Genomic DNA, 56,611 nt, shown 5'->3' with positions numbered 1-56,611 from the left:
GCCGCGACGACTCGGCGGCCGGAGGACGCCTTCGGTTCGACATCGCGACGACGAGGAGGCCGACGCTCCCCCGCGGTACGATGAACGCGACGAATGACGGTCTGGACGACGAACTCACACACTTCTTTTTTCCTGCTGAGCCGGTGCTGTGTCGAGCGTTGGGCTGCTCGGTGAATCGGTCGAGAGACCCCTTCCAGTCAGAATAGCGTTCGGGACGACTGAGCGAATCGAGAGGCGATCAGTCCTCAGACAGTCGTGCACGGGCGATGGTGGCTTCAGATACGCGTGTCTCCGAGAGGACAGCCTCTCGGAGGTCCGTCCCGCTGAGATCAGCCCCGCGGAGATCCGCCCGCGAAAGGTCCGCACCGTACAGGTCTGCGTCCGAGAGATCAGCACCACGCAGATCAGTCGCTGAGAGGTCAGTTCGACGCAGACTGAGCCCTGCCACGGGGATACCAAAGAGGGTCGCTGCAGCGAGATCGGCGTCCCGCAGGTCCGCCCCCGAAAGCTGGGCCTCGCGGAGGTCCGCCCCGGAGAGATCGGCGCGTTTCAGGTCCGCGCCCGAGAGCGTCGCACGGAACAGGTCGGCGCCGGAGAGGTCGGCGTCGCGGAGGTCAGCGTTGGGCCGGATGGCGTCAGCTGTAACCGTATCGTCATTGGGGATGTGGAACGGGCCATCGCTCATACCCGCAGTTACGGTGGAACGGGGTATGTATGCTCCCCCGCTTGTCGTCCCGGAAATCCGGATCGTGGATGGCTGTAGAGCCGTGATCGCGTCCTGACGGAGTCCACGCGAGAAGACCGGCGTGGGCCTGTCAGGAGTGACCGAAATGAGTGGACGGACTTGCTGGCCGCTGCTGGCGAGTCAGTTCTCGAATGAAGTGAGCGTCCTGACGGAGATTTGAACTCACTCGCTCCTATCGGTCGCTCGCTGCTCAAATCTCCTCGTTGGCGTTTCTGCGAGACACGGACTCCTCGCTGAGTTCGTCGTGTGGTGTCTCGCAGAAACGTCCTGACGGAGATTTGAACTCCGGTCCCTGGCTCCGCAAGCCAAGAGGATAGTCCACTACCCTATCAGGACTCACGTTTTCGTACTGCGGGTTCACTTATCAGGGTTACGATACGGGGAGGCCGCGGCACCGACACGCACGGGTGAACAGCGGGGTCAGTGTGAGGCGAAAGGGGTCGTTTGACTCTCCGGTACCGCTTTTTATACGAGCCCCGTCGGAACAGATATGCGCCGTCGAGCGGTCCTCACGGACGTCGCCGTTGGACTCACTTCGATACTGGCTGGTTGTGCCGGGAGCGCCGACGGCAGGGCAGACGAGGCAGACAGTCCGGCGACGACCGACAAGACAGAGACACCGATGACATCAGACCCAACCGACGAACCGGACGGAAACGCAGGCCTCGTCAGTGGGAGCCTCGTCCCGCGCGAGGAGTGCCCGAAGCCCGGCGACGCGACGGTCCAGCTCGAAGCCGAATCGGCCGCCGTCCGTGGCTGCGTCGTCGGGAGAAACGGGTGTACCGTCCCGCGGTTGCAGGACGTAACTTTCGATTCCGAGACGGGCGTGGCGACCGTCGTCGTCGCCAGCTTCGAAGAGCGCGACGAGAATGAGGCCTGCACTGAGGCGCTCGTGAACCTCGGCTACGAGGCCCAGGTCGATACCGGGGGCGCGACGCTGGTCGGCCTCAAAGTCGTCCACGACGACGTGGATGGGCGACGCGTCGTCGCGGACGTGATGCGGTGAGGTGAAGCCGAACGTTCATATCCGAAGGCGGGACCACTACCACTGTGTCTCGACGACGAACCGAGGGTCGAACCGCAAGACCGCGGGCTGAGCCCGCCCAAATCGAGGAGCGAGCGACCGCCGACAAGACAACGCTTAAGCGGCGCCCTACCGTGGCTGTGGATATGCCCGTTGCCGTATTCGCTCGACCCGCCGGGTTCGCGTTTGGACCCGCGGGTCACCGGGGGGGTGTCGCGTAGATGGGTGCCATCGAGGAGGTGTACGATGACCTCGACACTGACGTGGAGTTCGAGGAGTTCGAGGCCGCCGTCGAGGACAAAGTCGAACAGATGGGCGGCCTCGCCGACGAGGAGACCGCCGCGATGCTGATCGCTCACGAACTCCGCGACGAGGAGGTTGAGGGTATTGCTGACATCGCGCCGGGGATGGACGACGTGAAGTTCCTCGCGAAGGTGATGCAAGTTGGCGAGTTGCGGACGTTCGAGCGCGACGGCGAGGACGACGACGGCCGGGTCGTGAACGTCGAGGTCGCCGACGAGTCGGGCCGCATCCGGATCACGATGTGGGACGATATGGCCGGAGACGCCGTCGAGCGCCTCGAATCCGGGCAGGTGCTCCGCGTCGCCGGCCGCCCGAAAGACGGCTACAACGGCGTCGAAGTCGACGTCGATAAGGTCGAGCCCGCACCGGACGCTGACGTCGACGTAGACACCCAGGACACGTACCGGGTCGAGGACCTTTCTTTGGGACGCTCGGACGTGAACCTCGTCGGACGCGTTCTCAGCACCGACACCGTGCGGACGTTCGACCGTGACGACGGCTCAGAAGGCCGCGTGTCGAATCTGACGTTGGGCGATCCGACCGGCCGGATCCGCGTGACGCTGTGGGACGAGAAAGCCGACCTGGCTGCCGAGTTCGAATCCGGCGAGTCCGTTGAAGTCGTGGACGGCTACGTCCGCGAGCGCGATGGGACCCTCGAACTCCACGTCGGGAATCGCGGCGCAGTCGACGCGGTGGATGAAAAAGTCGAGTACGTGCCAGACACGACCGATATCGGCGCACTCGAGATGAGCGAGACCGTCGATATCGCCGGCGGCGTCATCGAAACCGACCCCAAGCGGACGTTCGACCGCGACGACGGCTCCGAGGGACAGGTCAGAAACGTCAGGATCAAAGACCAGACAGGCGACGTCCGGGTCGCGCTGTGGGGCGACAAGGCCGACCTCGACATCGACCTCGCCGACTACGTCGTCGTCACCGACGCCGAAATCCAGGACGGCTGGCAGGACGATCTCGAGGCCTCCGCCGGATGGCGGTCGGCGGTCAGCGTTATGGACGACGCTCCGGGTGACAGGCCGGACGCCGGCGGGTCAACGGGCACTGGGGAGGCTCAGTCCACCGGTCTCGGCGCGTTCGCGGACGGTGACGAGTCCAGAAGCGCCGGATCGGTATCGAGCGCCGACGGCCCAAGCACGAACCGGAGTGCTGGCGGGAACGCGGCCGCAGCGGTGGCCGAGCGCGCAGGAAACGACGGTGCCGACGGGGAACAGCCCACCGAGACGTTCACAGGGACCGTCGTGCAGGCGGGCAGTCCGGTCGTGCTCGACGACGGGACCGAGACGCGGAGCGTCGAAACCGACGAGTCGCTGCGACTGGGCGAAGAAGTGACCGTCAGCGGGCCCGCCGACGACGGGACGATCAGCGCGACCGAGGTCGAGCGGACGAGCTGAGCGGCACCGGCCGCTTCGGCAACGCGGGTTGCGTGGGCGTTCGTCGAAGTAGCGGGCGTCACAGTAGCGCTACGGAAAGGATTATACCCCGGTCGAACAGGATATAGTGGTAATGAGTGTCGAGTTGCCGTTCGCCCCCGTGGACGACATCATCCGACGGAGAGCCGGCGACCTCCGGGTCAGTTCCGGGGCAGCAGAGGAACTCGCTCGCCGCGTTCAAGAACACGGGGCGACGCTCGCCGCCGACGCCGCCGAACGAGCGGCCGCCGACGGTCGGAAGACGCTGATGGCCGAGGATTTCGACGTCCAACAGGTCGTGAGCCGGCGTGACCTCGAACTGCCGATTGCGCCGATCGACCGTATCGCCCGCCTGAATATCGACGACCGCTTCCGCGTCTCGATGGACGCCAGAATCGCGCTGGCGGATATCCTCGAGGACTACGCCGACAACGTCGCGAGTGCTGCTGCGACGCTCGCGCGACACGCGGACCGTCGGACGGTTCAGGCCGAAGATATCGAGACGTACTTCGCACTCTTCGGGTAGCGATGCAGTTCGGCTACAGCGAGACCTGTCTCGCACACGACACCGGCGAACGTCATCCCGAGACGGCCGACCGACTCCGGGCGATCAAGCGGGCGCTCACGAAGCGCCACGGCGTCGAGTACGTCAAGGCCGACCCCGCGACTGACGAGTCAGCCGCGTCTGTCCACGTGGAGGACTATATCGAGGAGATCCGCGAGTTTTGCGAGAACGGCGGCGGCAACTGGGATCCCGACACCGTCGCCTCCGAGGACACCTGGGACGCTGCGCTCGCCGCTGCAGGGCTCGCACAGTGGGCCGCCGAAGAGGCCGTTTCGGGAGCCAGCGGCCGGGACACGCCGTTCTCGATCGGCCGGCCGCCAGGACACCACGCCGTCGCGGACGACGCGATGGGCTTCTGTTTCATCAACAACGCAGCAGTCGCCGCCCAAACGCTCCTCGACGACCCCGATGCCGACGTCGATCGGACGGTCATCTTCGACTGGGACGTCCACCACGGCAACGGCACACAGGACATCTTCTACGACCAGAGCGACGTCCTCTACGCGTCGACCCACGAGGAGGGGCTCTATCCCGGAACCGGCGAGGTCACCGAGACCGGCGTTGACGACGGCAAGGGCTCGACACTGAACGTCCCGCTCGGGGCCGGTGCCGGCGACGAGGACTACCTGCTGGTCGTCGAGGAACTCCTCCGACCGGTGGTCGAACAGTACGATCCGGACCTCTTCATCGTCAGCGCCGGCTTCGACGCGCATCGCCACGACCCCATCTCGCGGATGCGCGTCTCGACTGAGGGGTACGCGCTTCTGACCGATCGAGTTCGCTCGCTCGCCGATGACGTCGACGCGGGACTCACCTTCGTGCTCGAAGGGGGTTACGGCCTCGATACGCTCTCCGAGGGCGTCGCAATCGTTCACGAGACGTTCGACGGACGGACGGCGATGGAACCCGACGGCGAACCGGACGAGACGACCGAACGGCTCGTCGACGACGTCCGCGACGCGCACGACATCGACGGGTGAGTGGGCGACGAGGCGTTCTCTCGGCGGCATCGGGCTGAAAGGGCGGTGGCGGCGTCGTTTCCCGTGAAGGAGGGTCGCAGAGGCGCGTCAGTCCGAGTCGCTGGGGTCGGTGTTGCGGACGACCAGCACCGGGCGATCGACCTTCTGGACCACCCGCGTCGGCACGTCGCCCAGAATGTGTTCGATCAGCGATGGGTCGGTCTCGCCGATGACGAGGACGTCGTGCTTCGCCGCGGCGTCGATGATGTCGTCAGCGGGCGACTCGCTCTCGACGATCCCGGTATCGACGCGGTCGGCGGCGACGCCCGCATCGACCAGATGGTCAACCGCGCCGTCAAGGAGCGTGCGCCCGACTGAGATGTCTTCGTCGCCGGTGGGGACGGCGTGAAACAGTGTCACCGTCGCCTCGCTCTCCTCCAGCAGCGTCCCGACGACAGCGAGGATGCGGTCGATGTTCGCGTCGCCGCGGATGGGCACCAGGACCCGTCCGACGGGGCGCACGTCCCGGGGGACGACGATGACCGCCGCGTCGTAGTCGTCGGCCACGCGGTCGATCGTCGTCGAGCGATCGGGGGTGAACACGACGAGCGTCTCGACGTCGGTTTCGGCGGGGAAGTCCGCGGCGACGTCCTCGATGCGCTCGATCGCGTCGGACTCGTACTCGTCTCGCATTTGCTCGGGAGTGACCTGATCGGGGACGGGATACCAGCCGACCAGTACGACCGTCGCCGATCATCAGTGCCTCCTTCAGGCCGAGCGTCCGCTCGAGTTGCGTTTCGGTCTCCGGTGCCATCGCATCTTCCAATGCAAGCGACGGCTAAATAACTGCGTCCCGTCCGTTCAGGGTCGCGGGTCGAAATACGTCGCAAACGAGGTCCCGAACGACGGCGCGAGTTCAGCAATCTCGGTCCCGGCGAAGACCTCATAATCGTCTTCCAGTGCGGTCTCGATCTGTGCGCCGAGCCCGACCCCGAACAGCCGCTCGGAGTTCAAGAAATTGACCGCGTCGGTGAAGTCGCGCCCGCGCTCGACGACGTATCGGTCGCCCTCGATGAACGGCCCGTACGGTGCCGCTCCCGACTCGTCGGCGCGCTCGGCGTAGGCCCCATAGAAGCCTTCGGCGTGCTGGCGGACCTGAACAGGCGGGCCGTCGTGGCGCTCGATCGCCGGCAGGGAGCGGTGAGCCAGTTCGACGAGCAGGACGGCTCGGTCGTCCGCGAACGCCGTCGCGCGGATCGGTCCAAAGCCGCGGCGGTCGAGCGCGTCGCGGACGCCCGACAACGACTTCTTGAGTTGAGGGTACAACTGATCGTCAACGATGTCGGGGGCGTCGAAGACGAGTGCGACGGGGACCGTCCCGCGACGGTCGACGTGCGCCCGAACGGCGTCGGCGTCGAGCGGTTCAGGCGACCGCGGTTCGAAGGGATCTATGCTCGGTGCGTCGAGGAAGGCCCGCGCGTGGTGCTGGAGGCGGGCGACGTTCTCGGTTGCACAGACTGCGGCGACGTTCCGATCCGGATCAGTGGGGTCCACCACCACGAGTGGGTCGTCGTGATCAGTGCTCCCGTGGTCCTCGGGATCGAAGAAAACCGGCGGATGCCAGTCGGCGGCCGCGTCGAGGAGCGTCTTGAACCCGCCGGCTTCGAGGACGAGCAGTTCGGCGAGATAGCCCGAGAATCCCCGCGTTTTCAGGTCGCTGCCGTACGCGCCGATCCCTTTCAGGAACTGTTTGAACACCCGGACCTCGCCGGCGAGGTCGTCGTCGATCCGCTCCCGGAGGTAGGCGTTGTGGTGCGGCGTCCGGTCGACCGCCGACTGGAGCGACGCTCCGTCGTCGACGTCATAGCAGGGAACGAGATCGACGTCGAACCCCTGGAACTCGCCGGTGACGTAAGGGTGTTCGGCGTACTCCTCGTGGCCGTCCGGCAGGACGGCGTTCCCGACTTCGAGGCCGTAGCGTTCCAGCGTCTGCCGGTCGAGCGAGGGCGAAAAGCGGACGAAGAGGTCGATATCGCGGTCCCCTGCGAGCCAGGTGCCCCGGGCAGTCGAACCTACCTGGACGATGTCAGCGTCCACAGACAGCGTGTCGAGTTCGGCGCCGACTCGCGAGGTGAGCGCCGCCACCGCGTCTCGCATCGCCTCGCGCTCGGCCACTTCGGGCGTGACGCGCTCGCGGATCGTCTCTATCACTCGTCGTCGGTCCTCGGCGTCGGCCATCGTTACCGCGGTTTTGCGAGGCGGCGGCGAAAGGGTGTCGGTCCAGCGGCCGAGGGAGTCGGCGGCCGGTCTGATACCTCACAGTACGGTGAAAACGAAAGCCCTATCATAGTACCTCGGTCTACGAACGAGTGCGTACAGTAAGCCGTCGTAGCTCAGTTGGTAGAGCACCTCGCTGTTAACGAGGTGGTCCCAGGTTCGAGCCCTGGCGACGGCGTGGCCCTTTTGTTGTCGTTCTTTCTCATACCTGGTGAGCACCGAAGTCACACATATACCGCCGCCGCCCCTACGTGTGTCCGTGTCACGACATCCGGAGACGCCAGCCAGCGGACCGTCGACGACGGCAGTCGATGGAGACGAAGCGCAGCGGACGACGACGGCGACGGAGGAGCGGAATGCCCCGCTTTCGATCGACGTCGACGAGTTGGAACTGACGTACGGCGACGGGACCGAGGCGGTCAGCAGCGTCGATATGTCGATCCCCCGCGGGGAGTTCTTCGGTTTCCTGGGTCCGAACGGCGCGGGCAAAACGACGACGATCAAGGTACTCGCGACGTTGCTGTCGCCGACGGCGGGCGAGGTCCGGGTCAACGGCTTCGACGCCCGCACCGAGGGGCGAAAGGTGCGGTCGTCGATCGGCTATATGCCCCAGGAGACGAGCATCGATCCGGAACTCACCGCCCGCGAGAACGTCCGCTTCGCCTGTGAGGCCTACGGCGTTCCGCGGGGCGAACGGGCCGACCGAACCGACGAGTTGCTCGATCTGGTCGACCTCGTCGACGTCGCCGACAAGGAGGCAGAGGAGTTCTCCGGCGGGATGAAAAAGCGACTGGACGCCGCGACGGCACTCGTTCACGAACCGCCGCTGGTCTTTCTCGACGAGCCCACGACCGGCCTCGATCCGAAGGCGCGCAACCGCCTGTGGGAGTACTTCCGTCGGATCAACGACGAGGGGACGACGATCTTCCTGACGACACAGTACCTCGAAGAGGCCGACCAGCTCTGTGACCGTCTGGCGGTCATCCTCGACGGGGAGATCGTCATCGAGGGGACGCCCGCCGAACTGAAACGGGAGGTCGGCGGCGAGGTGCTGGATATCGACGTCGCCGGCGACGCCCAGGCCAAGACCGCGGCAATCGCGCGCGACTTCGAGCCCTTCGCCGATGCGACCGTCGAGGCGACCGACGAGGGCATCAGCGTGACCGCGCGGTCGGCCCGCCAGCACGGCACTGACTTGCTCGTCGCCCTCAGGGACGCGGGCGTCACGGTCACCGGGTTCAACGTCCGGGAACCGACGCTCGACGACGTCTTCCTCGCGATCACCGGCGAGCCACTCGACGAGGAGACGCCCGACGAGGAGGGCGGGTCGTGAGCGCGCGCGAGGATCGAGCGGCCGGCGGCGGTGTCGGCCCGTCCGTCGAGCGCTCTACGAACACGTTCCTCGGCGACGTCTGGGTCAACTTCAAGCGCTGGAACCGCAAGGCCGTCCGCAACCCATTCGTCCTCGTCATTTCGCTCGTCCAACCGATCATCTTCCTGTTCCTCTTCACCGAGGTGTTCGGCACTGTCGCCGGCGACGCCGTCAACCGCGGGATTCCGGGCATCGCCTACGAGACGTACCTCGTCCCGGCGATCGCGATCCAGGTGGCGCTGGCGGCCGCCGTCACCTCCGGCGTCGGTCTGGTAAACGACATCGAGAACGGAATGTTCGAGAAGGTGCTCGTCTCGCCGATGAACCGGGCGGCCGTATTCGCGGGGAAGACCGCCGCCGAAGTGTTCCGGATCGCCGTTCAGGTGTCGATCATCCTCGGACTCGGCGTCCTCCTGGGAGCCGAAATCGCGACCGGGGTCGTCGGCGCCGCCGGGATCGTCGCGGTCGGGGTGCTGTTCTCGCTGTGGTTCGTCGCCTTCTCGAACGTGCTGGCGGTCGTGACGCGCGATCAGGAGTCGACGATCATCGGCGCGAACCTGCTGCAGTTCCCCCTGCTGTTTCTCTCCAGTGCGTTCCTCCCGCTGTCGGTGTTGCCGCCCTGGATCCAGACGTTTGCCGCGCTGAATCCCGTCACGTACGGCGTCGATGCGGCGCGAGCGCTGATGCTCGACCGCGACGTGATGATCGTCGTGGAGACGTCGGTGTTCGAGGGCGCGTTAAACGCCGTGATCCCGGGCGTCGCCGTCCTCACAGCACTGGCGATCGGCCTGGGAGCCGTCGCGGTGACGCTCCTCTCGCGGGCGACCAGTTCGGACGTGCAGTGAGCCGAGAAGAAGAAATATCTTATTTCTGTAATAGTATGCTATAGATAAGTTATCTTATGTGATATGGATTTTCAGAGTTGTTTCTACGAACCCCGATATCCGCTGTAAATCTATTTCGCACAGAAGATAGCGATATTGTACTATCTCGATAATTGATTGCTTTCAGATAGTTCGACGCCGAGAGAGGATTCAGGACTCGTGGGGAGTCGGTGCCACGAACTGCCCGTCTTCGAACTCGATGGGGGTGGCCTCGGCTGCGACCCGGAGATCGTCGCGTTCGCGGGCTTCCGCGAGGAGAGCGGGCGAGGCGTACATCCGATCGAGGCGCATCGTGTCCGTCACCCGCAGGACACGGGCGTCCTCGGGGCTGACGACGCCGCCGGTCGAGAGCGCGACGAGCAGGCCGGCCCGGTCGGTCTCGACGACCGGTGGGAGCCGCACCCCGCGGACGGTGCTGGCCGTGATAGCGTTGATCAGCGTCTTGTCGGGTTCGAGTCCTGTGAGGACGTCCTCGTGGACGACGTCAGCGGAGCCCATCCCCATCGCGTTGCCGTGAGTCGTCTCGGTGAGGCCGCGGGTGAAGATCCGCTTGATCTCGGGCGTCTCCGGGGCGGGTTCGTTGATCGCGAACGGCCGGCGACCGATCACGTTCGTGTCCATCCCCTGCCCGCTGACGTCCTTGCCCATCCGGTCGATGACGACGGCGTCGAGTTCGTCGAACGGCAGCGTCGGCATCAGTTCGTAGGCCGTCTCGAGGAGTTCGGCTTCGCGGTCGAGGAACCCCTCGGGTCTGATCCCCTCGATTATCCCCGTGTCGTCGTGCTGGTCCTCGACGATCGCGACGCCGCCGGCGACCGGGAGCTCGGCGAGGAGTCGCTCGGTAATCTCGGGGATCATCTCCCGGAGGCTCCAGTCGACGGCCCAGTCGTGGGCGATCTTCGCGCCGCGCTGCTTGCCTATGCCGATCACGAGCATCTTCGAGAGCCCGCTCTCGACTCGTCCGTCGAAGTCGGTGTGCGGCTTGACGCGGTTGACCGGGAGGATCGCGTCCGCACCCGCGGCGTTCGCGTCGGCCACGACGGCGACGTCGCGCTCGTCGGTGCGTCCGATCTCGACGACGTCCATACTCGACCGGATCTCACAGCCGACGCTCGACTCGGTGACACCCAGCGCTGCGAGTTTCGCTCGCTGGCCCTCACCCGTCGCGCCGCCGTGGCTCCCCATCGCGGGAAAGACGAACGGCTCGTAGCCCAGGTTCCGGACGGCGGCGACGACGCCCGCGACGATTGTCGAGAGGTTGGCGATGCCGCGACTCCCCGCGCCGACGGCGACCTCGCCGCCGTCGGGGACGCCGGACCAGTCGAGGGACTCGACCGCCTCGCGCGTCGCCGCCTCGAGGTCGACCGGGGCGATTGGGTCGGTCTCCCACACCTGCTCGACGACGCCCATCTCGGGCAGCGACTGGTCGCCGGTCGTCTCGCGAACAACCGTCTCGGGCACCGAGAGCGAATCCCGTTCCATACCCGCTGTGGTTCCGGTGCGCGTATAAACGTACGTTCCAGCCGTCAGCGCCGAACAGGCGTTTCGCCCGAGGTGACCGCTCCGCCCGAAGCGGTCGATCCGGACTCGCACCGCGTCGTGAGAGTTTATACGCGCGGGGGCGAGGTACGGAGCGATGATACGGAATCGCGAGTCGCTCGCGACAACGGACGCCGCGGATCTCGCACTCGAGTGCGTCGAGGCCGGGATCAACGCCGCGACGCCGCGACGCGCCATCGATCGCACGCTGGGGCTGTCCGGCGAGTGGCTTCGGGTCGCCGACGACGAGTACGACCTGACCGAATACGAGCGCGTGCTCGTCGTCGGTGGCGGGAACGCCGCAGGGCACGCGACCGCTGCAATCGAGACCGTGCTTGGCGATCGGATCGACGACGGCCTCGTCGTGACCGACAACCCCGTCGACACCGACGTCGTCGCGATTGCGCCGGGCGGCCATCCATTCCCGACAGAAGCGGGTGTCCAGAGCACCCGCAGACTGCTGGAGGTGGCCGCCGAAGCCGGCCCCGACGACCTCGTGCTCGCACCGATCACCGGCGGCGGAAGTGCACTGCTGGCAGCCCCCGCCGATCCGGTTCGGCTCAGTGATCTTCAGGGAGTCACCGAATCGTTGCTCAACGCCGGTGCGACGATCCACGAGATCAACGCAGTCCGAAAGCACCTGTCGGCGATCAAAGGCGGTCGTCTCGCCGCGCGCCTCGGCGACGCGACCGTCGCGGGGGTGCTCTTCAGCGACGTCGCCGGGGACGACCGCAGCGTGATCGCCAGCGGGCCGCTCGTCGCCGACGGGACCACCTACGCGGACGCGGTGGCCGTCCTCGAGGAGTACGGCATCGACGCGCCGGACCGCGTCGAGCGCCGGCTCCAAAGCGGGATCGAAGGCGACTACCCGGAGACGCCCGGGCCGTCAGACTCAGCGTTCGAGGCCGTCCGCGCCTACGTCGTCGCCAGCAACGACACGGCGCTGTCGGCGGCTGCGGACGCGGCACAGTCCCGTGGATACGAGCCGTTGCGGCTCGGGTCGCGGATCCGTGGCGAGGCTCGGGAGGCAGCGAAGGCACTCGTGGGAATCGCGGAGTCGGCTGCGGCGACCGGGACGCCCGTCGAACCGCCAGCGGTGCTCCTCTCGGGCGGCGAGACGACAGTGACGATCCGCGGCGGTGGGACGGGCGGACCAAATCAGGAGTTCGCGCTGAGCGCGGCGCTCGAATTGGCACGGTCCGGGGAGGTTCGGAGCGGTGACGAAGGCGGAGAGACGGCGCAGGACGACGAGCGCGCGCGGGTAACAGTCGTCAGCGTCGACACCGACGGCATCGACGGCAACGCCTCGGCGGCCGGTGCGCTCGTCTCCTCGCGGACGGTCGCCGACGAGCGTCGGGCGCGGGCGGCGCTCGCCGACAACGACGCGACGGCGTACCTCGACGCCCGAGACGCCCTCGTCGAGACGGGCGCGACGACCACGAACGTCAACGACCTGCGAGTGATCGTCGTCGAGGCCCCCTGACGCCGAGGCGAGTCAGTCCAGCCCCAGCCGGTCTTTCGTGCTCTGTCGGTCGAGTTTTCCGCTCGGTGTCCGATCGATGGCGTCGACGAACTCGTACGTCCGCGGCCGCTCGTGGTCGGCGACGCGGTCGCTCTCGAGCATCCACGCGTCGAGGTCCTCCGCCGACAGCGCGTCAGACGCCCGCTCGACGATGGCGGTGACCTTCTGCCCGTACTCGGGGTCCTCGACGCCGACGACGGCCGCGTTGATCACCCCGTGGTGGTTCTCGAGCGCCTCCTCGATGCTCTCGGGGGTGATCTTCACGCCGCGCGATTTGATCTGGAAGTCGATGCGTCCCTCGATGTAGAGGAAGCCGTCCTCGTCGAGCCGCCCCCGGTCGCCCGAACGCCACCAGCCGTCCTCGAAGGCGGCGGTCGCGCGTTCGTTGTCGCCCCACATCCACGGCGGCGACTGGTAACTTTTGACCGCGATCTCCCCGTACTCGTTCGGCGGGCGTTCGTCGTCGATCGAGCCGTCGGGATCGACGATCCGGACTTGGGTGCCCGCCTGCGGCTTGCCGACGCTCTCGATCCGCTCCTCGGTGAGTTCGTTGTTGTAGAGGATCGTCGAGTGGATCTCCGTCGATCCGTACGACTGGGTGACGTTCCCGCAGATCTCCGAGCGGAGCCGGCGCAGCGTTTCGGGGTTCAGTTTCTCGCCCGTGGAGGCGACACTCGACAGGGCGCTGAGGTCGTACGCGTCGGGATCGCTGTCGAGTACTTCCTTCCACATTGTCGGGACAAGGACCGCGCGGGTGATCCCGCGTTCTTCGACGATGTCGAGCCAGCGCTCGGGGTCCCAATCGGCCAGATAGTACGTCGCCTCACAGCCGAGCAGCGACCGCGTTAGGAAACTCGTCCAGATGAGAAACGAGGGTCGATTGACGACGAGTTGCTTATCGTTCCGAGAGTAACCCGACCGTGTGGCCAGTTCCCGACCTTTCAGGAACATCGTACGGTTCGTGTGACACCAGCCCTTCGGACGCCCCGTGCTGCCAGACGTCCACGCGACGGTCACGATGTCGTCTTCCTCGGCGAGCACGTCTGGTTCAACCGGGTCCGCGTCCGCGAGAGCAGGGGCCAGCGGTCGCTCGTACGCGCGCTCTGCAGCCTCAGTCGTGAATACGGCTGAGACAGGAGCGAGGACGTCCTCAGTCGCAGCCGTAGCGAACGAGTCGGCGATCTCGCCATCGGCGACGACGACCTTCGGCTTCGTCTGGTCGATGGAGTACCGAAACGCATCGGGGGCGATCCGCCGGTGGAGATTCGTCGTCACCGCGCCCGCCTTCAGCGCGCCGTTGAACAGTACCGCGTGCTGGACGGACGGTTTGCTGTAGAAGGCGATCCGGTCGCCCTTGCTGACGTAGTCGCTGAAGAGGTCCGCGGCGCGCTTGCTCCGCTCGTCGAACTCGCCCCACGTCACCGATTCGGTGGCGTCTTCGAAGGCGACCGAGTCCGCGCTCTTTTTCGCGTTGTGGGTCGAGAGATCTTTCAGCGCCGGCAGTTCGTTGTGGATTCGCTGCATCCTACTGCTCGAGGAACTGGGGGAACAGGCGCTTGTGCGGCGGCTCGATGTCGTACACCTCACAGAAGTTCCCGCCGAGGACCTTGTTGAGTTCGTCCTGCGGGACGCCGTGATCCATCGCGTACTTGTTGAGCATCCGGAGTGAGGTCCCCCAGTAGTCGGGCTGGTGCGCCGGGAGGCCCTTGCTGCTGTACTGCTCCCAGCGGATGGACGGGAAGTCGCTCGGGCTCTGTGGGTCGTGGGAGTTCGCGACCATCGACGCGCCCCAGTCGGTGCCCCACATCAGTTGGTCGGGGCCGATGTCGGGATCGTTCATCGGGCGGTTGAGGATGTCGTCCCACCACAGGCCGACTTCCAGGTAGACGTTGTCGTACTGTTCGGCCACCAGACAGGCCCGTTCGACGTTGAACTTCCAGTGACCCTGGATGCCGCCGTGCTCGAACACGAGATCGACGTCGGGATACTCCGCGAGGATGTCGGTCGCGTTGAGCGGATCCCGCCAGTCGGGGAGTTTGTCCTGTTCGCGGAGTCCGCCGGCCTGGTATCCCGAGGCCGCGCCCGGATGCCACCGGATCGGAACATCGTGTTTGGCGGCGACGTCGAAGTACTGGCGGATCTCCTTCTTGCGCTCGCGCCAGGTCATCCGCTCTTCCAGCGTCGGGTCCGACGGCATAAACTCGCCAATCCCGACCATCCCGTCGTGTTCGAGCACCTCGTCGAGTTCGGCGGCGGCGCGCTCTGTCGACCACTCCGCCTCGCCGCGCAGCGCGGCCTTCTTCGTCTGGACGGGGTACGCACAGGAGACGAACCGGTCGGGATACTCGTCCATAATCTGCATATTGATCTCGTTGGTCATCCCGAATGCGGGGAGAAGAAGACACATATCGACCCCGTAACTGTCCATATCGTAGACGAGTCGCTCGGAGTTGTCGTAGACGACGACCGGATCGTCGTCGGTCGCCTCGTCGGCCGGAGTGGCGGTGTGCATCAGTTCGCCGAGTCGGGAGTACTCCGCGTCCTCGTCGTTCTCGTCGAACTGGACCGCATGGCGCTGTGGGTGAACATGCGTGTCGACGACGAATCGTCCTACCTTCATACGGCCACAGCGGCGAGGTAGTGATAATAAGCTTTCCGTGGTTTATACGTGTGAGACCCTGCTGAAACGGCGTTACGGGCGCGAAACAGCGCGGACACTGCAGTCACAGTAACCCCCGACGCGGAACGGACAGTCGGCTCAGTGGGCATCGACGAACGCGCCGATGACCTCGAGTTCCTCGTCTGCGCTGATGCGATCGGATTCAACACAGGCGTGAATGACTTTCCGGACGAGTTTGGGGTCGTCGAGCGACGGGGCGGATCGACACTCCTCACTGGACTCGTCGGACTCGCTGCGACCGGCCGCTTGCTCTTCTCCGCCGGCACCGGCCTCGCAGACGCCTGCTGCAGAGATATCGCGGTCCGCAAAAAGCGCCTCGACGAACGGCTGACGGTCCGCCCAGGAGAGTCCCTCGACGGCACTGACGCGACGGTTCACCGTCGCGCAACTCACACCGAGGACGTCAGCGAGTTCGCGCTGCGTGGCCTGCGGGTGCTCGGCGACGGCCGCCAGCGTCTCCAGTTGCGTCTCGGTGAGGTCCGACACATCGGGCACGGCGGGTTGTTCGTCCGCGACCGGAGTCGGTTGCGCTTCGTCCGACGACACCGTATCCGCCGAGGTCGTTTCGGCGTCGTCGGGGCTCTCTGTAGATTCGGACGCGGCAGCGTCGGACGACTCGGCGTCCGAGCCGGCGGGTTCGGCGTCTGACTGTCGGTCTGGCGTTTCGTCGATGAGTCGTTCGGCCGGATCGCCGTAGTTCTTCAGGACGCGTTCGACGAGATCGACGGACGCACCCGAAACGACGTTCGAGATCTCCGTCAGCGACGCCCTCGGATCGTTCCGCGCGGCGTCGAGAATCTTCTTGTGGATCATCGCCGTCGGGAGGCCGGGGCGGGGGCCGCCCTCGACGTTGTCGGCCTGGGGTGAGTTGCTCATCGTCGGACGAGGTCGAGTGAGGAGCTTCGGTTGTACACGATCATTGTTCATTAATTGGGAGTTGGGTGCATTAGCATACCTATTGATTATGCAAGTCTTTAATCACCCGCTACGGTGTCACCCAGGAGTTTCTCCAACCCGCGCCGGAGTCGATCAGCGAACGCCTGCCGCGAGATATCGAGTTCGGCCGCGAGTTCGGCCAGCGAGATCTCGCGGTCGGGTCCGTAGTAGCCTCGCTCGTGAGCCAACACGAGCGCCTCCCGCTGCCGGTCGGTCAGGCCGTACTGATCGGCGGCGTCGTCACCCTCCTGATAGATCCGATCGAGACGGAACGGCAACTCCTTGTTCTCGCAGGTGCGTCGGAACTCCGAGAGGGCGTCGCGAGTCGGGACCTGCGCGCGGAAGTGAACGCCATCCGTTGTCGACGTCGCTCCGAGAAATACGATGTCGAACCGGGAGGCCTCTGGATAGGTCATCATCTCTTTGGCTTCCTGCGTGAAGTTGAGTCGGTACAGGCGTCGGTGGCCGACGGTGGTGAGATGTGAGAAACTGATGACGTACGGGTCCTTCCCGAGTACCGTCTCGAGCCGGTCGAAGTCGCCGCCCTCTGCCCAGAACACGTACTTCGGCTGCGTACCCTCGAGCAACTGGAGATCCTCCATCTCGAAGGTCATCTCCGGGACAGCCTCGTGCGTCTCTTTCAACATCGGAGAGTCGATGGTGTACTCCGCGATGAAGCTCATACCGACCCCTGTGGCCACAGCGAATTAACGCCCCCGCCCCGAACGAACCGTCCGTCCGGGTAGCCGGTCGGAGTGGCCTGTATATAAAATACCCTATATATTTTAAATAGGGTCAGAGATATATTATGGCTTTGCGAGTTTCATTGCATTAGTTCAACCGTTATTCGGGGCTTTGCTGTATTATAAATTTTCAATGATACAAATAAAAATATGATACGACGCGTTCCAGACGATGTACTGCGTCGTGGGATGGTAGACCACGAAGCCAGTCCATACCATATTACGGGATCCCACGGTTTTATGATATTTGCTTCGTTTCCAGAAGATATGCTGTCGCCACCGGACACGGAGCCGCTTACACCTGAGGATCGAACACTGATGGGCCCCGGCCCCAGCGAAGTGCACCCGCGCGTGCTCCGCGTGATGAGTGCTCCCCTCGTGGGCCACCTCGACGAGTCGTTCATCGAGGTTATGGACGAGGTGCAGGACCTCCTGCGATACGTCTTCCAGACCGAGAACCAGTGGACGATCCCGGTGAGCGGAACGGGCTCGGCCGCGATGGAGGCCGCGTTCGCGAATGTGGTCGAACCGGGCGACACCGTCCTCGTGCCGACGAACGGCTACTTCGGTGGGCGGATGGCCTCGATGGCCGAGCGCGCCGGTGGCGACGTCGCATACGTCGATGCGCCGTGGGGGGAACCGCTCGACCCTGCCGTCGTCGAGGACGCGTTCCACCAGTACGATCCCGACGTCTTCGGGTTCGTCCACGCGGAAACGAGCACGGGTGTGCTCCAGCCGAACGTTCCGGAACTGACCCACATCGCACACGACCACGACGCGTACGTCATCGCCGACTCGGTCACGTCGCTGGGCGGCGTCGAATTCCGTGTCGACGAGTGGGACATCGACGTCGCTTACTCGGGGGCGCAAAAGTGCCTCTCGTGTCCCCCGGGGGCGAGTCCGCTCACGCTCAACGACCGGACGATGGAGAAGGTCCTGAACCGCGAAACCGAGGTCCGGTCGTGGTACCTCGATCTCTCGCTGCTCGAGGGGTACTGGGGCGACGACCGCTCGTATCATCACACCGCGCCGATCACGAACATCTACGCGCTCCGCGAGGCGCTCCAGTTGGTCGCCGAGGAGGGCCTCGAAGCGCGCTGGGAGCGCCACAAGGCGATGGCGAGCCAACTCAAAGAGGGTCTCGAGGCGCTCGGCCTCGAGCTGAACCCCGAAGACGCGTACTGGCTCCCGTCGCTGAACGCAGTGCGTATTCCCGACGGGATCGACGAGTCGGCGCTGCTCAGCGATATGCAGGCCGAGCACAACCTCGAGGTCGCGAGCGGACTGGGCGATCTTGAAGGAGAGATCATCCGGGTCGGCTGTATGGGGTACTCCGCGCGAACCAGCAACATCGAACTCGTCCTGTACGCGCTCGAAGACGCACTGCGAAACCAGGGCTACGAACCGTAACTCGCGGTCGAGATCTTAGATCACCCGCGCTGCGTTCTCGCCATCAACGAGCCGGAATCCGCGCTCGCCGATCACTCCTCAAGCGCCTCGGCGACCTTCTCGATCGGATGTGGCGGCTGAGATTCTCCGGGGCGGTCCCCGAGTTGTGAGCGACACGACGCCCCCGGCACAGTGACGACCGCACCGTCGCTCTCTTCGACCTGTCTAAACAGAATCCGACCGATCGCCTGCGAGATGTCGTAATGCTCCGCTTCGTAGCCGAAACTGCCGGCCATCCCGCAGCACCCCGAATCGAGCGGGTCGACCTCGTATCCGGACCGTCGGAGGACGCCGACCGCGTGATGATCTTTGTTAGTCGCTTTCTGGTTGCAGTGTCCGTGGTACGTCAGCAATTCCGCCGGAGCATCGACGTCGAGGCGGTCGTCGGCCCGCGTCAGGTCGAGGTACTCCATCACCCCGTAGGCGGCCGCCGCCACCGTTTCCACATCCGGCCCGTCGAGGAGGTCGCGGTACTCGTCTTGGAACATCACGGCGTCCGAGGGTTCGATGAACGCGACGTGCCAGCCGTCGTCGACGAGCGGACGGAGCGTCTCGACGTTGTGGCGGGCCCGCGACGTGGCTTCGTCCAGCAGTCCGGTGGAGAAGGCGGCGCGACCGCTCGGTTCGAGATCGTCACACACCCGAACGTGGACGTTCGCGGCCTCCAGCACGTCGACGGCGGCCTTGCCGGCGTCCGGGTACGTGTAGTTGGTGTAGGTGTCGGGGAACAGCAGCACTTTCGCGTCTGCCTCGTCGGCGGAGACGGTCGCGCCGCCGCGGCGGTCGAACCACTCCTCGAAGGACTCGCTGCGGAACGTCGGCAGTTCGCGCTCGGGAGCGATCCCGAAGACGCGTTCCAGCAGGCGGCGACTGCCCGGCACGCTCGACGCGAGATTCGAGAGCGGGGCGAGTCGGCTGCCGAGCGCGGAGAGCGCATCGATGTTTCCGAACAGTCGCGAACGGAGACTGGCACCGTTCTCCTCGTGGTACTGGTGTTTCACCTCCGCTTTCAGTTTCGCCATATCGACGCCGGTGGGACAGTCGCTCTTGCAGCCCTTACAACCCACGCAGAGGTCCAGAACCTCGCGCTGGAACCGCTCGGAGTGGATCTCGTCCTCGCCGAGTTCGCCCGAGATGGCGGCCCGGAGCATATTCGCCCGGCCGCGGGTCGTCTGGATCTCCTCCTTCGAGGCGCGGTACGTCGGGCACATCACGTCAGAGTCGGTCTGGCGGCACGTTCCACAACCGTTGCACAACTCGACGAGGTGGGAGAACCCGCCCTCGTCGTCGAAGTCGAGTTCCGACTGCGGTTCAATCGACTGGTACTCCGGGCCGTACCGGAGGTGATCGCGCATATCTGCCCCGACGCCGCGGTCGCTCTCCGGCCCGGGATCGCTCGCTTTCTCCCGGTACACCACGTTCCCGGGGTTCAACAGCCACTCGGGATCGAACGCCGTCTTCAGTTGCTTGAACGCTCCCCAGATGTCCTCGCCGTACATCTTGGGGTTGAATTCCGTCCGGGCCATCCCGTCGCCGTGCTCCCCGGAGAACGCGCCGTGGTGCTCGACGACGAGGTCGGTCACGTCGTCGGCGATGGAGTGCATCTTCTCGATTCCCTCGTCCGCTTTGAGGTTGAGGATCGGTCGGATATGTAGCGTGCCGACGCCGGCGTGTGCGAAGTACGCTGCCGACGTATCGTGCGTGTCGAGGACGTTTTCGAACTTCCCGACGTACTCGGCGAGTTCTTCGGGCGGCACCGTCGCGTCCTCGATGAACGGGTACGGTTTGGGGTCGCCCTCCAGACTCATCAGAAGCGGAATCGCCGCCTTGCGGAGTTTCCACAGTTGATCCTGGTCCGCCTCGGAGTACGCCTCAAGCACGTCGAACGCGGTGCCCGATTCGACGAAATGCGCGTTCGTGTCGGCGACGGCGGCCCCGAAGTCGTCGACGAGTTCGTTATCCCATTCGAGCATTAGCGCCGCCGTCGTACCGTCGGGGATCGGTTCGGCGTACTCGGCGTACCCCTCGGATTCGCGGGCCAGTCGGAACACCTCGTCGTCCATCAACTCAACCGCGCTGACCGGGAACTCGAGGGCCTCGGGCACCGCCTCCATCGCGTCGACGAGGTCGTCGAAGCAGTACAGCGCAAGCGCGGTTTCGTCGGGTTTGGTCACGAGCGAGACGGTCGCTTCGACGATCACACCCAGTGTCCCCTCGCTGCCGACGAACAGTTTCGAGAGATTGATCACCTCCTCGCCCGCGTCGTTCTCGTAGATCACCTTCTGGAGGTTGTAGCCCGACACCGAGCGTTTGAGGTCGGGGAAGCGTGCTTCGATCTCGTCCTCGTGCGTCTCGACGAGTTCGCGGACGGTCTGGTAGATCCGCGCCTCAGCGTCGTCCTTCGCGACGATGGCGTCGTGCTCGTCGCTGCCGAGGACGACCTCACGGGTGTGGATCAGCGAGCCGTCCGCGAGGACGACCTGTAGTTCCTCGGTGTATGCGTCGGTGATCCCGTAGCGGACCGAGTGAGCGCCGGTGGAGTTGTTGCCGATGCCGCCGCCGATCGTCGCGCGGTTCGAGGAGGCGGGATCGGGTGCGAACTGCAACCCGTCGCGAGCGAGTCGCTCGTCGAGGTGGTCTTGAACGACACCGGGCTGGACTGTCGCTCGCCTCGCGTCGGTGTCGACCGCAACGATGTCGTCCATATACTTCGTGAAGTCGATGACGACACACCCGTTGCCGACTGTCTGCCCCGCCAAGGAGGAGCCGGTCCCGCGCGGGAGAATCGGGAGGTCGTACGAACTGGCGATTTCGACGGTCGCCTGGACGTCCGCAATACCCCTCGGGAGCACCACGCCCGCAGGGCGGGCCTGGTAAATGCTCCCATCGGTCGCATAGAGGACCTGTGCGTACTCGTCGAACTGGACCTCGCCGGCCACCTGTTCCCGGAGGTCGGCCGCCAGAGCTGCATAGCGTTCGTCGTCCGGACGTGCTGTCGACAGTCCCGTTGCCGACGTTTCCAACCCCGTCGGGTCGTAGAACTCGTCTTCGACTGCCATTGTCGATTATAGTCGATGAAGAAATTAAACCCTCGGGTGAAACGACGCGTTCGTCGCGGGGTCGCGTCCGCCGCCGATCGAAAGATATAGTGTGAGTTGCTAATCAGTATCAGTCTATGACGGAGTCAAGCGAGTCCTACGATTACGTCGTCGTTGGGGCGGGGACAGCAGGCTGTGCAGTCGCAACGCGGTTGTCCGCAGCGCCAGACAGGAGCGTGTTAGTGCTCGAAGCGGGCGAGCCGGATCACGAGCGCTCGATCCACGTGCCCAGCGAGGTCGGCCAGCTGTTCAAGACCGATGTCGACTGGGAGTATTACACTGAACCCCAGGAGGAACTGCACGGTCGCGAACTCTTCTGGCCGCGGGGGAAGGTCCTCGGGGGCTCCAGTTCGATCAACGCGATGATCCACATCCGGGGCCACCCCGCGGACTTCGACGGGTGGGCGGCGTTGGGCAACGAGGGCTGGAGTTACGAGGACCTCCTCCCGTACTTCAAGCGGAGCGAGAACAATCAGCACCGACGCAACGAGTACCACGGGGTCAGTGGTCCGTTGAACGTCACCGACCTCGAGTCGCCCTACGACCTCTCGCGGGTCTTTGTGGACGCTGCCGCCGCGGTCGGCCACCAGCGCACCCACGATTTCAACGGCGAGCGTCAGGAAGGCGTCGGCCTCTTCCAGGTGACCCAGAAGGACGGCCAACGCCACAGCGCGGCGGCGGCTTATCTCAAACCCGCGCTCGTCGAGCGGTCGAATCTCGATGCGAGGACGGGGGCACAGGTGACCAATCTCCGGTTCGACGGCGATGCCGTCGTCGGCGTCGAGTACGAGACCGACGGCGAGCGGCGGACGGTCGCCGCTGCCGAAGAAGTCGTCCTCTCGGCCGGCGCGGTCAATTCCCCCCAACTACTGCTGTGCTCGGGGATCGGTCCCGCCGACCACCTCCAGTCACACGGAATCGACGTTCAGGCGGACCTCCCGGGCGTCGGCCGCAACCTCCAGGATCACCTGTTCGTTACCACGCACTACGAGGCCACCAATGCGGAAACGCGCGACGACGTTGGAACGCTCGATGACGTCGTCGAGTTCCACACCCAGCGGTCGGGTCGCCTGACGTCCAACGGCGGCGAGGCGGGGCTGTTTTTTCGGACCGACCCGGATCTGAACCGACCCGACGTTCAGTTCCACTTCGGCCCGGGGTTTTTTATGCGCCACGGCTACGAGAATCCCGACGAGGGACAGGGGTTCTACATCGGCGCGACCCAACTCCGACCGAACAGCCGCGGGCGGATCACGCTCCGCTCGTCAGACCCCTTTGACGACCCCGTGATCGACCCGCAGTATCTGACTGCGCCGGGCGACATAGAGACGCTCGTCGAGGGCGTTCGGGAGGCCCGGCGGGTGGCGCAGGCCGGGCCGTTCGACGAGTACCGCGGGGAGGAACTCTGGCCCGGCGAAGACACTCAGACCGACGAAGAACTCGCCAAGCACGTCCGCGAGAAGGCACAGACGATCTACCACCCTGTCGGGACCTGCAAGATGGGCGACGACGAGATGGCCGTCGTCGACGATAGCCTCCGGGTCCACGGTGTCTCGGGACTGCGCGTTGCTGACGCCTCGGTGATGCCGCGGATTGTCAGTGGCAACACGAACGCGGCGACCCTCGCAATCGGCGAGAGGGCTGCGGATCTCATCGCAGGGAGCGAGTGACGACTGGAGCGCGCGTAATAGCACGTTGTGCGCCGAACGTCGCCGGCCGCTACGGACGCTCTGCACGAACATACATAATTTTATATGAATTAACCCATAACTGACGGTAGACAGCCAATAGCACAGCACAACAGGAGGCACACATACGGTCGCAATAGGTCTCCCTCACCACGGTCAGGAGAGCGTAGCATCCGATCGGGGGAGGGGTTGCAGCAGCAGGAGTGGCAACGAAGCCGAAAACTATAGTGGCGTTTGTAAGTTTTCGCTCACTCGATCGCACGACTGCGTGCGATCGGATATGCAATCAGTTGCAAACGCTACTGTACCACAGCAGACCACCGCAGGATAAATATCGCGTTCGTGGAAGGGCCGCATTCGGCTCAACACGGTGATGATCGGCGAACTCAACGGCCACGGGGTGACAATCGCTTTAGTCGAACAGAACGCCGAAATCGCCCTCAACCTCGCCGACCGGGCGTACATCATCGAGAAGAGGTCGGTCGAATACACCGACGACATCGAGATGCGCAGCCAAAGTCAGGACCTGATAGAGGAGTGTCTCGGCGTCAACTGAGAGTCGATAGTGAACGATCGAGCGTCGCCCTCACGTCGAATCTATCCGTTTCGACGTTTCGCGCTGTCGTTTCGTCTCCGCTCGAACCGTTCCGTGCGTTACGCTCGTGAGGTTGCATCCCGGCGGAAGCGGGGTGGTGGTATACCGGCTACGTGCGGAGGGGAGAGCGCCTGAACAATCACGCGGATCGAGGAGTGCGTCTGAATTAGTTTTGTGATGTAAAATCCGGGCTAGTGATCCCGGCGATCGATTGGGCGTCGCGTTGAAGCAAATGGTACCGTAGAATAACACGTGTACGTTTGGGAATAAACGGGCACATCAGGTGACGGCGGAGCACGCGTGGTGCCACGAACGGAACCCGCGCGTCAGGAATACGTGAGTCGGAGTTCAATCAGGTTTGCGACGTTCTTGATCTGACTGACGTACGCCTCGCGGTCCTCGTCGCTGTCGATGCGGTTTTTGGGGACAGAGAGGCTGATCGCGCCGACCACCGCGCCCGCTTCGGTGAGGATCGGGGCCCCGATGCACCGCAATCCCCGCCAGTTCTCCTCATCGTCGAAGGCGTGGCCCCGCGCCGCTGTCCGGTCGAGTTCGTCGAACAGCTCCGCCCGATCAGTGATGGTATTCTCCGTAATTGCCGGGAGTCCGCGATGATCGAGAATCCCCTCGATCCGTTCGTCCGGCAGGTGGGCCAAAGTCGCCTTTCCGAGCGCCGAGTTGTGCAGGGTCACTTGGCTTCCGACGTGGGTGTCGATGTCGACCGCGTTCTCCCCCTTCGCTCGGTGGAGCACGACTGCCAGTCCGCGTTCGTGCGTCGCGAGCGTCGCCAACTCTCCGGTTTCTGCCGCCAACTCGTCGACGTTCGGTTTCGCCGCCTCGTACAGCGGTTCGTCGTGCCGGAGGATGCCACCGACGTTGAGGAACTTGAGACTCAACCGATACGCGTCGCCGTCTTTCACCACGTACTCGTGTTCACGGAGCGTGCTCAGGTGGTTGTGGACCGTGCTATCGTTCAGGTCTACGTCCTCCGCTACGGTCTAGAGTGACGTCGAGCGCCGCCGTTTCAGCGCATCGACGATAGCCACCGTTTTCTCCAGCGATTTGATCGGGTGATTTGCTTTTTTCATCATACTACACGGCATCAGAGGCAGGCACAGTGGTTTTTATATGAGAAAAGTAGGTTGCTCGGACGCGAACGCACCCGTACAGTCCGCATAAAGCCGCAGTAGCGCCGGTTATTCACCGGAACAGACCGCAATTTGGGACGCTACTAGGGAGATCAATGTAGCATTATAAAAATTGTTTTGTGTCCATACTGCAGGGGGCGCGCCGGTGGCAAACCGCTGTCCGGCGCATCACATTTAAGCGGATTCGTAGAGTTATTGCAAATGGCATATGCTTATCGACACCACCGACAGACACTACGAACGTGAGTTCGTGCGAACGTTCTTCACGTCGCCGACGGCCGTTGAGGGAGAGGACGACTCCGCGAAGATGCTCCGGAGCGCAGCGCAACTTCGGGGAATGCAAGCACCCGACGTCTGGGTTCCCGACAACGAGGACGCGACGGCGCCGTCGATGCGCGAGGAAGGCGTCGAGAACATCGTCGACGTCGTCGCCGAGTACGGTGCGGACTTCCCCGGTGAGATCCACCCGCGGGTCGTCTGGCACCGCGAGGATCCGGAACTCCGGTATCAAGGATTCCAGCAAATGCTGCGGGTTGCCACCGACGACAGCGGTGCGATCGAACACATCGACGGGTTCGTCATCCCGGAAGTCGGGGACATCGACGACTGGAAGAAGGCCGACGAGTTCCTCACCATCGTCGAACACGAGGCCGGTCTCGAACCGGGCTCGCTCTCGATGTCTGTGATCGTCGAATCCGGCGAGGCCGAGTTGGCGCTCGGCGACCTCCGGGCGGAGATGGGCCGACCCGCGAACAACCTCGAACGGTTGTTCCTGCTCGTCGACGGCGAAGTCGATTACACCAAGGATATGCGTGCGATGACGCGCACCGGTGAACTGCCGCCGTGGCCGGAGCTCCGGCACAACACCTCCCGCGGAGCCAGCGCGGCCGGACTGATCGCCGTCGACGGCCCGTACGACGACATCCGCGACGAGGCGGGCTATCTCGCCCGGATGCGTGAGAACCGCGAGAAGGGGATGACGGGGATCTGGTCGCTGACGCCCGGTCAGGTCGTCGCGGCGAACACCGCACCGCTCCCGCCGGAGGACGGTAGCTGGCTATTGGAAGTCGACGGCGAAGAGGTCGACCTCGCGGAGGTGGACGGGAAACACGTCTACGACGGCGACGCGGTCACCATCGAGCAGTCCGGCGACACCTATACTCTGTCTGTCGGTGGCGATACCCGCGAACTCGACGAGGACGAACTCCGCGAGGAGGTTGCGAATATGGCGGCCTACGTCCCCGGGATGGACGACATCGTCGACTCGATGGAGGAGTTCGAGGCCGCCAAGGAGGCCGGTCGCGGCGCGATTGCGATGACGCAGTCGGCGACGCTCGTGATCGACGGTGTAGAAATCGAGATCAGCAGGGATCGGATGTGGGACGAAGCCACCTACCAGGCCGCACAGACGCCGGTCACGCTGTTCCAAGATGTCTACGAACACCGGCCCGATCAGCACGAAGAACTGGAGGAGATGTACGGCGAGGACGTCGTCGAGCGCGCGACAGCCGTCGGGTCCTGAGAACGGCGGCGAAACGCGGCGTTCCGCCGCGTTCCGAAGCGGAACGGCGTTTCGGTTCTCGCGGCTGCTGTCAGTTTCAAGCCGATCGCGCGTCGGGCTTACGGGTCGGCGACGACTTCGTTTCGGAGCGTCCCGACGCCCTCGTACGTGATCTCGATTTCGTCGCCCGGTTCGATCAGGCCGGGGTTCGCCGGACTGCCAAAGGCGACGACGTCACCCGGTTGGAACGTGAATCGCCGGGAGAGGAACGAGACGACCTCTGCGGGACCGAACAACATCAGTTCGGTGTTCGCGTCCTGTCGGACCTCGCCGTTGATCGTCGTCTGCATCCCGATAGCCGACGGATCCAGATCGGTCTCGATCCACGGTCCAAGCGGCCCCGACCCGTCGAAGGCTTTCCGGGCGGTCCGACCGCCCTGATCTAAAGCGTCGACGTCGTTCATAATCGTGTACCCGCGGACGATCTGGGGGACCTCGTCGATGGCGACGTCCCGGCACCGCTCGTCGATCACGGCCGCGAGCTCGCCAGCGTAGGTGAGTTCGTCCGTCCAGTCGGGATACCGGATCGGCGCACCGGGGCCGGCGAGCGAGGCTTGGGGCTTGATGAAGAAGTCGGGTTCGTCTGGCCGCTCGTAGTCCATCTGGTCCAGCGTCTCTGCGTAGTTCCGTCCGACGCAGTACATCGCCGACGGCGAGCAAGGGGCGACGAGCGAGCCGTCCCGTCCCACGACGTACTCCCCGTCGTCGGCGACGAGGACGCCATCGCTGTAGCGGCCGCGAACAATTCCGTCTGGCGTCTGGATCCGCGCGAGTCGCATATCGGACGATCACGGAGCCGAAATAAAGGTCTACTGTCCTGCGTCGACTGGCCGCGGTATCGACTCGTTCGGGCCGGGCATCGACCGTCGGTGACCGATCCGATGGCAGGCTCGCGATAAGTGTAAAAAAATTATCATAAACCTTTTAATATGCGTGTCTTGTTCATCAACGATGAAAATGGTTCGATACCTAGATACTGTCACCCGACGTGACGCGCTCAAGGCCGTCGGTGGCGCGTCGACCGTCGGGATCGGCGCGTTAGCGGGGTGCTCAGGGGGCGGTAGCGACAGTACCGAAACGAGCGGTGGCGACAGTACTGCGACGGGCAGCGGGACGACTGCCTCCACCGACAACGGTCTGCCCGACCTCTCAGGGGAGGAGATCCACTTCATCACCGTCGCACAGGTCGATAACATCCAGGACCTCTGGCGCAGGATCGCGTCGGACTTCGAGGACGCGACCGGTGCGAGTATGAACGTGGAGTTCGTCACGACCGGCGTCAGCAGCCTCGATCGGATCATCCAGTTGATTCAGGCCGGCGACCCGCCGGAGGTCAGCATCCAGTCGTTCGGCGAGGCAATGATCCTTCGCAACCGCGGCGTGCTGACGCCACTCTCCGGTACGTACGACCGAGTGAGCGAGTCGCTCGGGGACGCGACTGACGTCGTCCAGAACATCATCGAGGTCGAGGGCGAACGGTGGATGCTGCCGTTCTTCCACAACATCTCGACGTTCAGTTACCGGAGCGACCTCACCGACACCGTCCCAAACACGTGGGAGAAGGCCGCGCAGTACGCCAGCGAGGTGGACCGGATGGACAACGACGTCCGCGGGACGTACGTGCCAATTATGACCGGCAGCGCCTCAACGGTGCGGTTCCTCGCGTGGCTCTGGACCAACGGCGGCTCGATCACCGAGTGGCAGGACGACCAAGTCAGGATCAATATGGGCGACGACCCCTACCGTAGTCGGGTGATCGAGATGCTGAACTTCTTCGCCGACCGGCAGCAGTACTCGCCGCCGGGTGAGGGCTCCGGGTGGGCGACCACGCAAAACATCCTCCAGTCTGGCCAGGCTGCGAGCACGTGGTACGCCGGCGTCAGGACGAAGAACGCGGCGATCCGGAACGATCGGTCGTTCGCGGAGGACATCGAGTTCGTGCCGGGGATGCCTTCGAGCCGCCGCGACGACGCCGCCGAGGGCAGCGCAGAGGGCTTCGTCGCCTACGAGAACGCCAACACCGAGGCCGCAAAGGCGTTCATCCGGTACGCGACGAACCAAGAGTTCGTTACCGACCTCCTACTTAATCTATCGCCGGTGCAGAACATCCCCTCGTGGCCCTCAGTCAAGCAGAGCGACCGCTACCGCGAGGGCATCTTCTCCACCGATCTGTTCCAGAGCGGCTGGACCGAAGAGCAATTCAACACCTACCAAGAGGAGGCGTTCTCGAAACTCACCCACAAGACGATCGAGGCCGGGACGACGAAGCCACCGAACCCCTACACCTCGGTGTACTACTCCGAGCCGATCTGGAACCTCCAGTCGGACGTGTTACTCAACGAGAAGAACCCGGCGGATGTCATCGACGGGCGAATCGAGGAACTCCGACAGGTTGCCGAAGACGCGCAGCGGTAAGCGATCCACGGACGATCGGTTCGACTTTTTGATGCGGGCGTTGTCACCGCAGAGTGCGTCGGAACACCGACTCGGGAACTGGGTATCGTCGCGGAACGAGCCGTCGGCGGGAGTGCCGAGAGAGCCTACACACCGAGTCTACAGTCGGCGCAGAACGGAGCCGGTACGGCGGCGGTCAGATCCGCGTTGCCCGGAATCCTCGCAGAATGTACTTCTGCAGATAGTAGACGAAGAAGAACGTCGGCAGCACCAACAGCGTCGAGGCTGCCATAATTTGCCCCCAGAGGACGGACTCCTGCTGGGTGAAGCTGTACAACCCCAGCGTGAGCACCCACTTCGAGTTGCTCGTGAGAAGCACCGTCGGGATCGTGTACGCCCCCCAGGCGATGGCGAAGGAAAAGATGGCCACCGCGATCATCCCGGGCTTCGCCAGCGGGAGGGCGATCTCGTAGAACGCTTGGAAGCGCGAACAGCCGATGACACGGGCGGACTCCTCATAGGAGTACGGCACCGTCTGGAAGAACTGCCACATCAGCCACAGCGAGAAGGGCAGCGTCGTCGCGGTCTGGGCAACGATGACGCCAGGCAGGCTGTTGATGATCCCGATCTGCCGCCAGAAGATGAACATCGGGATCGACAGCAGGATCGGCGGGAACATATACCCAAAGAGGATGACCCGCGCGAACGTCTTCTTCAACGGGATGTCGAGCCGCGCGAGGCCGTAGCCGCCCAGCGTCGCCGCGACGGTGGTCAGGCCCACGACGCCCGCCGCGAGGACGATCGTGTTTCGATACCACAGCAGCACGTCGGTCTCCAGCACCGACCGATACGTTTCGAGCGTGACGTCAGTCGGCACCAGCGGGTTCGGGAGCGAAAACAGCCCTTCCGGCGGCATTAACGAGGTCGCGACCATCCAGTAGATTGGGAACAGAATCAGGGCGAGTCCGATCGACAGCACCAGATTCAGCGCCCAGTTGTAGTACTTCTTCCGCTTGCTGTACGGGATCCGATACCAGAACTCCATCGGCGTCGCGACGTCGTTGCTCATAGATCCACGAGGCGGAAACCCACCCCTTCAGGGGTGGGAGGAAGCCGACAACCACCGACACGATCCACGATCTGCGACAAGCCGACTCTCGATACTGGTATCTGTCCCATCGTCCACACGGATGTTTGTGGTTGACGAACTTAATTATAGTGCAAACGAGTATGCGGAACAGTACTCTGCTCGGCGGGGGTTATTAGTGCCCAGCTCCGAGTATGAGCTATGGAAGTGCGTCGGACTGTCCCCGTAACACTCGATGTGGACAGCCACGACTCCGCACTTCTCCACGAAACCGTCGACGAGTTCCTGTGGGCAGCACAGTACGTCGCCGACTACGCCTTCGATGGTGAGTACATTACGACGAGTAAGTCGGATCTTCACGAGAAAACCTATTCGGACGTCCGAGACCAGACGCGTCTCCACAGTAACCACGTTCAGGCTGCCCGAAACAAAGCTACTGCAGCGTGCAAGAGTGTGGCTGCTCGACGAGAGCAGGGTAAATCAGCATCCAAACCCGACTTCACTGCTCCGCACGTCGTCTACGATCACCGATCGGCGACATTCCACGACGACTACGTGAGTCTCGCGACCGTCGAAGGGCGGATCGAAGCCGACTATGTGCTGCCCGAGAACCCGGATGGGACGCCCCACCAGGAGTATCTGTTTTCCGACGCGTACGAGATAACCGGGGCGGAACTCCACCGGACCGATGGTGAATGGCAGCTCCATATTCGGACCCGGACCGACATCGAATCTGAGCCAGAGGCCACCGAGAACAGGACAGTTCTCGGGGTCGATCTCGGCGTCAATAACCTTGCGGTGACGTCGACGGGTACGTTTTGGTCCGGTGATGATTTCGACCATTGGCGCCGTGAGTACGAGAAACGGCGTGGCGATCTCCAGCAGTGTGGGACGCGCTGGGCACACCAGAACCTCGCTGCTGTTGGGCGACAAGAGTCAGGCCGATTCAAACAGCTACTCCACCGGATCAGTAACGAGCTGGTCGAGGAGGCACTCGCATACGAGTGCTCGACAATCGTGTTCGAGGATCTGACGGGGATCCGTGATCGGACGAATGCGTCGTGGGGACACAAATGGGCCTTCGAGCGTCTGTACGACTACGTCGAGTACAAAGCCCACGAACACGGCCTCGACGTCGTCCAGGAAGAGCCACAGAACACGAGCCAGCGCTGTTCGGAGTGTGGGTTTACCCACCCGACCAACCGACAGGGTCGTGACTTCACGTGTCAAAAGTGTGGCTACCAGAACCACGCTGATTACAACGCAGCCAAAAACATTGGACTACGACATCTTCGTCGTCACCAAACCGGCGACGGCGAAGGCGCACCCGTAGGCGTGCGCTTGAACAGCGGGATGCTAACCGCGAGTGGTGATTTCACACCCGCCGATGACTCGGCCAGAGCGAGAGTCCACGCTGAAAGCCCACGACTTTAGTCGTGGGTTAGCTTACTCGACACGCACCTCCTGGGACGGCTCGAAGAAGTGGAAGTAGACGATCGCTGCCCCGACCAGGAGGACGAAAAGCAACGTCGAGACTGCCGCCGCCTCACCGAGGTTGAAATCGGAGAATGCCGTTCGGTAGGCGTATATCGACGCAATCGTCGTGGTGTTCACCGGGCCGCCGTTCGTCAGGATGAAGATAATGTCGAATTTGTTGAACATCCAGACGCCGCGCAGGAGAACGACGATAAAGAGCACGCCCTTCAGGTTCGGCAGCGTGATGTCCTTGAACCGATCCCACCGTGAGGCCCCGGAGACCATCGCGGCCTCGTAGATGCTCGCCGGGATGCTCTGAAGCCGCGCCAACACGATGATCGTCACGAAGATCGTGAACTTCCAACTGCTGGTGACAATCACCGAGAGCATCGCCAGGTCGGTCGTGCCGTACCACGCGATGAACTCCGAGATCAGCCCGCCGTCCACCAGCAACTGATTGATAATCCCGTAGCGGGGGTTACCCATCCACAGTGCGATGAAACTCAGGACGGCCGTCGGAACGATATACGGAACGAGCGCGACCGCGCGAACTACGCGTTTGAAACTGTACGTCCGATCGAGCAAGAGCGCCAATGCGGTGCCCGCCGTGACCTGCAACACGACGGAGCCGGTTGCGAAGATCAGCGAGCGGCGGATGCTAGCCCAGAAGTCGCCGCTCGCGATCACGGTCTCGAAGTTCTCCAGGCCGGCCCAGGTCCAGGACGGTTGGAACGCGCCGACCTCGAAGAACGACGCCGCCAGCGCCCACAGCATCGGGAAGATGTTCACGAGCCCGAATACGGCGAGTGCCGGCACCACCGTCAGGGCGACGAACACCCATCGCTTGGACAGCATCCCAAACAGATCCTGACGGTATCCGTGTAATTGGCCGGATGCCAGGGATTCTCGAAGAGACATACCGCTCTATGTGAGCAGCCTACACTTAGTTTTAATGTACGGATCTTCGGCTCGTGACGGCCGAAACAAGGCCTGAGAGGCGTGTTTCGTACTAAGCGTCTGGCGGTTCGTCGCCGATGGCGTCGCAGCAAGAAGCGTTCGTTCTGCCGGTCGTGCGGCCAAGTCATTCGACCCGGAGGGAAGCCGCGCCCGTCACACCGACTCAGTCGGTTCACTGCGCTGGACGTCTGCAATCGGATGAGCCAGCGCGTCACCCGACGCGCCGTCGAAGAGATGCACATCGGTCCACTCGAAGGAGACCGACACTCGACTCCCCTCCTGTAATGCATCCGTGCCGAGGTTCAGCGCGCGGATCTCACCGTGGGGACTGTCGACGGTTGCGAGCCGGCGATCGCCGATCCGCTCGATCAGTTCGAGCGTTCCGGTGAGTTTGCCCGCGTCGGGGTCCGGGAGCACGTCGACGCCCTCCGGGCGGATCCCGACTTCGACGTCGGTGCCGCTCGGCCGGCCTTCGATGAGTTCGCGCTCCGTCTGCTCGCCGTCGAGGTCGATTTCGACCCGGTCGCTACCCCCGTCGCCCAGCGACGCCGGAACGAAGTTCATCGACGGATTCCCGATGAAAGCCGCGACGAAGGTGTTTTCAGGTGATTCGTAGAGAGCGTCCGGCGACCCGATCCCCATCACCGTCCCGTCGTTCATCACCGCGATCCGGTCGCTCATCGAGAGGGCCTCGCTCTGGTCGTGGGTGACGTAGATCGTCGGCACGCCGGCCCGCTCGTGGATACGCTGGATCTCCTTTCGGATCTCGACTTTCAGTTGCGCATCGAGATCCGAAAGCGGCTCGTCCATCAGCAACGCGCTCGGGTTGTAGACGATCGTCCGGGCGATGGCCGTCCGCTGCCGCTGGCCGCCACTCAGTTCCCCCGGATACTTGTTGAGCAGTTCGGGGATCTGCATCAGCTCTGCCACCTCACGAGCGCGTTCCTGACGCTCCGCCTCGTCGACGCCCCGGACCTTCAGGGGATACGCGATGTTCTCGACGACGTTCATATGCGGGTACAGCGCGATGTCCTGGAACATCATCGCCAGCCCGCGGTTGTTCGGGGCCGTCTGCGTGACGTCCTCGCCGTCGACCAGGATCTGCCCGCTGGTGGGCGTTTCGAGCCCGGCGATACAACGCAGCGTGGTCGACTTCCCGCAGCCCGAGGGTCCGACGAGCGTGAAGAACTCGTTGGGCCCGATCTCGAAGTCGATGCCGTCGACGGCGAGTTCTTCGCTCGAGCCGACCTGATATATTTTGCTTAGCGATTTCACTTCGACAGTCATTGACTTTCGTGGGGATTCCCCGGTATCGGATAATAATCTTGCGGAGAGTGCGATGGCGAGCGGCCGTAATCCGGCAAACGAGGCGCTGTTTCGGGCACCACAATGATTATACACCGTGGTTGCGACCGTCTGGCTATGAAACCGGGGCGATTCATCGTCGAGACCCACTGTCACGCACAGCGTCACGCGGTGAACATACAGGATCCGGGAGATTCGAGTTACGAGAACCTCGCGGACCAGATGAAACTCGCCGTTCCGGCCGACGAGGCCGACGGCGACGAGGACGTCATCGTCTACGACAACTCCGATCGCGTGCTGCGCGATATGGACACCTACGGCGTCGATATGGCGGTTCTCCTCTCAGGGTTCGGGATGACAAACGAGATCAACAAGCAGATCATCGACGAGAATCCCGGGACGTTCATCGCGGCCGCCGCACCCGCACAGATCAAAAAGAAGGCGCTCCGCGGCGAGGAGGAGTGGACTTGGGAGGCCGCGACTCGAGAACTCGACGAGTGGCTCTCGAAGGACGGCTTCCGGATGACCGGCGAGGGGATCCGGGGCGATCCAACCCGGACGGAGCCGATCGAGTGGTCGCAGCGAAAGGAGCACATCCGCCAGGTCTTCGACGTCGCCGCGAAACACGACGTTCCGGTCCGCTGGCACACCGGCTACGCATCCGGCTACGGTGGAAATCACCTGTTCAACCTCTATCCCGACTGGTCGGATCCGACGCTCGCCTCGCAGTTGAAAGCCGAATACCCTGAGGTCCCGATCATCTTCGATCACGGCGGGATGCAGGCCGGATGGCAGGAGGACTACGTCGAGAAGTGCTGCCAGGTCGCCGCCACCTTCGAAGACGTGTATATGGAAATCGGGCTCTACTGGAAGGACCTGATGAAGAAGCCGCTGAACGATCCGAACATCAGCATCGAGCAGCTCCTGTGGGGGAACGACTGGGGCGCCTCGATGGTGCAGCACAGCCAGCCGAACGAGGATCCGCCGGTCTTTTGGGAGCAGATCGAGTCGCGCGGCTTGCCCGCTCACCAACCCGATTACTGGGGCGCTGGACTCCGGCAACTCCAGAAGTTCGCGATGGAAGAGGACCTGCCACAGGAGAAACTCAATCTCATCCTCGGCGGCAACGCGGTGCGGCTCTTCGACATCGACGTCGAGGACGACCGGATGTTCCGCAACTACATCGACATCTGAATAGTCGGTCGGGTTTTGTGCACGGCCGGAACACCGTTTCGGAACGTCCCCCGAGACGGGGTGTGACAGTACATTAATATACGGCCGTGATAATCACGCGGTAACATATGAGAATGGGTCGATTCGTCATCGATACGCACGTGCACGGACAGCGGGTCGCGGTCAACTTCCAAGATCGGGAAGAGCGGCCGGACTACGCCACGCTGAGTAAACTGATGTGGAACGCGGAGGACGCCGATCAGGCGGACGACGATGCCGAAATCGTCACCTACCGCAACACTGACCGGCTCCTCTACGATATGGACCTTTACGATGTCGATATGGTCTGTCTCCAGCCCGGTTTCGGCTTCAGCGACCGTCTCCACGGCAAGATGGTCGAAGAGCACCCCGACAAGTTCGTCGCCTTCGCGCACCCGTACGAGACGAACCGGAAGGCGGTCGCCGGCGAGGAGGAGTGGGACATCGACCGCGCCTGCGAGGAGCTCGACGAACGGCTGAGCCAGGACGGATTCGTCGGTATCGGCGAGATGCTCCCGTTCGATCCGACGATCGTCGACCGCGCCGAGCGCGTCCCGTGGGAGGAGCGCCACGACCAACTGCGGAAGATCTACGACGTCGCCGCGAAGCACGACGTGCCGGTTCGCTGGCACCCCGGATCGGTCAACGGCGGCTACGAGCGCGACCCGAGCACGCTGCTTCCCGACCGCCGCAGCATCAAATACGCGGTCGATCTCCACCTCGAATACCCCAACGTCCCGATCATCATCGACCACGGCGGCGTCCAGGGCAACTGGCGGAAGAACGTCGAGGAGTCCTGTAACGTCGCGGCCACCTACGACAACGTCTACCTCGAAATCGGTAACTACTGGTCGGACCTGATCAAGCGGCCGATGAACGATCCGAACATCGGCGCGGATCAACTGATCTACGGCACCGACTGGGGGGCTTCGTGGATCGCCGAGAACAACCCGGCAAACCGATCCACCGGCGAGTACGACTACCCGCCGCAGCGGTGGACGCAGATCAAAGAGCGCGGGCTGCAGGCACACCAGGCCGACGCCTGGGGGAGTTCTCAGCGGCAGGTCGACAAGTACGCCCGTGAGATGGATCTCCCGGCCGACGACCTCAATCTCATTATGGGCGGAAACGTCTGCCGGTTGCTGGACATCGATCCGCCGCACAAGCGGCTCTTCCCGAAATACATCGACTGACGATGGAATCGTCTGCAACCTCGGCGATGCCAACCATCCGCGAGCTGTCCAGCATCGCCGTCGAGAACAACCCCACCAAGATCGCATACGCCGAGGGAATCGACGGTCGAGCAATCACCTGGGCGGCGTTCGACAAGCGAAGCAAGCGGGCCGCAAACGGGCTCCGCGAGCACGTCGGCCAGGGCGACCGCGTCGCCCACCTCTGCGAGGGATCGATCGACCACGTCACGCTGTGGAACGGGGCGCTGAAGGCTGGCTGTCTCGTCTCGAACCTCCACGTCCGCGAGTCACCGGAGACGACCCGCTCCTGCATCGACTCGCTTCGCCCGCGAGTCCTCGTCGTTGACGAGGAGCGCTCTGCGTTCGTCGAAGCCCACGTCTACGACCGGATCTCGACGGACCTCGCGGCCGTCGTGACGACGGGCGAACCCCAGACGGACTACGAGGTCTCGATGGACGATCTGCTGGCGGACCAGCCGGCCGAAGAGCCAGACGTCAACGTCGGCCCGGACGATCCTGCGGCCGTGATCTGGACGTCCGGGACGACCGGGGAACCGAAGGGCTGGACGCACACCAATCGGGCGCTGATGCACCGGGGGTCGAAGCTCGCTCACAAGAAGGGAATGACCCGCCGGACGCGAGTGCCGAACGTGTTCTCCCCGTCGTTTGCAGCGTGGTACTCGACGACGCTGCCCGCGCTGCTCTCGAACGCCTCGTCGTACTTTCTCCCCGACTGGGAGCCCGAGCGGTACGTACAGTGCATCGAGGAGCGATCGATCACTACCGCGAACCTCGTGCCCACGATGTGGCGTGAGATCCTTCGGCTGGAGAACGTAGACGAGTACGACCTGAGCAGTCTCCGAGAGATCGAGGCGGCGGGGGAGACGCTCGACGCCACGACGCTGACGAACCTCCGCGAGCACATCTGCGAGACCGTCTCGCAGTCCTACGCCGCCACCGAGACCTGTGGGACGAACATCTCGAACGACGAGATCGGTGACGATCGACTCGAGAGCGTCGGGAAGCCGCTCTTGGGCATTCAGATCCGGGTGGTTCAGGAGGGTAGTGACCCGGACGACGTGATGGAGCCCGGGGAGATCGGCGAGGTGATCGTCAAGAGCAGTGACTCGGCCGCGTGGATATGGGGCGATACGGCGAAAACCGAGAACGCCTTCGTCGACGGCTGGTGGTACTCCGGCGATCTCGGCTACAAAGACGAGGAGGGATACCTCTACATTGAGGGACGCGACGACAATATGATCCTCTCGAAGGGGCTCAAGGTGTTTCCCGCGCCCATCGAAGAGCGGCTCAACACCCATCCGGACGTCGTCGAGACCGGCGTCGTCGGCGTCGACGATGAAGAGTACGGCGAGAAGGTGACCGCCGTCGTCACCCGGGACGATCCCGATCTGACGGCCGACGAACTCGACGAGTGGTGCCTCGAGAGCGACAAGTTGTCGCGTTTCGAGCGACCGCGAGCGTATCACTTCCGCGATGAGACGCTTCCGCGAACCTCCAGCGATAAACTCGACCGGCAGAGCATCAGGGAGCAACTGGAAGCCGAACGTTGAGCGATCAGTTCGGTTAGAGAAGACACTTTTTCGAAGCGATTGTGACCCGATCGTCAGCCCGAGACGGTGATGAGCGCGACACCCGCAACGACGACCGCCGATGCCGCGAGGAGTTGCCAGGAGACGCGCTCGAGCCGTTCAGGCATAAACAGCGCCGAGAGCACGACGACGAACAGCGTGTTCGTGACGATCAGTGGACTCACCACGTTCACCGGCGCGACCGTGAGCGCGACGTAGTATCCGAGCAGAAACAGCGTGTTCGTGACGCCGGCGAAGACGAACCACTGTGCGTTCTGCCCACGGAGCGTCGACCCCGCCGGCAACGCGTCGCGCCACCACAGGTAGCCCGCGATTCCGGAGACCGCAGCGACCGACTTGATCGAGAGGCCGACCAGCGCCGGCGTCCCCTCGTCGAAGCCGACGTTCGCGAAGATGGGCTCCCAGCCGACTGCGACGGCGGCCAGAAATGGGATTGACAGCCCGATCAGGAGTTCGCGCCCTGAGAGGTCTGCGGCGTTGTCGTTGCTGGTCAGCCAGGCGATGACGGCGATACCCGAGACGACGAGCACCACCCCGACGCTGTGGGTGAGAGAGAGCGTCTCGTCGAGGAAGACGACGCCGAGTCCGGTCGAGATCAGCGCCCACGAAGCGATGATGGGCGCGGTTCGACTCGCGCCGATCCGGTCGATACTCGTGAACATCAGCGCGCGGCCGATCAGCGTCCCCAACACCCCCGCAACGACGAACGACAGCAGGGAGGTTCGCGTCAGGCCGTAGTCCGGATAGTAGACGACGGCGACAATCGGCAGCAGGATCGCGACGTTACAGATGGCCACGAGGAGGATTGCATCGGCGGTGCTGCCGCGCTCGGTTCCTTTCCGCACCGAGAGGTTCGAGACCGCAGAGCAGACCGCCGCCCCGACGGCGAGTCCGAACCCCACGGGGTGGGAGCCCATAACCATCGTCAGTGGGTTTCGTCACCGGTGATATAGTTGTTGAGGTGTGGCACTCGGTCTCACCCAAACGGGTATTAAGGATCCGCGATCAGTCAGCGGCGTATGAAACTCGGAATTGTCCTCGTCAAGGCGCACTGCCACGCGCAGCGCTATGCCGCACGGATCCAGGGGCACGGCGACGACTCGGTGCACGAGACGCTCCCCGACAAGATGAAGAAGGCCGTCCCCGCCGAGGAGTCCGACGGCGACGAGGACGTCATCGTCTACGACAACTCCGATCGGGTGCTTCGGGATATGGACACATAGGGCGTCGATATGGTCGTCCTGCTCCCGAGTTTCGGGATGACCACCCCGATCAATAAACAAATTATCGACGAGATCCCCGACACGTTCATCGCGGCCGCTGCCTCGGTGCAGACGAACAAGAAAGCGCTCTGCGGCGAGGGAGCGTGGTCATAGGAAACCGCAGCCGCGGAGCTCGACGAGTGATGCCTCGAGAGTGACGAACTCGCGCGCGACCAGCGGCCACGGAATTCTCACTTCTGCGACGAACCACTGCTGTGAACGGCCACGAACGAACTGGACCGGCAGGGAGCCCGTTCGACGACCGAGTGGACTGGTGAACAATACTATCAGATACTATTATAATAAAATAATTTGACTATATTTTCCTGCAGTATTTCGAGTTCACTTTTTATCTGATAGAGGCTCGTATAACATATTCATTTTGTTAAAATAATTGATATCAATTGAAAAGTGTAACTTATAGTATTTCTCGAAACAGTCCGATGGGCACTGAAGCGACCGTCGGTGCTGTCACATCGTCCGGCGGTCCCAACGGTAACGTCTAAGAGGGAGACAGCGGAACCGTAGTTCACGGGCCCTTAGCTCAGTCTGGTTAGAGCGCTCGGCTCATAACCGAGTGGTCGATGGTTCGAATCCGTCAGGGCCCATCAGAGTGTCCGAGCGACAGCGAGGATCGAATCTGTTCCACTGACGGATCCGAAACAGGGAGCGGCGTTGCTGCGACCGTGGTTCGAATCCGTCAGGGCCCATCGGAAACCCGCCGATTTGTAGCGGGTGTCGGCGGTCTGAATCGTGTGCCTCCCGGCTCAGTCGTCGATCCCGCCGACTCGTTCGACGGCTCGGATCAGCCCGTGCGGATCAGTCGAGGTTACGACGAGCGTTCGCCCGCTTTCTCGCTCGATTCGAACGGCTTCTGTCCCTTCGACGATGTAGCCGAGGGGATCGTCGAATCGAACGCCCCAGCGATAGAACGTGGGCTGGAGTCGCACGCCGACGCCACCGAACTCCTTCATCGGGGAGATCTCCGTGGCGGTGATCGAAGCCACGTCTGCGTAGGGGACCGTCCGCGTGCGGAGGTGAAACGGCCACAGGCGCAGTCGCAGGGCGGTATCGCGGACTTCGATTCGAAGGTTCGCGCAGTAGAATAGAACGAACGGTCCGGAGACGAGTGCGAGAATGATCCCGATCCACAGCGGGACGTTGGTGCCGGCGTCGGCGTCGGTGGCAACGGCCGTAATACCTACCACTGCGGCGGGAACGCCGCTGATCACCAGCAGTGCCCACAGCCAGGTCTGCCGGAAGTACTGGGTCTCTTCGTAGTACGTCGTCGGAGCCACAGTGAGAACTACAGAAGGGGCAGTGAAAAAACCGGTTCGGCCGGTGATGCTTATTCGGTGGTGTCACCAAACGAACCGGTGGAGGGCCGTGGAACGTCGTTCGCGACAGAGTACGGTCCGCTGCCCGTGCCACACTGCGTCGGCGAGGAGCCGAAAAGACGGGTGTTTTATTGTGTAGAAACAGTACGTCTACGTGTCGTCTATTATGAAAGACAGATTTAGCGACACATCTCGGCGAAGCGTCCTGAAAACTGGCCTCGGCATCGCCGGGGTTGCGGGCCTCGGTAGTATCCTTTCAGTCCCGGTGGGTGCAGTGACAACCGTCTCCGGAGGCGGGGCCGCCCTCCAGAACGCGGTCGACGCTGCGAGTGACGGTGAGACGCTCGTCGTGACAGATTCGACGACGTACGATCCGGTCACCGTCGACATCGGTGTCACGATTGAGGCGTCCGGGGATCCGACGATCGAAGGAGACGGAGATACTGGTGCCGCAGTCAGCATCGAGGCTGACGATGTGACAGTGAAGGGCTTCACCGTAACGAATCCCGATGGCCTCCTCGGAATCAAGATTCAGACGGGGTACGACGGTGCTACCATCGAGAACAACACCATCGAAGACGTCGGCCCGACCGGCAGGCTAGGTGTGACTGGGATCGTTGTCGGGCAGGGAGATCACGACGATATCGAAATCACAAACAACGTCATCCAGGGCCTCGATCAGGAGACGACCGACGACTCGGGGTTCCCGACTGTCAACGGCATCCTGTTCGACGCAAACAACTCCGACCCGGGGACGATTACGAATACAGCCGTCAACAACAACACGATTCGCGATGTGGAAAGCGATATTGCGCCACTCGGTATCGTCGTCCAACACGAGACGGACGGTGTCGCGATCAACAACAACGAGATTCGGGATCTGGTCGCCGCTGATGACACCGATTCGGATCCATCAGATGATACCGATTTCAGCTTCACGTTCGCACAGGGGATCAACATCGCCTCGCCGTCGACGACCGACACAGTCGTCAACCACAACGTAATCGAGAATATCACCAGCGCCGAAACGATTCTGGCCGAGGCAGTCAAAATCGATGGGGACGGTGGCGGCGTCGCATTCCGAGCGAACCAATTCCTCGTCGCCGTCGGGGTCAACAACCGGAACGGAACTGACGGCGGCAGTCGGGACCCGTCAGACGACCCCGTCGTCGACGCGAAGAACAACTACTGGGGAAGTCCGGACGGCCCCGAGAAAGCAGCGTTCAATCAGGATGCCGACGACGACAGTCGGAGTGACGTGGTCGGGAACGTCGACTTCGACCCGTTCCTTCGCAACCCACCCGGTCCCAAGGGCGGCGGCAACGGAAACAGAGGCGGCAATGGAAATGGAAACTCGAACGGCAACGGAAACGGAGGCGGCAATGGAAACTGATCTCGGGTAGCACAAAGTGCAGTTGGTCGGATCCTTGTCGGACCGAGACGGCGGCGGGGGTAGCCAACTGTTCGTTCGATAGGTGGCTCAGAACGCTGACGTCATAAAATGAACGCAGAGTGGCGCTCCACGCGCCGCTCACACGCGGAAATGTGCTTCCTGGGGACCGACGGCTTCGAGTTGTTCAAGCATCCCGAGTCGGTCTTCTTCGACCCAGATCTCGGCGATTTTGTCGTCTTCGATCCGGTATATTGCGGTCCCACTCCAAGAAGTTTTGTGCCCGGTGGGTTCGACGTCCCTGTATTCTCCCGTGTGGGTACCGTAGACCGAGTACCGGACGGTGACGAGGTCGTCCTCGGCGATAATGTCCTCGGCGGTGCCGGAGTAATCGGGGAACGTCTCGAAGTGTGCTTCGAGGAAGTCGATAATCTCGTCCGTTCCGCGCAGTTCTTCGTGTGCGCCGTGTTCGACGACGTCGTCGGCCAACATCTCTCTCATCCTCTCGTGGTCGCGGTCGTTGAACGCGTCGAGATACTCCCGTACAAGCGCTTTGTTCTCGTCCCTTGCGGAGGTCATCTGCAGTAGAAATTTACATATTATTAATAATAACAATTCATTGAAGAAGCAAATATTGCTGCAAAAAGGTTTCGAAGAGGGGAGGCTTCTCGAGACTCGGTGACTGTGCGTCCCGTTCGTCGTGCTGCCGGACGGCGTGGTCGAAGAAAGATCCAAACTGACCGAGGCCGTACACATCAGTATGAGTAGTGACAAGAACGTTGGTGGCCGTGACCGACTCCTCCGAGCGGTTCTCGCAATGGTGCTGACTGTCGTGTCAGTACGCTCGATGCAGAAGAACAGCGTGACAACTGGCCTCCTCGCCGGACTCGGTGCGCTCGGACTCGGATTCAACGCCGTGACGTGCGTCTGTGGGATGAACAGAGCTCTCGGTATCGATACGACCAAAGACCAATGACGGCGTGAGTCTCGCGGGTCCTGCCCCATTTTGCCGACCCTGGGAAGTTGCCGCTGCGACAGCCGAGGGACCGGAGGGCCCCAAATGGCGGATTGCGAACTCGGCTTGAAGATGTCCGGAGTGATGAGTATAGAAGGGTCCCGGTCTCGATGGCCGGCCCTCAACTCGGGACGGTCATATACGTCTCCCTCGACGGAGACAGACAGGGAGCACGGTCGCAGTGGATAGTTCAAGCGTGTTACGATAGCCGATAAGCAGTAAGATGTCTCTGAGAGGATTCAGGAGCACACAGACTCGGTCACCCCGCCGAAATCTCAGCAGGGATCGGTTAATCTGGAGGTCGCACGTCCGCGGACTATAGTGGTTCTCTCTGTGGAATCCTGAGCGTTACGCTCGTCTCCGCGTCTGCCGTTTCCGCTGTGATGTCGCCGCCGATTTCTCGAATCATCGTTCGAACGAGCCAGACGTCGACTCCCTGTGCGTGTGTGAGCGCTGTTTCCTCACCAGCGTCGAGCACGTCAATTTCTGCCTCGGTCAACCTGGAACCGGTAATGAGGAGTGTGACCTCGATCCAGTCGTCGGATGTGTCCGATAGCAACACCTCGACCGAGGCGTCCCGGTCTGTTGACTGATCGACAGCGATCGGAATCAGCGTCGTTACCGCATCTTCGAGGATACGGGGAACCCAGACAGTTGACGAGTCAGAGACGGTTGACTCCACAGTCATCGTGGACTCGACTCCCCGGCCCCACTCTGTCAGATGCTCCGTAACCGACTGTACCTCAGTTATCGGTCGATCGCCCATCGTCGAATTAGCGAGTTGTCGAATCTGTCTCACCCCATCGGTCATCGCTTCCCATTCGTCGACGACGTGTTTGATCCGATCGAGATGCGACAGTCTCGTCTCGGCGTTTTCTTCCTCGGCGAGAATTTGGGCCCACCCACGAACCTTGTTGAGGTCGTTTCGCACGTTGTGGCGCATAACTCGCTCTAGCATCGACATATGCTGTTCTTGCTGGCTTTGATTCGTAATCACTCGGCCTTCGACGACGAGCAGTGTCACCTCGTCAGCCTCGTTCGTGACGGGCTTGACTGAGAAATCGATCGTTTCGAGTCCTGCGGTCCCCCGGACGTCGGTCTCGTACCGAACGAACTCTCCGGCGGCCGCCGCGTCGAGTGCGTCGCGAAGTCGATCCTGTACCGCCGCCGAGTGGGTCCACCACGAGGCCTCGTCGAACGGTTCCCCGATGATCGCCTCCCGGTCGAACCCGCCGAACTCGAGCGCGGCGTCGTTGATTTTGACTGCTGTTCCGTCCGGTTCCAACAACCCCGTGAAACTGAACGTGCCGTTGAACAGCGCTTCTAGTCGACGATTCCGTTCGTTCGTCGTCGTCACGTCACGGAGATACAACAGCATCCCGTCGATGGCGTCGTCGTCGAGCATATTTCGACAGCGGAGTTCCATCTCGCGCCATCCACCCTCTTCGGATGCGAGCCGCGCGTCGATCTGGAAGGTCGCGTCGGAGTGCGTAGTGCCGGTAAAGAAGGCTTCCATCGCCTGGTTTCGATCATCTGGATGGAGTTGATCGAAGAGGTTCACCCCGGTGAGATCGTCGGAGTCGTAGCCGAGAACTCGGTCTGACGACCTGCTGGCGTACGTAACCGTTCCGTCGGAGTCGAGAATCGTCACTACGTCGTCAGACTCTTCGACGAAGCGCTCGGTGCGGCGCTGCTGACGCCGTTGCTCCGTCATATCACGGACGATCTGGGCGTACTGTAGTTCACCATCGTCGCTTTCTAAGGCTGCGTACCGGACGTCAGCGTAGAACGCTGATCCATCGGCTCGGACGCGCCAGCCCTCGTCGCTGGCCTCGCCGGCATAGCGGGCCTGGCCGAGTAGTCGGTCTGGAAGCCCCGTCTCGCGGTCGGCAGCGGGGTGGAGATCAGCCATTGGCATCCCGACAGCAGTGGCACTGTCGTACCCGAAGAGGTTCCCCGCACCGTCGTTCCACGTCTGGATCGTTCCGTCGTTGTCCACGAGGAGGAAGGCGTACTCGTCGGTGCTTTCGATCAGCAGTTCGAACCGTTCGCGCTCCGCGCGCAGTTCGCGTTGGCTATCACGCACCGTCGTGACGTCCTGCTGGATGCCGACGTGGTTGACAAGCTTACCGGTGTCGTCGTATACCGGCGTCACTGAGAGGCGGTTCCAGAACTGTTCGCCGTCCTTCCGGTAGTTTCGCAGCAGGACGGTGATGGATTCGTTGGTGGCGATTGCCTCACGCAGGTCGTCGAGCGCGGACTGGTCTCTGTCGTCGGCCTGGAGGAACCGACAGTTTCGCCCGAGGGATTCCGAACGGCTGTAACCGGTCTGTTCGACGAAGCCGTCGTTCACGTACACCAAGGGGTTGTCCTCGGCGGTCGGGTCGCTGATGGTAATTCCGACCTTCGCTTCGTCCATCGCCCGCTCTTTGAGTTTGAGATCTCGCTTCCGAGCGCGACGCTCAGTGATGTCAGAAACGGTGGCAACCATCCCGATGTTCTCGGCCCCGGCGGTCATCTGAATGGTCGTGATATCGAAGTGCCGAATCGATCCGTCGATTTCGACAGTGACGGTGTCGTTCTCGTCGGTGTCGAGCGGTTTGAACGCCTGTTCGAAGGACTCGATCGTCGGACATTCGATATCGAGGGCCGACTGCAGTCTCTGTGCTTGCTTGTTCACCTCAACGAGATTGTCTGAGGTGTCGTACACGAACGTCGCCTTATCGGCTTCCTCGAAGAACTTCGAGCGGGCAGACTGCTCGACTTTGCGAAACGGTTCCTCGACGAACACCAACACCCCGAGCAGAAACGCAGTCACGCCGATGGGCTCGAAACTCAGGCCCAGAAGGATGGGTGGCAGTAGCTCGCTCGGGAGTGCCTGGACGGCCACGCGCGGCACGACAGGGAACAGCGACAGCACCGCGAGTCCGGCGAGACTCGCTGTCTGCGACGAGGACTCTCGAAGCGTCCCGAGTAACCAGTAGAAACTGATCGCTACCAGGGTGTACGTGAGCGAGAACGAGACCCAGTAGAACAGTCGTGGTTCGACCACGAGATGTGGATACGGGCTCTGCTGGAGTTGCGTCGAGACGTAGAGGCCGTACAGTGGGTTCGTGAGTTTGACCGCGATGAGTCCGACGTAGACGACGATAGCGAGCGCACGATAGCGTCGATTTCGGTGGTACGAGCGGCCGGTGTACGCGGCAATAAAGTACACCCACGCACCGACACCGGTGAGTCCCCAGATCAGGCCGCCGATGTAGAGGGCACTGCTGAGTCTGCCGTCAGCGGTCAGCAGGCCAAGTGCTTGGAAGGTGAGCCACAGCCCGTTGGTGATGAGCACGGCTCTGAGCCCGAGTTGGGTGTCGCGTCCTTGCAGGCGTGACCCGGAGGCTGCTCCGGTGAAGCACCCGATTGCGATGAGCACGAACACCGAGAAGGTCCCCCAGATGACCGGCTCGGAGCCCCCAAACGAAACCAGCGGTACACTGCGTGGATTGATAATAAGCACACAGGTGCAGGCGTTATTATACCTTTGTATGTCGTATGATCTCCACTAATGAGCGGCCACACTGTGGGCATACACTGGAACCTCTGTCGGCCCGAACGACTCCCGTGTGAGGACTGATCGAGTGCCACAATCTGTAATCAAATGTCTCGTCCAAACTGGAAAGCGTATGTCTCGCAGTATCCGTAGCAGGCGCAGCGCCGTTCACCCGGTAAACCCCGTGATGTCGGGTCGTGAACCCGCCGCGACGCGACGGAGTTTTGATGACGACTCACATATGTGAGCGTATGCCGGAAATCGATGTCGGCGAACTGCTGCCGAACGAGCGCGTACAGCAGTCCGTTCTCGACGGAGACGTGACACAGTTGACCCGTGGAGCGGGCAATCGCTACGCGAGCGAGGGCGACACCTTCGAGATTGACAGCGAGACGTTCGAGGTGACGAGCGTCGAACACCGGACGCTGGGCGACTTCACCGACGCCGACGCAAGGCGGGAGGGATCGGAATCACTGGCGGCCTACAAACAGCGGATGCAGCACGTTCACCCGGGCAACTTCGAGTGGGACGATAGCGACGAGGTACTGACGTATCAGTTCGAGAAGCGCGAGTGAAGTAGCAGAACGGAGCGGCCGCGACGGGTGGTGAGTATCTCCGAGAACCGAAGTGCTCACTCGCCGCCGTCAGTGACGATCTCGACGTCCTCGGCTTCCTCCATCTCGGTGAAGCCGGGATCCTCTTCCGCTTCGTCCTCAGTCGTATGCTCTGCGAGCAGTTCTTCGAGCGATTCGTGTGTCGATTCGCGCGAGCGGTCACTGTAGTGGCACATCGCCCAAACGTTTGAAGGGTGTGCTAACAATTAACGCTTATTGCCGATTGAGGCCGTCGGGACCGGGGCCGGTCTCAGCCCAGCGAGATGTCCAGATACAGCATCACGACGACCCCGGCAATCGTCCCGAGGGTTGCAATGCGTTCGTGCCCGCCGGTGTGAGTCTCTGGAACGATCTCGTCGCTGATGACGAACAGCATCGCGCCGGCGGCAAACCCCATCGCATACGGGAGCAGTGCTGAAATCGTCTGGACCGCGTACGCGCCGAGGACCGCTAACGGAATCTCGACGAGTCCCGAGCGGATCCCGGTGAAGACGGCGTACGCGCGGCGATCGAGGCCGGCGTTGATCGCCGCAATCGAGACCGCGAGGCCCTCGGGGATGTTCTGAATCCCGATTGCGAGCATCAGCGGAATCGCCCCAGCGATGTCGCCGCTGCCGAAGCCCACGCCGACAGCGAGTCCCTCTGGCATATTGTGGAGCGTGATCGCGAGCACGAAGAGGACCACTGGGGCCAGTCGATCATCGACTGGCAACGACTCACTCGGGTCGGCGGCGTCGTCCCGGCGGCGACCCGTCAGCAGAAAGTGTGCGTGCGGCACGAGTCCGTCGGACCGGTCCAGAAAGAGCGCACCCAGCACGACGCCGAGGAGGACGGGAATCGGGTTGCCGCCGGCGTATGTCTCGATACCGGGGATGATGAGGCTCGTGAAACTGGCCGCGAGCATTACCCCCGCAGCGAACCCGAGCGCGCCGTCGAGCGCCCGTTTGGAGGGATCTCGCCAGACGAAGATGAGCGACGCGCCGAAGAGATTCAATCCAGCGATGACGAGCCCTCCGACGAGACCGTGGACGACTGGATTCGAGCCGAACCACCGGACGAAGACCGACTCGATCATCGTCGCGACCCCGCGTCGGCTGTTCGCCCCACGACGAGTCGGGAGGACGTGCGGAGACTCCGGGGAGGGTCAGTCCCAGAGCGCGGACACACCCACCACTGATGCATACCGACCGACGTTCCCAGAGGGGCTTATAATGCCGGGGCACCGCATCGGCTCGTCGTGAGGCCATCGCAGCGTCCCACAAGACCTAATCGGACGGGTACGGAAGAGCGATTGTGAGCGGTACCCAGGGAAAACGCCCGTGGTTGGCGGCGCTGCTCGGGACGCTCGCGACGGGGCTCGGTCACTTCTATCTCCGTCGATGGGGACGCGGGCTTGGGTGGTTCGCTCTCGCCGTGCTCGTCTCGCTTCTTTTTGTGCCTGCGGACGCCGCACAGGCATTCCTCAACGGCAGTGGCGATCCTGTGACCCTGCTGCCGGTGTTCGCCATCGGCGTGGCCAGCGTCGCCGATGCGTACCTGCTCGCGCGTCGCACTCGGACCCACGCAAAGGAGGCCTCTGGACTGACAGGTGCGGAGACACCACTGGAAGCGGAGGAGAGACAGTCGGGAGGCGTCGAACGACCAGCCAGCCGCGATGGTTCGCCGACGTCGCCGGATTCGGTCGACTCCACAGAGCCGGCCGACGTGAGCTCCTGTCCGAACTGCGGAAAGGAACTCGATCCCGACCTCGACTTCTGCCCCTGGTGCACGGCCCGGTTGGAGTGGCGTCGACGACGGGGTGAGTGACGCCAAACCGAGCGGTGCCGACAGAAGCGGCCACTCACCCGATGGTCAGTGCGTGCAACCGCCGGACGGTCACTCCTCGGTCGGGTACCCGCTGAACTCGTCGACCGGCATCACCGAGTAGTCGACGCTCAGCGTGTCCTTCGTCGCACGGATCTTGCCGACGAACGTCGAGATATCAGCCAGTCCGCCCTCCAGGACGAAGAGTTCCATACAGCGATGTTCGCCGACGTGGCTGTGGAAGTTCGAGGCGACAAGCGACTCGTACTCGTGGCGGAGACTCATCATTCGCTCTTCGACGTTCGTGGTCTCATAGTCGAAAACGACAGTCACCACGGCCATCAACTCGCGGTCTTCGAGTCGCTTGTCTTCGAACTCCCCGAGGAGGTTCCGCGAGGCCTCGCGGACGACCTCGCTCCGTCCGGTGTAACCGTGCTCCTCGGCGAACGTGTCGATACGCTCGACCAACGCTTCCGGCATCGAGACGCTGACGACGGTCATATATTAACCCGGGCCGAGAAGGATATTAATTTGTGGGGGTCCGCACCGACGACCCGGGCGTTAGGCGTCGATGCCGACGACCCGAAACGCAGTGTACGGCACGAGATAGCCGAAACTGTATCCCAGAAAGTGCACGAAGACGTTGAGGACGCTGCCACCCGAAGCAGTGGGTTGTGGGAACCCGATCACGAGCAGGAGGACGAACAGCAGGCCGCCGAATCCGACGAGCGGGGAAATCGCGTCGGTGAGCAGCCAGTCGCGCTCGCGGAAGCGGGTGAAGACCACGCTCAGCAGCACCACGGCCGCGCTCACGCTGAAGAGACCCGACGCGGCGAACTCGCTACGCCGTGCCGGGAGTTCCGAGAGCACTGCGGGGCCGAGACGGAGGACGACCGTCGCGGTCCCGACGAAGAACGCGACCGGGAGGAGCACGTTTCCGATCTCGCGTGTGTCCGGGCGTTCAAGTTCGAACCGGGCGACGACGACGTGCGGCAGATATCCCACGAACGCGAGGTTGATCCCCGAGAAGCCCAGTCCGATCCGGGGACGGGGAAACAGCACGTTCAGCGCAGAGAAGACGAACGGGAAGACGGCGAGAATCGTGAACGCGACCAGATAGAACTCCCGTCGCCGACCGTTCCGAACGCTGACGGCGGCGACGAACGGGACGACCAGAAGAAAGACCACGAGGTTCGTCAGCAGGTGCGTAGAATCGAGGTGCACGAAGTGAGCGGTGTACGCGGTTACGACAGTGGGGTCGAGATACGAGAGCGTGAACGACCGCTTGACCGCCTCCGGGAGCAGAAACACCCCGATCAGCACGAGTGGAACCACAGCGACGAACGCGACGTCGAGCGGGGAGATGCGCTGCCCGATGGCCGATCCCGTATCTTTCGATTGCCCGGCGGCCGACCCTGTCTCTGGTGTCTCCCCGACGGCCGATCCTGTCTCTGACGACTCCCCGCCGTCGTCCGTCTCGCTGTCGACGGACCGCCAGGAAGGCTCGTTGTCTCGGGGGTGATAACTGGCCATACTCGGTGTAGTGAGCCGTCACGGCGATCAGCACTATGATCCCGCAACCTTCGGCCCGTGTTTCTGTTGTGTTGAATGAGACAGTTCGTCGATATGTAGTTTCCCCCTCGAGTATCAGATCAGATAGCGTTCGGCGGTTCTCTTGAACCGTAGCGACAGCCACAGACTCGATGGAATCGACAACATCGACGGAAGTGAGATGAGCGCTATCGGGACCGATCGGTTGCGATGCGTGGTTACCCGTACGTCGAGCGCATCGTTTTGATCAAGACGCCGTCGCGGCGGAAGACGACGTAGACGACCAGGAACGGTTCGTCGGCCGGGCGCAGGACGAACACTGCTCGCGGCTGCTCGGGTTCCGGCGGTACCGACTCGCCCTCGTCGGCGCGCCGGATCAGTGGTTCCAACGGTCGCATTCCGTTCCGGAACTCCTCGAACAGGTCCTGAGCGCCGGACTGCTTCGCGAATACGTACAACGCCCCGTTGGGCTCACCGTCGGTGCTTTTCGTCACGCGGCCGTGCATCGGGGCATTGTCGCCCTCGGCGACCATCCAGGTCTCCTTGGCTGCCTCGAAGAGCCCCGTCACGCCGTCGTAGAACTCGAAGACCGTCTCGGCGACGACGTCGACGGCAACGAACTGCGGGTCGCTGTCGGTCCACTCAAGCGTGGCATCGACGAGCATCCCCGCTTGGAGTTCCTCGACAGCGTCTGCGACGTCCCCGTCGGTCGAGCCGGTGTCGACGTACGTTGGTTCGTACGCGTCCAACGGATGGTCGCCGTCGTCGTCGACCGAGATCAAGAGCAGTTCGTCCGGGTCGCGCGGCCGACCGAGTACGCGGTAGCGGCCGTCTGTGGTCATGTCCATTGGTGATCACCGAGAGATGCCGCCGGCATCGTCGTCGGTCACGGCGGCGACCTCTGCCGGCGTGACGACGGCCACGTCGCCTTCGACAGTGCGCTTCAGCGCGGCCGTCGCGGCCGCATACGCCAGCGCGTCGCCGACCGATCCGGCGTCGGGCCCGAACCGTTTGGCGAGGTAGCCGCCGACGAACGCGTCGCCGGTGCCGATCGGGTCGTGCGTGTCCGCGTCGTAGACCGACTGTTCGAACACCTCACTGTCGTGGACGGCCACCGAGCCGGCTTCGCCGCGCGTGAGAACGACCGTCTCGAAGTCGAAATCAGAGCGGAGGCCGTTGGCCACCTCGACCGGATCGCCCTCGCGACCGAGACAGGCCGCCACGTCGCGCTCGGCCGCGAACAGCAGGTCGATGTGGGGAAATAGCGATTCGTAGGCCTCGCCCGCCTCCTCGGGCGTCCACAACTTCGACCGGTAGTTCAGATCGAACGCGGTCGTCACGCCGGCCTGCGTCGATGCGCCGAGTACCGCCGCTGTCGTCTCTGCGAGCGTCGGCGAGAGCGCCGGCGTGATTCCGCTCGTGTAGAAGATCGAGGCGTCTTCGAGCGCGGTCGTCGGCAGTTCGTCTGGCGTCGCCGCCGTCACCGACGCCCCGGCGCGGTCGTAGATCACGTCGCTTCCGCGAGGGTCGCCCCCGTGTTCGAGGTAATAGGTCCCGAGTCGGGCCTCCGGCCGCCGATCCCACGCGACTGCCACGTCGACGCCGTGGCTGCGGAGTTCGGAGACGACGCGGCGGCCGAGCGGGGAGTCCGGGAGTTTCGAGAGCCACGCGGTGTCACAGCCGAGTCGTGCGGCCGCCACTGCGACGTTGCTCTCTGCACCGCCCACGTGCGCATCGAGTTCGCGCGTCCGTTCGAGGCGCTCGCCCCGGGGCGGCGAGAGTCGAAGCATCGTCTCGCCGAACGTCACGATGTCGGACATACTCGGTCGTTCGCCCAGGGAGTACATAAGACCGCTTGTCGGGGTCGGAGCCGACCGCACTGGGTCAGTCAGTCGTGTCGGCCGTAACCCCCGGTGCCTCGAAGAGTGCCGGATACGCGACGCTGTCGGCGACGGGGTCGTCGTCGGCCGGATCCGCGCCGAAGAGTTCGCCAACTGATCGCTCGGGAGCCGCGCAGTACTCGTCGAACGGGCCGAACACGCTGCTGTTTTCGAGTTGGATCCCCTCGAACGTCACGACGGCGTCGACCGAGCGTGTCTCGCGGTCGTCGAGAATCGAGACGCTTCCGAACCGGTCGAACGTCGTAGAGAGCGGTGGGGCGTCGCCGAGGCACGTGTCCGGGTCGTCCATTCGTTCGAAGGTCGCCCCCGAAGCCGAGAGGGCGAGGGTGCTGGACGGCATCACTGCAATCTCGTGTGGCGTCCGATCCTGGACCGGTTCTTCGAGCCGGTCGAGCATCGAGTGGGCGCCCTCGGCGACCGCGCGCTGATCAAGCACGCCGGCGTCGATCAGATCGCTGATGCTCTCGGTCTGTGCGAGCAGATCCGGGTCGAGCCGGTCGGGGTTCTCGATCGGAAGGTGTCGGTATGGGCCGTCAGTCCACGTCAGGTTCTTCCGGAGTGCCTCGTGCCGCTGTTCGAGATTCTGTCGCTGCGCACGAAGAGAATCGAGCGTCTCTCGAACCTCGCGTCGGCGCTCGTCGAGTGCCTCCAGCGTGCCACGGAGTGCGGTTTCGACGTCGCGCAGTTCGTCTGCGGCCTCGTCGTGCACCCGTCGCAGACGCGCGTACTCGTCCCGAAGGGTCGCGAGTTCCGAGCGTCGCGTGGCGGCTTGCTCACGCTGGGATTCGATGATCTGACGGCGACGCACGCGGATCGGCAGAAGTTCGTCTACGGTGCGATCGAGCAGCGACTGGCGCTGTCGCAGGAGCGGGGCGAGCGTCCGGTCCCACAGGTCGATCGGGTCGGCGTCCTCGCGGAGTGCGTCGTCGTCGACGAGTTCGCGGGCCAGTCGGTCGATCCGATCCGGGAACGGATGCTCGGCCAGCGCTGCTTCGAGTCGCGCGCGCGTCTCCTGGGCCACGAGGAGGGTTGCAATCGCGTCCGGATCCGGATTCACATCGGCGTCGTGAGCCAGATCCACGTGCGGAAACTCGCCGAAGGCGTCCCGGACCTCGGCCACGGCGGAGTCGAGTGTCAGATCCGCCTCGGGGCGCGAGAGTTCTTCGGCTCGTGTGCCGGCGACGTCGGCTGCTCGCTGGGGGACGAACAGTTCGTCGATACTGCCGTCAGGAGAGCGGTTGCGCAGACGATCCACCGCGCGGTAGGCCGCGTCGAGTGAAGCCGCCGCCGCATCGTGGTGGTCGATCCGCTCTCTGGTCGCGCCGGTTTCTACGCGCGTATCGACGTATTCGGTAATCTCGTCGAGCGGAATCTCGACTCCGTCGGCATCGGCCGAGAACAGCGTGGCCCCAAACGCCCCGTTCTGCGCGGGGCCGCTGCCGAGGAGGGCCGGCTCCTGTGCCGACCTGACGATCAAATCGGCTACGCGGCGGTTCACTGCAGCCCGCGCGTCGGGATCGGCCGCCGCGCCCGGGGGCATCGGCAGGAGGCCGTACGCGTGGAGTGGACTCTGTGTGAGGGTGATCGTCTCGGTGCCGATGGTATCGGCGCCGGCCCGGACGGGCAGGTCGATCGGATAGTGATCCTCCTCGAAGCCGAGCAAAGCGCGGAGCTCGCGGAGGGTGGCGTAGGTGTTGTACGCGATCCGCCGATCGGCTGACGGTACGATGGTCTCGCCGAGTCCAGTGAGCAGATCGACCGATCCGAGGCCGAACAGCCAGGAGTCCGGCGGCGCACACTCGTCGAGTAGCGTCACGAGGAGCGGAACGAGGCCGGCGCCCGTCCCACCGCCAAGCGAACTCAGGACCCACACGTGATCGACGACCGGTTCGTCTGACTCCGTCGACTGATCGGCCGCGTCAGGGTCAAGCACGCCCGACAACGTATCGTAGACGTCGTCGAAGTTCGTCTCGCTATCGAGGTGGTACCGACCGACGGCCCGCTGCCGTGCCGTGCCGCCGCTCGGGGGAAGAGTGTCGTCGTCGGAGAGGTACCTGCGGGTGCTGCGGTCCATCTCGAACGACCGCTCCGGCGGATCCAGTCGGATGGTCTCGGCACGCTCGGGCGCCAAACGTTCGAGGTCCGCTGCCCGGGAGTCGATGACGACGTACTCGAACGCCGGCGCGGGATCGATTCGCTTGACGGCGTCCGCGACGGCGTTCAGCATCCGACAGCCTGCTTCTCCGACGCCGATGACAGTCACGGTTGTGGGATGCGGCGGCGACAGTGGGGCTCCACCGTTGGGCATATGCTGTCGTCATAGAGACAGTAAATAAACGTACGGCTCGGGGAGGGTAGTGGATCGACGTCTCGATCCCGGACCGATAAGAAATCGGCTTCTCGATTCCAAACGGCGACTTCGGGCGTCTCCAGTTCGACGGATGTCCAGACCCCGAGAACGAAACTCACGGTATACTACGGTACAGTGTACTGTCCCAGCGATGGCCGATACCACGTACGAATTCGTCGTCTTCGACGGGGACGAAACTCTCGTCGACGGCGACATCACCAGCGCACTCGCCGAACACGCGGGCGTCGCTGCGGAGGTCGAAGCCCTGAACGCGGAGGTTTGGGAGAGCGGCGTCGATCCGATGGAAGCGCTCGCAGAACGCATCTTCCCGCAGTTCGAGGGCGTGTCGACGGAGACGCTGAATCGACTCGTGCGGTGGCTCCAGTTCGCACCTGGCGCCGAGGCAGTAGCGCGAAACATCACGTGTCAGACAGCAATCGTCACGGCGCTATCGCCGCTTGCGAGTCACGTTGCGGACGAACTCGACCTCGACTGTGAGCGTGCGAACACGCCGGTCGCCACGGACGGCGTTCTCACAAGCGAACTCCACGGAGCGATCGTCGAACGCCGAACAGGGCCCGTGCTCGACGCCCTCGTGGCCGATCTCGGCATCGACCACGACCAGGTCATCGCCATCGGTGATGGCCCGCACGATGAGCCACTCTTCACCCGCGCCGGCTTTTCGATCGGTCTCGACCCGAAGCCGTCGGTCCAGGATATCCCCGACGTCGTCGTCAACGAACAGGACTTCCGCCGCACCGTTCCGTATCTGCAAGAACGGAGCGTCCTCGACACCAGAGCGCTGGACGAACTCTCTGCAGAGTGCTGATGTGGGGATTCGACCCGAGTGCGGGGCTGCCCCGAAGGGCAGTTGCCGCGGAGCAGGGATCACCGACGAGAGTCCCAGCGCGGGCGGGACAACGTGATCTGACCGGAAACCCCCGGTGGCTGGCGTGAGCCACTAGAACTGATCGAGAATCCGGTCGGCCGTACTCGTGGATCTGTCTGCCTCGGTCCGTCGCGTCTCCTCGTCGTTCCACGTCGTTTCGGGACGGCTCTGAAGAATGTAGAACCGCTTTTTATCATCGCCGTCCTCGATTGCCCACTCGATGTCCTGGGGCCGATCGTAATGCTGTTCGACGGCCTTTGCGAGGTCAGTCAGTTTGATGATCTCGTCGGCGGTCAGCGAGGGAACGTCCCGTTTGTCGTCCTCGACGGAGACCTTCTCCGTCCCAGCGTCTGTCGGGACCGTCATAACGTCCTTCTGTTGAACGTTGCGATCGACGATCTTGTAGACTGGCTTGTCGACGAGGAAGCTATCCGGGGTGACCGACCCGCTCACGACGGCCTCGCCGAGTCCCCAGTTGGACTCAATGCGGACTTTCGACTTGTCGCCGTTCGAGGGGTTCAACGTGAACATCACGCCGGAGGTCCGCGCGTTGACCATCTTCTGGATACCGACGCTAATAAGCACCTCGTCGTGCTTAAACTCGTACTCCTCGCGGTACGTAATCGCCCGCGCGGTGAACAGACTGGCCATACACGCTTTTGTCCGCTGTTTTACCGACTCAAAGTCGCTGACGTTGAGATACGTGTCCTGCTGGCCGGCGAAACTGGCGTCGGGCAGGTCTTCGGCCGTCGCCGACGAGCGAACCGCCACCTGCAGATCCGTCGCGCCGGTCTCAGAGTGGAGTTGCTCCCAGGCGGATCGCAGTTCGACCGAGAGAAACTCTGGGAACTCGGCGCTTTCGATGTGCTCGCGGATGTCTTCGCTGGCCGCGGCGACGGCGTTGTCGTCGTCGGTATCGACAGCGTGATTCAGATCCCCGAGAGCGCGTAACTGGCGCCGTCCACTCACATCGCTTTCACGTACTCTGTCACTCGAATCTCTCGCAGTGTTTTTTACTACTGCACAAATAAAGCGAGGAAACTATGTCTGACGATCTACTCACTGAAATCGACGCCCGCGACCTCATCCTCCTGCAGGCCCGAATCTCGAATCCCACGGCTCGAGTCGGGAACTCAGCAAGATTCTCGACGAGGAGTACGACATCTCGCTGTCGCACAACCACGTGAACACGCTCCTCCGGGAGAT

Annotated in this window: 50 protein-coding genes, 3 tRNA genes and 1 pseudogene (1 of these 54 only partly in view); 26 read left to right on the top strand and 28 right to left on the bottom strand. The window is 63.3% G+C overall.

Annotated elements, in window-relative coordinates; genetic code table 11:
• Nucleotides 1-97, top strand: the end of a protein-coding gene (locus ABEI27_RS08880; protein WP_375799042.1) for a hypothetical protein. The gene continues 131 nt to the left of window position 1, outside the view; the window shows 97 of its 228 coding nt (coding positions 132-228); its start codon lies off the left edge, out of view; it ends in the stop codon at nucleotides 95-97.
• A 141-nt stretch (nucleotides 98-238) separates the two neighbouring features.
• Here the strand turns inward: ABEI27_RS08880 and ABEI27_RS08875 are convergent, their stop codons facing one another.
• Nucleotides 239-685, bottom strand: a complete 447-nt coding sequence (locus ABEI27_RS08875; protein WP_375799041.1) for a pentapeptide repeat-containing protein — start codon at nucleotides 683-685, stop codon at nucleotides 239-241.
• Between the two features lie 323 nt (nucleotides 686-1,008).
• Nucleotides 1,009-1,081, bottom strand: a tRNA-Arg gene (locus ABEI27_RS08870).
• Nucleotides 1,082-1,235: 154 nt separating this feature from the next.
• Here ABEI27_RS08870 and ABEI27_RS08865 point away from each other — a divergent pair.
• From ABEI27_RS08865 to ABEI27_RS08850, 4 genes are all read left to right on the top strand, one after another.
• On the top strand, nucleotides 1,236-1,751 hold the full coding sequence (locus tag ABEI27_RS08865) for a hypothetical protein (protein WP_375799040.1): 516 nt from the start codon (nucleotides 1,236-1,238) through the stop codon (nucleotides 1,749-1,751).
• A 239-nt stretch (nucleotides 1,752-1,990) separates the two neighbouring features.
• Nucleotides 1,991-3,481: a single-stranded DNA binding protein gene (locus tag ABEI27_RS08860; RefSeq protein WP_375799039.1), complete on the top strand. Its 1,491-nt coding sequence runs from the start codon at nucleotides 1,991-1,993 to the stop codon at nucleotides 3,479-3,481.
• Between the two features lie 112 nt (nucleotides 3,482-3,593).
• Entirely contained in the window at nucleotides 3,594-4,025 is a 432-nt protein-coding gene (locus ABEI27_RS08855) for a histone (RefSeq protein WP_375799038.1), read from the top strand.
• Nucleotides 4,026-4,027: 2 nt separating this feature from the next.
• Nucleotides 4,028-5,044: a histone deacetylase family protein gene (locus ABEI27_RS08850; protein WP_375799037.1), complete on the top strand. Its 1,017-nt coding sequence runs from the start codon at nucleotides 4,028-4,030 to the stop codon at nucleotides 5,042-5,044.
• A gap of 87 nt (nucleotides 5,045-5,131) precedes the next feature.
• Here the strand turns inward: ABEI27_RS08850 and ABEI27_RS08845 are convergent, their stop codons facing one another.
• Together ABEI27_RS08845 and cca are read right to left on the bottom strand one after the other, a co-directional pair.
• On the bottom strand, nucleotides 5,132-5,716 hold the full coding sequence (locus ABEI27_RS08845; protein WP_375799036.1) for a universal stress protein: 585 nt from the start codon (nucleotides 5,714-5,716) through the stop codon (nucleotides 5,132-5,134).
• Between the two features lie 168 nt (nucleotides 5,717-5,884).
• On the bottom strand, nucleotides 5,885-7,261 hold the full coding sequence (gene cca, locus ABEI27_RS08840) for a CCA tRNA nucleotidyltransferase (protein WP_375799035.1): 1,377 nt from the start codon (nucleotides 7,259-7,261) through the stop codon (nucleotides 5,885-5,887).
• A 144-nt stretch (nucleotides 7,262-7,405) separates the two neighbouring features.
• Here cca and ABEI27_RS08835 point away from each other — a divergent pair.
• From ABEI27_RS08835 to ABEI27_RS08825, 3 genes are all read left to right on the top strand, one after another.
• A tRNA-Asn gene (locus ABEI27_RS08835) sits at nucleotides 7,406-7,478 on the top strand.
• A 192-nt stretch (nucleotides 7,479-7,670) separates the two neighbouring features.
• A complete protein-coding gene (locus tag ABEI27_RS08830) occupies nucleotides 7,671-8,633 on the top strand; it encodes an ATP-binding cassette domain-containing protein (protein WP_375799089.1) in 963 nt (320 codons plus the stop codon).
• Entirely contained in the window at nucleotides 8,630-9,517 is an 888-nt protein-coding gene (locus tag ABEI27_RS08825) for an ABC transporter permease (RefSeq protein WP_375799034.1), read from the top strand. Before ABEI27_RS08830 ends, ABEI27_RS08825 begins: the two co-directional genes overlap by 4 nt.
• A 189-nt stretch (nucleotides 9,518-9,706) precedes the next feature.
• Here the strand turns inward: ABEI27_RS08825 and ABEI27_RS08820 are convergent, their stop codons facing one another.
• Nucleotides 9,707-11,038, bottom strand: coding sequence for a DUF362 domain-containing protein (locus ABEI27_RS08820; protein WP_375799033.1), 1,332 nt, complete (start codon nucleotides 11,036-11,038; stop codon nucleotides 9,707-9,709).
• 154 nt (nucleotides 11,039-11,192) lie between these two features.
• Here ABEI27_RS08820 and ABEI27_RS08815 point away from each other — a divergent pair, with 154 nt between their 5' ends.
• Nucleotides 11,193-12,578, top strand: coding sequence for a glycerate kinase (locus tag ABEI27_RS08815; protein ID WP_375799032.1), 1,386 nt, complete (start codon nucleotides 11,193-11,195; stop codon nucleotides 12,576-12,578).
• Nucleotides 12,579-12,590: 12 nt separating this feature from the next.
• Here the strand turns inward: ABEI27_RS08815 and ABEI27_RS08810 are convergent, their stop codons facing one another.
• The 4 genes from ABEI27_RS08810 to ABEI27_RS08795 all read right to left on the bottom strand — a co-directional run bounded on the left by ABEI27_RS08810 (nucleotide 12,591) and on the right by ABEI27_RS08795 (nucleotide 16,916).
• Nucleotides 12,591-14,141, bottom strand: coding sequence for a class I adenylate-forming enzyme family protein (locus ABEI27_RS08810; RefSeq protein ID WP_375799031.1), 1,551 nt, complete (start codon nucleotides 14,139-14,141; stop codon nucleotides 12,591-12,593).
• A 1-nt stretch (nucleotide 14,142) separates the two neighbouring features.
• Complete coding sequence (locus tag ABEI27_RS08805) at nucleotides 14,143-15,237, bottom strand: amidohydrolase family protein (RefSeq protein ID WP_375799030.1); 1,095 nt, start codon at nucleotides 15,235-15,237, stop codon at nucleotides 14,143-14,145.
• A gap of 138 nt (nucleotides 15,238-15,375) precedes the next feature.
• On the bottom strand, nucleotides 15,376-16,173 hold the full coding sequence (locus tag ABEI27_RS08800; RefSeq protein WP_375799029.1) for a winged helix-turn-helix transcriptional regulator: 798 nt from the start codon (nucleotides 16,171-16,173) through the stop codon (nucleotides 15,376-15,378).
• A gap of 98 nt (nucleotides 16,174-16,271) precedes the next feature.
• Nucleotides 16,272-16,916 carry a helix-turn-helix domain-containing protein gene (locus ABEI27_RS08795; protein WP_375799028.1) on the bottom strand — a complete coding sequence of 215 codons (645 nt, stop codon included), beginning with the start codon at nucleotides 16,914-16,916 and terminating at the stop codon, nucleotides 16,272-16,274.
• Between the two features lie 327 nt (nucleotides 16,917-17,243).
• Here ABEI27_RS08795 and ABEI27_RS08790 point away from each other — a divergent pair, with 327 nt between their 5' ends.
• Entirely contained in the window at nucleotides 17,244-18,386 is a 1,143-nt protein-coding gene (locus ABEI27_RS08790) for a pyridoxal-phosphate-dependent aminotransferase family protein (protein WP_375799027.1), read from the top strand.
• Between the two features lie 71 nt (nucleotides 18,387-18,457).
• On the opposite strand, the gene ABEI27_RS08785 is transcribed toward ABEI27_RS08790, so the two are convergent.
• Nucleotides 18,458-21,484 (bottom strand): FAD-binding and (Fe-S)-binding domain-containing protein, encoded by a 3,027-nt coding sequence (locus ABEI27_RS08785; protein ID WP_375799026.1) that lies wholly within the window; start codon nucleotides 21,482-21,484, stop codon nucleotides 18,458-18,460.
• 116 nt (nucleotides 21,485-21,600) lie between these two features.
• Here ABEI27_RS08785 and ABEI27_RS08780 point away from each other — a divergent pair, with 116 nt between their 5' ends.
• Both ABEI27_RS08780 and ABEI27_RS08775 read left to right on the top strand, forming a co-directional pair.
• Nucleotides 21,601-23,193: a GMC family oxidoreductase gene (locus ABEI27_RS08780; protein ID WP_375799025.1), complete on the top strand. Its 1,593-nt coding sequence runs from the start codon at nucleotides 21,601-21,603 to the stop codon at nucleotides 23,191-23,193.
• Nucleotides 23,194-23,584: 391 nt separating this feature from the next.
• On the top strand, nucleotides 23,585-23,767 hold the full coding sequence (locus ABEI27_RS08775; RefSeq protein ID WP_375799024.1) for a hypothetical protein: 183 nt from the start codon (nucleotides 23,585-23,587) through the stop codon (nucleotides 23,765-23,767).
• Nucleotides 23,768-24,132: 365 nt separating this feature from the next.
• Here the strand turns inward: ABEI27_RS08775 and ABEI27_RS08770 are convergent, their stop codons facing one another.
• Nucleotides 24,133-24,726 carry an IclR family transcriptional regulator gene (locus tag ABEI27_RS08770; protein ID WP_375799023.1) on the bottom strand — a complete coding sequence of 198 codons (594 nt, stop codon included), beginning with the start codon at nucleotides 24,724-24,726 and terminating at the stop codon, nucleotides 24,133-24,135.
• A pseudogene (locus ABEI27_RS08765) lies at nucleotides 24,727-24,789 on the bottom strand (hypothetical protein); the annotation flags it as partial. It lies immediately after the preceding gene.
• A 373-nt stretch (nucleotides 24,790-25,162) separates the two neighbouring features.
• Here ABEI27_RS08765 and aceB point away from each other — a divergent pair.
• Nucleotides 25,163-26,476, top strand: coding sequence for a malate synthase AceB (aceB, locus tag ABEI27_RS08760; RefSeq protein WP_375799022.1), 1,314 nt, complete (start codon nucleotides 25,163-25,165; stop codon nucleotides 26,474-26,476).
• A 98-nt stretch (nucleotides 26,477-26,574) separates the two neighbouring features.
• Here the strand turns inward: aceB and ABEI27_RS08755 are convergent, their stop codons facing one another.
• Complete coding sequence (locus ABEI27_RS08755) at nucleotides 26,575-27,294, bottom strand: fumarylacetoacetate hydrolase family protein (RefSeq protein WP_375799021.1); 720 nt, start codon at nucleotides 27,292-27,294, stop codon at nucleotides 26,575-26,577.
• A 172-nt stretch (nucleotides 27,295-27,466) separates the two neighbouring features.
• Here ABEI27_RS08755 and ABEI27_RS08750 point away from each other — a divergent pair, with 172 nt between their 5' ends.
• On the top strand, nucleotides 27,467-28,930 hold the full coding sequence (locus tag ABEI27_RS08750) for an ABC transporter substrate-binding protein (protein WP_375799020.1): 1,464 nt from the start codon (nucleotides 27,467-27,469) through the stop codon (nucleotides 28,928-28,930).
• Between the two features lie 175 nt (nucleotides 28,931-29,105).
• On the opposite strand, the gene ABEI27_RS08745 is transcribed toward ABEI27_RS08750, so the two are convergent.
• Nucleotides 29,106-29,978, bottom strand: coding sequence for a carbohydrate ABC transporter permease (locus ABEI27_RS08745; RefSeq protein WP_375799019.1), 873 nt, complete (start codon nucleotides 29,976-29,978; stop codon nucleotides 29,106-29,108).
• A gap of 219 nt (nucleotides 29,979-30,197) precedes the next feature.
• Between ABEI27_RS08745 and ABEI27_RS08740 the strand changes: the two genes are divergently transcribed.
• Nucleotides 30,198-31,430 carry an RNA-guided endonuclease InsQ/TnpB family protein gene (locus tag ABEI27_RS08740; protein ID WP_375799018.1) on the top strand — a complete coding sequence of 411 codons (1,233 nt, stop codon included), beginning with the start codon at nucleotides 30,198-30,200 and terminating at the stop codon, nucleotides 31,428-31,430.
• Between the two features lie 12 nt (nucleotides 31,431-31,442).
• Here ABEI27_RS08740 and ABEI27_RS08735 read toward each other — a convergent pair whose 3' ends face one another.
• Nucleotides 31,443-32,390, bottom strand: a complete 948-nt coding sequence (locus ABEI27_RS08735; protein WP_375799017.1) for a carbohydrate ABC transporter permease — start codon at nucleotides 32,388-32,390, stop codon at nucleotides 31,443-31,445.
• Between the two features lie 192 nt (nucleotides 32,391-32,582).
• Nucleotides 32,583-33,716, bottom strand: a complete 1,134-nt coding sequence (locus ABEI27_RS08730) for an ABC transporter ATP-binding protein (protein WP_375799016.1) — start codon at nucleotides 33,714-33,716, stop codon at nucleotides 32,583-32,585.
• A gap of 135 nt (nucleotides 33,717-33,851) precedes the next feature.
• Here ABEI27_RS08730 and ABEI27_RS08725 point away from each other — a divergent pair, with 135 nt between their 5' ends.
• The 3 genes from ABEI27_RS08725 to ABEI27_RS08715 all read left to right on the top strand — a co-directional run bounded on the left by ABEI27_RS08725 (nucleotide 33,852) and on the right by ABEI27_RS08715 (nucleotide 37,710).
• Nucleotides 33,852-34,928, top strand: a complete 1,077-nt coding sequence (locus tag ABEI27_RS08725) for an amidohydrolase family protein (RefSeq protein WP_375799015.1) — start codon at nucleotides 33,852-33,854, stop codon at nucleotides 34,926-34,928.
• Nucleotides 34,929-35,035: 107 nt separating this feature from the next.
• Nucleotides 35,036-36,139 carry an amidohydrolase family protein gene (locus ABEI27_RS08720; RefSeq protein WP_375799014.1) on the top strand — a complete coding sequence of 368 codons (1,104 nt, stop codon included), beginning with the start codon at nucleotides 35,036-35,038 and terminating at the stop codon, nucleotides 36,137-36,139.
• Nucleotides 36,140-36,141: 2 nt separating this feature from the next.
• Entirely contained in the window at nucleotides 36,142-37,710 is a 1,569-nt protein-coding gene (locus ABEI27_RS08715) for a class I adenylate-forming enzyme family protein (protein WP_375799013.1), read from the top strand.
• 53 nt (nucleotides 37,711-37,763) lie between these two features.
• Here ABEI27_RS08715 and ABEI27_RS08710 read toward each other — a convergent pair whose 3' ends face one another.
• Nucleotides 37,764-38,672 (bottom strand): EamA family transporter, encoded by a 909-nt coding sequence (locus tag ABEI27_RS08710; protein WP_375799012.1) that lies wholly within the window; start codon nucleotides 38,670-38,672, stop codon nucleotides 37,764-37,766.
• A 96-nt stretch (nucleotides 38,673-38,768) separates the two neighbouring features.
• On the opposite strand from ABEI27_RS08710, the gene ABEI27_RS08705 reads away from it, so the two are divergent.
• The 3 genes from ABEI27_RS08705 (at nucleotide 38,769) to ABEI27_RS08695 (ending at nucleotide 39,619) form a co-directional block, all read left to right on the top strand.
• The gene (locus ABEI27_RS08705; RefSeq protein ID WP_375799011.1) at nucleotides 38,769-38,972 is read left to right on the top strand and encodes a hypothetical protein; all 204 of its coding nucleotides are present in this window, start codon (nucleotides 38,769-38,771) and stop codon (nucleotides 38,970-38,972) included.
• Between the two features lie 9 nt (nucleotides 38,973-38,981).
• On the top strand, nucleotides 38,982-39,125 hold the full coding sequence (locus ABEI27_RS08700) for a hypothetical protein (RefSeq protein WP_375799010.1): 144 nt from the start codon (nucleotides 38,982-38,984) through the stop codon (nucleotides 39,123-39,125).
• A gap of 419 nt (nucleotides 39,126-39,544) precedes the next feature.
• Nucleotides 39,545-39,619, top strand: a tRNA-Ile gene (locus ABEI27_RS08695).
• A gap of 159 nt (nucleotides 39,620-39,778) precedes the next feature.
• On the opposite strand, the gene ABEI27_RS08690 is transcribed toward ABEI27_RS08695, so the two are convergent.
• A complete protein-coding gene (locus tag ABEI27_RS08690; protein ID WP_375799009.1) occupies nucleotides 39,779-40,309 on the bottom strand; it encodes a hypothetical protein in 531 nt (176 codons plus the stop codon).
• 205 nt (nucleotides 40,310-40,514) lie between these two features.
• Between ABEI27_RS08690 and ABEI27_RS08685 the strand changes: the two genes are divergently transcribed.
• Entirely contained in the window at nucleotides 40,515-41,741 is a 1,227-nt protein-coding gene (locus ABEI27_RS08685) for a nitrous oxide reductase family maturation protein NosD (RefSeq protein WP_375799008.1), read from the top strand.
• Nucleotides 41,742-41,879: 138 nt separating this feature from the next.
• Here the strand turns inward: ABEI27_RS08685 and ABEI27_RS08680 are convergent, their stop codons facing one another.
• Entirely contained in the window at nucleotides 41,880-42,317 is a 438-nt protein-coding gene (locus tag ABEI27_RS08680; protein ID WP_375799007.1) for an ester cyclase, read from the bottom strand.
• A 181-nt stretch (nucleotides 42,318-42,498) separates the two neighbouring features.
• On the opposite strand from ABEI27_RS08680, the gene ABEI27_RS08675 reads away from it, so the two are divergent.
• Nucleotides 42,499-42,714 carry a YgaP-like transmembrane domain gene (locus ABEI27_RS08675; RefSeq protein WP_375799006.1) on the top strand — a complete coding sequence of 72 codons (216 nt, stop codon included), beginning with the start codon at nucleotides 42,499-42,501 and terminating at the stop codon, nucleotides 42,712-42,714.
• A gap of 355 nt (nucleotides 42,715-43,069) precedes the next feature.
• Here ABEI27_RS08675 and ABEI27_RS08670 read toward each other — a convergent pair whose 3' ends face one another.
• Nucleotides 43,070-46,186, bottom strand: a complete 3,117-nt coding sequence (locus ABEI27_RS08670) for a PAS domain S-box protein (RefSeq protein ID WP_375799005.1) — start codon at nucleotides 46,184-46,186, stop codon at nucleotides 43,070-43,072.
• Between the two features lie 362 nt (nucleotides 46,187-46,548).
• On the opposite strand from ABEI27_RS08670, the gene ABEI27_RS08665 reads away from it, so the two are divergent.
• Nucleotides 46,549-46,872, top strand: coding sequence for an ASCH domain-containing protein (locus ABEI27_RS08665; RefSeq protein ID WP_375799004.1), 324 nt, complete (start codon nucleotides 46,549-46,551; stop codon nucleotides 46,870-46,872).
• Between the two features lie 56 nt (nucleotides 46,873-46,928).
• Here the strand turns inward: ABEI27_RS08665 and ABEI27_RS08660 are convergent, their stop codons facing one another.
• Together ABEI27_RS08660 and ABEI27_RS08655 are read right to left on the bottom strand one after the other, a co-directional pair.
• Nucleotides 46,929-47,087: a hypothetical protein gene (locus tag ABEI27_RS08660; RefSeq protein WP_375799003.1), complete on the bottom strand. Its 159-nt coding sequence runs from the start codon at nucleotides 47,085-47,087 to the stop codon at nucleotides 46,929-46,931.
• Nucleotides 47,088-47,161: 74 nt separating this feature from the next.
• Entirely contained in the window at nucleotides 47,162-47,986 is an 825-nt protein-coding gene (locus tag ABEI27_RS08655; RefSeq protein ID WP_375799002.1) for a ZIP family metal transporter, read from the bottom strand.
• Nucleotides 47,987-48,204: 218 nt separating this feature from the next.
• Here ABEI27_RS08655 and ABEI27_RS08650 point away from each other — a divergent pair, with 218 nt between their 5' ends.
• Nucleotides 48,205-48,717: a zinc ribbon domain-containing protein gene (locus tag ABEI27_RS08650; protein WP_375799001.1), complete on the top strand. Its 513-nt coding sequence runs from the start codon at nucleotides 48,205-48,207 to the stop codon at nucleotides 48,715-48,717.
• Between the two features lie 69 nt (nucleotides 48,718-48,786).
• Here the strand turns inward: ABEI27_RS08650 and ABEI27_RS08645 are convergent, their stop codons facing one another.
• The 5 genes from ABEI27_RS08645 to ABEI27_RS08625 form a co-directional block, all read right to left on the bottom strand.
• Nucleotides 48,787-49,215 carry a CopG family ribbon-helix-helix protein gene (locus ABEI27_RS08645; protein WP_375799000.1) on the bottom strand — a complete coding sequence of 143 codons (429 nt, stop codon included), beginning with the start codon at nucleotides 49,213-49,215 and terminating at the stop codon, nucleotides 48,787-48,789.
• A 60-nt stretch (nucleotides 49,216-49,275) separates the two neighbouring features.
• Nucleotides 49,276-50,247, bottom strand: a complete 972-nt coding sequence (locus ABEI27_RS08640; RefSeq protein ID WP_375798999.1) for a hypothetical protein — start codon at nucleotides 50,245-50,247, stop codon at nucleotides 49,276-49,278.
• 236 nt (nucleotides 50,248-50,483) lie between these two features.
• The gene (locus ABEI27_RS08635) at nucleotides 50,484-51,113 is read right to left on the bottom strand and encodes a DUF6663 family protein (RefSeq protein WP_375798998.1); all 630 of its coding nucleotides are present in this window, start codon (nucleotides 51,111-51,113) and stop codon (nucleotides 50,484-50,486) included.
• Nucleotides 51,114-51,119: 6 nt separating this feature from the next.
• Nucleotides 51,120-52,085: a bifunctional 2-dehydro-3-deoxygluconokinase/2-dehydro-3-deoxygalactonokinase gene (gene kdgK1, locus ABEI27_RS08630; protein ID WP_375798997.1), complete on the bottom strand. Its 966-nt coding sequence runs from the start codon at nucleotides 52,083-52,085 to the stop codon at nucleotides 51,120-51,122.
• Between the two features lie 64 nt (nucleotides 52,086-52,149).
• The gene (locus tag ABEI27_RS08625; protein ID WP_375798996.1) at nucleotides 52,150-54,474 is read right to left on the bottom strand and encodes a tubulin-like doman-containing protein; all 2,325 of its coding nucleotides are present in this window, start codon (nucleotides 54,472-54,474) and stop codon (nucleotides 52,150-52,152) included.
• A 193-nt stretch (nucleotides 54,475-54,667) separates the two neighbouring features.
• On the opposite strand from ABEI27_RS08625, the gene ABEI27_RS08620 reads away from it, so the two are divergent.
• Entirely contained in the window at nucleotides 54,668-55,345 is a 678-nt protein-coding gene (locus tag ABEI27_RS08620) for a haloacid dehalogenase-like hydrolase (RefSeq protein ID WP_375798995.1), read from the top strand.
• Nucleotides 55,346-55,477: 132 nt separating this feature from the next.
• On the opposite strand, the gene ABEI27_RS08615 is transcribed toward ABEI27_RS08620, so the two are convergent.
• On the bottom strand, nucleotides 55,478-56,374 hold the full coding sequence (locus ABEI27_RS08615) for a PEP/pyruvate-binding domain-containing protein (RefSeq protein WP_375798994.1): 897 nt from the start codon (nucleotides 56,372-56,374) through the stop codon (nucleotides 55,478-55,480).
• Nucleotides 56,375-56,611: the final 237 nt, after the last annotated feature.

It is taken from the genome of Halobellus sp. (genome assembly GCF_042218505.1).
Classification (GTDB): Archaea; Halobacteriota; Halobacteria; order Halobacteriales; family Haloferacaceae; genus Haloquadratum.
Note: the sequence above shows the minus strand (reverse complement) of the source record. Positions and strands in the feature narration are given on the sequence as shown.

Excerpts from the sequence above, each read along its gene's own strand:
- ABEI27_RS08795 (WP_375799028.1), bottom strand. The coding sequence starts at position 16,916 with ATGAGCTTCATCGCGGAGTACACCATCGACTCTCCGATGTTGAAAGAG.
- ABEI27_RS08620 (WP_375798995.1), top strand. The coding sequence starts at position 54,668 with ATGGCCGATACCACGTACGAATTCGTCGTCTTCGACGGGGACGAAACT.
- ABEI27_RS08665 (WP_375799004.1), top strand. The coding sequence starts at position 46,549 with ATGCCGGAAATCGATGTCGGCGAACTGCTGCCGAACGAGCGCGTACAG.
- ABEI27_RS08850 (WP_375799037.1), top strand. The coding sequence starts at position 4,028 with ATGCAGTTCGGCTACAGCGAGACCTGTCTCGCACACGACACCGGCGAA.
- ABEI27_RS08845 (WP_375799036.1), bottom strand. The coding sequence starts at position 5,716 with ATGCGAGACGAGTACGAGTCCGACGCGATCGAGCGCATCGAGGACGTC.
- ABEI27_RS08705 (WP_375799011.1), top strand. The coding sequence starts at position 38,769 with ATGAAACTCGGAATTGTCCTCGTCAAGGCGCACTGCCACGCGCAGCGC.
- ABEI27_RS08875 (WP_375799041.1), bottom strand. The coding sequence starts at position 685 with ATGAGCGATGGCCCGTTCCACATCCCCAATGACGATACGGTTACAGCT.
- aceB (WP_375799022.1), top strand. The coding sequence starts at position 25,163 with ATGCTTATCGACACCACCGACAGACACTACGAACGTGAGTTCGTGCGA.
- ABEI27_RS08775 (WP_375799024.1), top strand. The coding sequence starts at position 23,585 with ATGATCGGCGAACTCAACGGCCACGGGGTGACAATCGCTTTAGTCGAA.
- ABEI27_RS08715 (WP_375799013.1), top strand. The coding sequence starts at position 36,142 with ATGGAATCGTCTGCAACCTCGGCGATGCCAACCATCCGCGAGCTGTCC.
- ABEI27_RS08820 (WP_375799033.1), bottom strand. The coding sequence starts at position 11,038 with ATGGAACGGGATTCGCTCTCGGTGCCCGAGACGGTTGTTCGCGAGACG.
- ABEI27_RS08710 (WP_375799012.1), bottom strand. The coding sequence starts at position 38,672 with ATGGTTATGGGCTCCCACCCCGTGGGGTTCGGACTCGCCGTCGGGGCG.
- ABEI27_RS08685 (WP_375799008.1), top strand. The coding sequence starts at position 40,515 with ATGAAAGACAGATTTAGCGACACATCTCGGCGAAGCGTCCTGAAAACT.
- ABEI27_RS08635 (WP_375798998.1), bottom strand. The coding sequence starts at position 51,113 with ATGGACATGACCACAGACGGCCGCTACCGCGTACTCGGTCGGCCGCGC.
- ABEI27_RS08860 (WP_375799039.1), top strand. The coding sequence starts at position 1,991 with ATGGGTGCCATCGAGGAGGTGTACGATGACCTCGACACTGACGTGGAG.
- ABEI27_RS08625 (WP_375798996.1), bottom strand. The coding sequence starts at position 54,474 with ATGCCCAACGGTGGAGCCCCACTGTCGCCGCCGCATCCCACAACCGTG.
- ABEI27_RS08855 (WP_375799038.1), top strand. The coding sequence starts at position 3,594 with ATGAGTGTCGAGTTGCCGTTCGCCCCCGTGGACGACATCATCCGACGG.
- ABEI27_RS08750 (WP_375799020.1), top strand. The coding sequence starts at position 27,467 with ATGAAAATGGTTCGATACCTAGATACTGTCACCCGACGTGACGCGCTC.
- ABEI27_RS08700 (WP_375799010.1), top strand. The coding sequence starts at position 38,982 with ATGGTCGTCCTGCTCCCGAGTTTCGGGATGACCACCCCGATCAATAAA.
- kdgK1 (WP_375798997.1), bottom strand. The coding sequence starts at position 52,085 with ATGTCCGACATCGTGACGTTCGGCGAGACGATGCTTCGACTCTCGCCG.
- ABEI27_RS08640 (WP_375798999.1), bottom strand. The coding sequence starts at position 50,247 with ATGGCCAGTTATCACCCCCGAGACAACGAGCCTTCCTGGCGGTCCGTC.
- ABEI27_RS08660 (WP_375799003.1), bottom strand. The coding sequence starts at position 47,087 with ATGTGCCACTACAGTGACCGCTCGCGCGAATCGACACACGAATCGCTC.
- ABEI27_RS08655 (WP_375799002.1), bottom strand. The coding sequence starts at position 47,986 with ATGATCGAGTCGGTCTTCGTCCGGTGGTTCGGCTCGAATCCAGTCGTC.
- ABEI27_RS08745 (WP_375799019.1), bottom strand. The coding sequence starts at position 29,978 with ATGAGCAACGACGTCGCGACGCCGATGGAGTTCTGGTATCGGATCCCG.
- ABEI27_RS08865 (WP_375799040.1), top strand. The coding sequence starts at position 1,236 with ATGCGCCGTCGAGCGGTCCTCACGGACGTCGCCGTTGGACTCACTTCG.
- ABEI27_RS08785 (WP_375799026.1), bottom strand. The coding sequence starts at position 21,484 with ATGGCAGTCGAAGACGAGTTCTACGACCCGACGGGGTTGGAAACGTCG.
- ABEI27_RS08800 (WP_375799029.1), bottom strand. The coding sequence starts at position 16,173 with ATGAGCAACTCACCCCAGGCCGACAACGTCGAGGGCGGCCCCCGCCCC.
- ABEI27_RS08675 (WP_375799006.1), top strand. The coding sequence starts at position 42,499 with ATGAGTAGTGACAAGAACGTTGGTGGCCGTGACCGACTCCTCCGAGCG.
- ABEI27_RS08790 (WP_375799027.1), top strand. The coding sequence starts at position 17,244 with ATGCTGTCGCCACCGGACACGGAGCCGCTTACACCTGAGGATCGAACA.
- ABEI27_RS08780 (WP_375799025.1), top strand. The coding sequence starts at position 21,601 with ATGACGGAGTCAAGCGAGTCCTACGATTACGTCGTCGTTGGGGCGGGG.
- cca (WP_375799035.1), bottom strand. The coding sequence starts at position 7,261 with ATGGCCGACGCCGAGGACCGACGACGAGTGATAGAGACGATCCGCGAG.
- ABEI27_RS08815 (WP_375799032.1), top strand. The coding sequence starts at position 11,193 with ATGATACGGAATCGCGAGTCGCTCGCGACAACGGACGCCGCGGATCTC.
- ABEI27_RS08740 (WP_375799018.1), top strand. The coding sequence starts at position 30,198 with ATGGAAGTGCGTCGGACTGTCCCCGTAACACTCGATGTGGACAGCCAC.
- ABEI27_RS08755 (WP_375799021.1), bottom strand. The coding sequence starts at position 27,294 with ATGCGACTCGCGCGGATCCAGACGCCAGACGGAATTGTTCGCGGCCGC.
- ABEI27_RS08810 (WP_375799031.1), bottom strand. The coding sequence starts at position 14,141 with ATGCAGCGAATCCACAACGAACTGCCGGCGCTGAAAGATCTCTCGACC.
- ABEI27_RS08720 (WP_375799014.1), top strand. The coding sequence starts at position 35,036 with ATGAGAATGGGTCGATTCGTCATCGATACGCACGTGCACGGACAGCGG.
- ABEI27_RS08730 (WP_375799016.1), bottom strand. The coding sequence starts at position 33,716 with ATGACTGTCGAAGTGAAATCGCTAAGCAAAATATATCAGGTCGGCTCG.
- ABEI27_RS08805 (WP_375799030.1), bottom strand. The coding sequence starts at position 15,237 with ATGAAGGTAGGACGATTCGTCGTCGACACGCATGTTCACCCACAGCGC.
- ABEI27_RS08680 (WP_375799007.1), bottom strand. The coding sequence starts at position 42,317 with ATGACCTCCGCAAGGGACGAGAACAAAGCGCTTGTACGGGAGTATCTC.
- ABEI27_RS08725 (WP_375799015.1), top strand. The coding sequence starts at position 33,852 with ATGAAACCGGGGCGATTCATCGTCGAGACCCACTGTCACGCACAGCGT.
- ABEI27_RS08645 (WP_375799000.1), bottom strand. The coding sequence starts at position 49,215 with ATGACCGTCGTCAGCGTCTCGATGCCGGAAGCGTTGGTCGAGCGTATC.
- ABEI27_RS08735 (WP_375799017.1), bottom strand. The coding sequence starts at position 32,390 with ATGTCTCTTCGAGAATCCCTGGCATCCGGCCAATTACACGGATACCGT.